The organism is Agrobacterium sp. (assembly GCF_059499945.1).
Window position 1 is genome coordinate 230,687 of record NZ_JCABZP010000020.1, and the last position, 56,930, is coordinate 287,616.

54 protein-coding genes (2 of these 54 running past the window's edge) are annotated in these 56,930 nt (G+C 59.4%); 25 read left to right on the forward strand and 29 right to left on the reverse strand.

Going from position 1 to position 56,930, the window contains the following annotated elements; translation table 11 throughout:
• From AC5I5B_RS24000 to AC5I5B_RS24030, 7 genes are all read right to left on the reverse strand, one after another.
• Positions 1–270 carry the 5' portion of an ABC transporter permease gene (locus AC5I5B_RS24000; RefSeq protein WP_111794594.1) on the reverse strand. 609 nt of this gene lie to the left of the window's left edge, so 270 of the gene's 879 nt are visible here — the first part of the coding sequence; its start codon is at positions 268–270; its stop codon lies off the left edge, out of view.
• A complete protein-coding gene (locus tag AC5I5B_RS24005) occupies positions 267–1,340 on the reverse strand; it encodes an ABC transporter ATP-binding protein (protein ID WP_111820489.1) in 1,074 nt (357 codons plus the stop codon). Before AC5I5B_RS24005 ends, AC5I5B_RS24000 begins: the two co-directional genes overlap by 4 nt.
• A gap of 276 nt (positions 1,341–1,616) precedes the next feature.
• Positions 1,617–2,657 (reverse strand): ABC transporter substrate-binding protein, encoded by a 1,041-nt coding sequence (locus tag AC5I5B_RS24010; RefSeq protein WP_495752870.1) that lies wholly within the window; start codon positions 2,655–2,657, stop codon positions 1,617–1,619.
• Between the two features lie 62 nt (positions 2,658–2,719).
• Positions 2,720–3,385 carry an RraA family protein gene (locus AC5I5B_RS24015; protein WP_003504292.1) on the reverse strand — a complete coding sequence of 222 codons (666 nt, stop codon included), beginning with the start codon at positions 3,383–3,385 and terminating at the stop codon, positions 2,720–2,722.
• Between the two features lie 15 nt (positions 3,386–3,400).
• Complete coding sequence (locus AC5I5B_RS24020) at positions 3,401–4,183, reverse strand: carbon-nitrogen hydrolase family protein (RefSeq protein WP_236775506.1); 783 nt, start codon at positions 4,181–4,183, stop codon at positions 3,401–3,403.
• Between the two features lie 147 nt (positions 4,184–4,330).
• Complete coding sequence (locus tag AC5I5B_RS24025) at positions 4,331–5,239, reverse strand: LysR family transcriptional regulator (RefSeq protein ID WP_020813040.1); 909 nt, start codon at positions 5,237–5,239, stop codon at positions 4,331–4,333.
• Positions 5,240–5,552: 313 nt separating this feature from the next.
• Positions 5,553–6,212, reverse strand: coding sequence for a hydrolase (locus AC5I5B_RS24030; protein ID WP_020813041.1), 660 nt, complete (start codon positions 6,210–6,212; stop codon positions 5,553–5,555).
• Between the two features lie 154 nt (positions 6,213–6,366).
• On the opposite strand from AC5I5B_RS24030, the gene AC5I5B_RS24035 reads away from it, so the two are divergent.
• Positions 6,367–7,287, forward strand: coding sequence for a LysR family transcriptional regulator (locus tag AC5I5B_RS24035; RefSeq protein WP_003504282.1), 921 nt, complete (start codon positions 6,367–6,369; stop codon positions 7,285–7,287).
• Between the two features lie 29 nt (positions 7,288–7,316).
• On the opposite strand, the gene AC5I5B_RS24040 is transcribed toward AC5I5B_RS24035, so the two are convergent.
• Complete coding sequence (locus AC5I5B_RS24040) at positions 7,317–7,670, reverse strand: antibiotic biosynthesis monooxygenase (RefSeq protein ID WP_003504280.1); 354 nt, start codon at positions 7,668–7,670, stop codon at positions 7,317–7,319.
• Positions 7,671–7,797: 127 nt separating this feature from the next.
• Between AC5I5B_RS24040 and AC5I5B_RS24045 the strand changes: the two genes are divergently transcribed.
• The gene (locus AC5I5B_RS24045; RefSeq protein WP_174054724.1) at positions 7,798–8,685 is read left to right on the forward strand and encodes a LysR family transcriptional regulator; all 888 of its coding nucleotides are present in this window, start codon (positions 7,798–7,800) and stop codon (positions 8,683–8,685) included.
• A gap of 40 nt (positions 8,686–8,725) precedes the next feature.
• On the opposite strand, the gene AC5I5B_RS24050 is transcribed toward AC5I5B_RS24045, so the two are convergent.
• From AC5I5B_RS24050 to AC5I5B_RS24070, 5 genes are all read right to left on the reverse strand, one after another.
• Positions 8,726–9,277: a DinB family protein gene (locus AC5I5B_RS24050; protein ID WP_112977553.1), complete on the reverse strand. Its 552-nt coding sequence runs from the start codon at positions 9,275–9,277 to the stop codon at positions 8,726–8,728.
• Positions 9,278–9,422: 145 nt separating this feature from the next.
• On the reverse strand, positions 9,423–10,019 hold the full coding sequence (locus AC5I5B_RS24055) for an NUDIX domain-containing protein (RefSeq protein ID WP_174054725.1): 597 nt from the start codon (positions 10,017–10,019) through the stop codon (positions 9,423–9,425).
• A 27-nt stretch (positions 10,020–10,046) separates the two neighbouring features.
• Positions 10,047–10,892 (reverse strand): PhzF family phenazine biosynthesis protein, encoded by an 846-nt coding sequence (locus tag AC5I5B_RS24060; protein ID WP_174054726.1) that lies wholly within the window; start codon positions 10,890–10,892, stop codon positions 10,047–10,049.
• A gap of 50 nt (positions 10,893–10,942) precedes the next feature.
• The gene (locus tag AC5I5B_RS24065; RefSeq protein WP_003504272.1) at positions 10,943–11,572 is read right to left on the reverse strand and encodes a LysE family translocator; all 630 of its coding nucleotides are present in this window, start codon (positions 11,570–11,572) and stop codon (positions 10,943–10,945) included.
• Between the two features lie 39 nt (positions 11,573–11,611).
• On the reverse strand, positions 11,612–12,016 hold the full coding sequence (locus AC5I5B_RS24070) for a VOC family protein (RefSeq protein ID WP_060724364.1): 405 nt from the start codon (positions 12,014–12,016) through the stop codon (positions 11,612–11,614).
• A gap of 132 nt (positions 12,017–12,148) precedes the next feature.
• On the opposite strand from AC5I5B_RS24070, the gene AC5I5B_RS24075 reads away from it, so the two are divergent.
• Positions 12,149–13,501: an aminotransferase-like domain-containing protein gene (locus AC5I5B_RS24075; RefSeq protein WP_174054727.1), complete on the forward strand. Its 1,353-nt coding sequence runs from the start codon at positions 12,149–12,151 to the stop codon at positions 13,499–13,501.
• Between the two features lie 54 nt (positions 13,502–13,555).
• Entirely contained in the window at positions 13,556–14,155 is a 600-nt protein-coding gene (locus tag AC5I5B_RS24080) for a nucleotidyltransferase domain-containing protein (protein WP_107677065.1), read from the forward strand.
• Between the two features lie 49 nt (positions 14,156–14,204).
• Here AC5I5B_RS24080 and AC5I5B_RS24085 read toward each other — a convergent pair whose 3' ends face one another.
• Positions 14,205–15,062 (reverse strand): LysR family transcriptional regulator, encoded by an 858-nt coding sequence (locus tag AC5I5B_RS24085; protein ID WP_174054728.1) that lies wholly within the window; start codon positions 15,060–15,062, stop codon positions 14,205–14,207.
• A gap of 91 nt (positions 15,063–15,153) precedes the next feature.
• Between AC5I5B_RS24085 and AC5I5B_RS24090 the strand changes: the two genes are divergently transcribed.
• Positions 15,154–16,398 (forward strand): MFS transporter, encoded by a 1,245-nt coding sequence (locus AC5I5B_RS24090; RefSeq protein WP_174054729.1) that lies wholly within the window; start codon positions 15,154–15,156, stop codon positions 16,396–16,398.
• Positions 16,399–16,447: 49 nt separating this feature from the next.
• Here the strand turns inward: AC5I5B_RS24090 and AC5I5B_RS24095 are convergent, their stop codons facing one another.
• Both AC5I5B_RS24095 and AC5I5B_RS24100 read right to left on the reverse strand, forming a co-directional pair.
• A complete protein-coding gene (locus AC5I5B_RS24095; protein WP_174054730.1) occupies positions 16,448–17,539 on the reverse strand; it encodes a rhodanese-like domain-containing protein in 1,092 nt (363 codons plus the stop codon).
• 40 nt (positions 17,540–17,579) lie between these two features.
• On the reverse strand, positions 17,580–19,187 hold the full coding sequence (locus AC5I5B_RS24100; RefSeq protein ID WP_003504259.1) for an ABC transporter substrate-binding protein: 1,608 nt from the start codon (positions 19,185–19,187) through the stop codon (positions 17,580–17,582).
• A gap of 395 nt (positions 19,188–19,582) precedes the next feature.
• On the opposite strand from AC5I5B_RS24100, the gene AC5I5B_RS24105 reads away from it, so the two are divergent.
• From AC5I5B_RS24105 to AC5I5B_RS24175, 15 genes are all read left to right on the forward strand, one after another.
• A complete protein-coding gene (locus tag AC5I5B_RS24105) occupies positions 19,583–20,425 on the forward strand; it encodes an NADPH-dependent oxidoreductase (RefSeq protein ID WP_003504257.1) in 843 nt (280 codons plus the stop codon).
• Between the two features lie 310 nt (positions 20,426–20,735).
• The gene (locus tag AC5I5B_RS24110; protein ID WP_174054731.1) at positions 20,736–21,764 is read left to right on the forward strand and encodes a ketopantoate reductase family protein; all 1,029 of its coding nucleotides are present in this window, start codon (positions 20,736–20,738) and stop codon (positions 21,762–21,764) included.
• Positions 21,765–21,813: 49 nt separating this feature from the next.
• Positions 21,814–22,386, forward strand: a complete 573-nt coding sequence (locus tag AC5I5B_RS24115; protein WP_174054732.1) for a TetR/AcrR family transcriptional regulator — start codon at positions 21,814–21,816, stop codon at positions 22,384–22,386.
• Between the two features lie 12 nt (positions 22,387–22,398).
• Entirely contained in the window at positions 22,399–23,001 is a 603-nt protein-coding gene (locus tag AC5I5B_RS24120; protein WP_087745312.1) for a 2-hydroxychromene-2-carboxylate isomerase, read from the forward strand.
• Between the two features lie 113 nt (positions 23,002–23,114).
• The gene (locus AC5I5B_RS24125) at positions 23,115–24,491 is read left to right on the forward strand and encodes an FAD-binding oxidoreductase (protein ID WP_087745314.1); all 1,377 of its coding nucleotides are present in this window, start codon (positions 23,115–23,117) and stop codon (positions 24,489–24,491) included.
• Positions 24,492–24,529: 38 nt separating this feature from the next.
• The gene (locus AC5I5B_RS24130) at positions 24,530–26,935 is read left to right on the forward strand and encodes a molybdopterin guanine dinucleotide-containing S/N-oxide reductase (protein ID WP_087745316.1); all 2,406 of its coding nucleotides are present in this window, start codon (positions 24,530–24,532) and stop codon (positions 26,933–26,935) included.
• Positions 26,936–27,270: 335 nt separating this feature from the next.
• Entirely contained in the window at positions 27,271–28,926 is a 1,656-nt protein-coding gene (locus AC5I5B_RS24135; protein ID WP_003504244.1) for an ABC transporter substrate-binding protein, read from the forward strand.
• Positions 28,927–28,964: 38 nt separating this feature from the next.
• Complete coding sequence (locus AC5I5B_RS24140; protein WP_087745317.1) at positions 28,965–29,975, forward strand: ABC transporter permease; 1,011 nt, start codon at positions 28,965–28,967, stop codon at positions 29,973–29,975.
• Positions 29,972–30,817, forward strand: a complete 846-nt coding sequence (locus AC5I5B_RS24145) for an ABC transporter permease (protein ID WP_080843169.1) — start codon at positions 29,972–29,974, stop codon at positions 30,815–30,817. The genes AC5I5B_RS24140 and AC5I5B_RS24145 overlap by 4 nt, the downstream gene beginning before the upstream one ends.
• Entirely contained in the window at positions 30,796–32,514 is a 1,719-nt protein-coding gene (locus AC5I5B_RS24150) for a dipeptide ABC transporter ATP-binding protein (protein ID WP_495752871.1), read from the forward strand. Before AC5I5B_RS24145 ends, AC5I5B_RS24150 begins: the two co-directional genes overlap by 22 nt.
• Positions 32,511–33,623, forward strand: a complete 1,113-nt coding sequence (locus tag AC5I5B_RS24155) for an LLM class flavin-dependent oxidoreductase (RefSeq protein WP_111781664.1) — start codon at positions 32,511–32,513, stop codon at positions 33,621–33,623. The genes AC5I5B_RS24150 and AC5I5B_RS24155 overlap by 4 nt, the downstream gene beginning before the upstream one ends.
• Before the next feature lie 129 nt (positions 33,624–33,752).
• Positions 33,753–34,856, forward strand: coding sequence for an LLM class flavin-dependent oxidoreductase (locus AC5I5B_RS24160; RefSeq protein ID WP_003504237.1), 1,104 nt, complete (start codon positions 33,753–33,755; stop codon positions 34,854–34,856).
• A gap of 112 nt (positions 34,857–34,968) precedes the next feature.
• Positions 34,969–36,150, forward strand: a complete 1,182-nt coding sequence (locus tag AC5I5B_RS24165) for an acyl-CoA dehydrogenase family protein (RefSeq protein WP_174054733.1) — start codon at positions 34,969–34,971, stop codon at positions 36,148–36,150.
• Positions 36,151–36,200: 50 nt separating this feature from the next.
• Positions 36,201–36,761, forward strand: a complete 561-nt coding sequence (locus AC5I5B_RS24170) for an NAD(P)H-dependent oxidoreductase (protein ID WP_174054734.1) — start codon at positions 36,201–36,203, stop codon at positions 36,759–36,761.
• A 198-nt stretch (positions 36,762–36,959) separates the two neighbouring features.
• Positions 36,960–37,889 (forward strand): MYG1 family protein, encoded by a 930-nt coding sequence (locus AC5I5B_RS24175; RefSeq protein WP_174054735.1) that lies wholly within the window; start codon positions 36,960–36,962, stop codon positions 37,887–37,889.
• Between the two features lie 64 nt (positions 37,890–37,953).
• On the opposite strand, the gene AC5I5B_RS24180 is transcribed toward AC5I5B_RS24175, so the two are convergent.
• Both AC5I5B_RS24180 and AC5I5B_RS24185 read right to left on the reverse strand, forming a co-directional pair.
• Entirely contained in the window at positions 37,954–38,634 is a 681-nt protein-coding gene (locus AC5I5B_RS24180; RefSeq protein WP_087745328.1) for a DUF2161 domain-containing phosphodiesterase, read from the reverse strand.
• Between the two features lie 110 nt (positions 38,635–38,744).
• Entirely contained in the window at positions 38,745–40,028 is a 1,284-nt protein-coding gene (locus tag AC5I5B_RS24185) for a cystathionine gamma-synthase family protein (protein ID WP_003504226.1), read from the reverse strand.
• Between the two features lie 123 nt (positions 40,029–40,151).
• Here AC5I5B_RS24185 and AC5I5B_RS24190 point away from each other — a divergent pair, with 123 nt between their 5' ends.
• Positions 40,152–40,610 (forward strand): Lrp/AsnC family transcriptional regulator, encoded by a 459-nt coding sequence (locus AC5I5B_RS24190; protein WP_003504223.1) that lies wholly within the window; start codon positions 40,152–40,154, stop codon positions 40,608–40,610.
• 76 nt (positions 40,611–40,686) lie between these two features.
• Here AC5I5B_RS24190 and AC5I5B_RS24195 read toward each other — a convergent pair whose 3' ends face one another.
• On the reverse strand, positions 40,687–42,381 hold the full coding sequence (locus AC5I5B_RS24195) for a dihydroxyacetone kinase family protein (RefSeq protein WP_174054736.1): 1,695 nt from the start codon (positions 42,379–42,381) through the stop codon (positions 40,687–40,689).
• Between the two features lie 203 nt (positions 42,382–42,584).
• On the opposite strand from AC5I5B_RS24195, the gene AC5I5B_RS24200 reads away from it, so the two are divergent.
• The gene (locus tag AC5I5B_RS24200) at positions 42,585–42,947 is read left to right on the forward strand and encodes a hypothetical protein (protein ID WP_060724383.1); all 363 of its coding nucleotides are present in this window, start codon (positions 42,585–42,587) and stop codon (positions 42,945–42,947) included.
• Positions 42,948–43,255: 308 nt separating this feature from the next.
• Here AC5I5B_RS24200 and AC5I5B_RS24205 read toward each other — a convergent pair whose 3' ends face one another.
• Positions 43,256–44,581: a hypothetical protein gene (locus tag AC5I5B_RS24205; RefSeq protein ID WP_174054737.1), complete on the reverse strand. Its 1,326-nt coding sequence runs from the start codon at positions 44,579–44,581 to the stop codon at positions 43,256–43,258.
• A 176-nt stretch (positions 44,582–44,757) separates the two neighbouring features.
• On the opposite strand from AC5I5B_RS24205, the gene AC5I5B_RS24210 reads away from it, so the two are divergent.
• Positions 44,758–45,744, forward strand: a complete 987-nt coding sequence (locus AC5I5B_RS24210) for a VPA1262 family N-terminal domain-containing protein (RefSeq protein WP_272872373.1) — start codon at positions 44,758–44,760, stop codon at positions 45,742–45,744.
• Positions 45,745–46,255: 511 nt separating this feature from the next.
• On the opposite strand, the gene AC5I5B_RS24215 is transcribed toward AC5I5B_RS24210, so the two are convergent.
• The 5 genes from AC5I5B_RS24215 to AC5I5B_RS24235 all read right to left on the reverse strand — a co-directional run bounded on the left by AC5I5B_RS24215 (position 46,256) and on the right by AC5I5B_RS24235 (position 51,079).
• Complete coding sequence (locus AC5I5B_RS24215; protein WP_174054738.1) at positions 46,256–47,260, reverse strand: zinc-binding dehydrogenase; 1,005 nt, start codon at positions 47,258–47,260, stop codon at positions 46,256–46,258.
• A gap of 31 nt (positions 47,261–47,291) precedes the next feature.
• Positions 47,292–48,155, reverse strand: coding sequence for an alpha/beta fold hydrolase (locus AC5I5B_RS24220; protein WP_051671884.1), 864 nt, complete (start codon positions 48,153–48,155; stop codon positions 47,292–47,294).
• Positions 48,156–48,203: 48 nt separating this feature from the next.
• Positions 48,204–49,028 (reverse strand): oxidoreductase, encoded by an 825-nt coding sequence (locus AC5I5B_RS24225; RefSeq protein WP_174055178.1) that lies wholly within the window; start codon positions 49,026–49,028, stop codon positions 48,204–48,206.
• 113 nt (positions 49,029–49,141) lie between these two features.
• Entirely contained in the window at positions 49,142–50,233 is a 1,092-nt protein-coding gene (locus AC5I5B_RS24230) for an alkene reductase (RefSeq protein ID WP_495752872.1), read from the reverse strand.
• A gap of 57 nt (positions 50,234–50,290) precedes the next feature.
• Complete coding sequence (locus AC5I5B_RS24235) at positions 50,291–51,079, reverse strand: SDR family NAD(P)-dependent oxidoreductase (protein ID WP_003504080.1); 789 nt, start codon at positions 51,077–51,079, stop codon at positions 50,291–50,293.
• Positions 51,080–51,188: 109 nt separating this feature from the next.
• On the opposite strand from AC5I5B_RS24235, the gene AC5I5B_RS24240 reads away from it, so the two are divergent.
• Positions 51,189–51,737, forward strand: coding sequence for a TetR/AcrR family transcriptional regulator (locus AC5I5B_RS24240; protein WP_003504079.1), 549 nt, complete (start codon positions 51,189–51,191; stop codon positions 51,735–51,737).
• 329 nt (positions 51,738–52,066) lie between these two features.
• Here the strand turns inward: AC5I5B_RS24240 and AC5I5B_RS24245 are convergent, their stop codons facing one another.
• From AC5I5B_RS24245 to AC5I5B_RS24260, 4 genes are all read right to left on the reverse strand, one after another.
• Positions 52,067–52,873, reverse strand: coding sequence for a GNAT family N-acetyltransferase (locus AC5I5B_RS24245; RefSeq protein WP_336510263.1), 807 nt, complete (start codon positions 52,871–52,873; stop codon positions 52,067–52,069).
• Positions 52,874–52,927: 54 nt separating this feature from the next.
• The gene (locus AC5I5B_RS24250) at positions 52,928–53,401 is read right to left on the reverse strand and encodes a nuclear transport factor 2 family protein (RefSeq protein WP_174055180.1); all 474 of its coding nucleotides are present in this window, start codon (positions 53,399–53,401) and stop codon (positions 52,928–52,930) included.
• Positions 53,398–54,021 carry a pyridoxamine 5'-phosphate oxidase family protein gene (locus tag AC5I5B_RS24255; protein WP_035262613.1) on the reverse strand — a complete coding sequence of 208 codons (624 nt, stop codon included), beginning with the start codon at positions 54,019–54,021 and terminating at the stop codon, positions 53,398–53,400. The genes AC5I5B_RS24250 and AC5I5B_RS24255 overlap by 4 nt, the downstream gene beginning before the upstream one ends.
• Before the next feature lie 123 nt (positions 54,022–54,144).
• Entirely contained in the window at positions 54,145–55,128 is a 984-nt protein-coding gene (locus AC5I5B_RS24260) for an MBL fold metallo-hydrolase (protein WP_035262610.1), read from the reverse strand.
• Between the two features lie 303 nt (positions 55,129–55,431).
• Between AC5I5B_RS24260 and AC5I5B_RS24265 the strand changes: the two genes are divergently transcribed.
• Positions 55,432–56,930: the 5' portion of a PAS domain S-box protein gene (locus AC5I5B_RS24265; RefSeq protein WP_174055182.1), read on the forward strand. 403 nt of this gene lie beyond the right edge of the window; only the first 1,499 of its 1,902 coding nucleotides appear in the window; it begins with the start codon at positions 55,432–55,434; the stop codon falls past the right edge of the window.

Below are 56,930 nucleotides of genomic sequence, written 5' to 3' on the forward strand. Positions count from 1 at the left end.
CGTGATCAGAAGGCTTGTCAGGATGCTCTGGCCGATCAGTTCGATATAAAAACCGTCGGTCAGCGTGGACGACCAGTTGTCGAGCGTGTGGGCTTCCCCGAGACCGCCGCCGCCGAGGCTTTCACGGAAGGAAAGCAAAAGCAGGTTGAAGACGGGCATCACGAAGGCAAGGCCATTGACCGCGATGATCGGCCCGAGAAGAAGCGTTGCGAGAAACACCATGGAGGATGTGCGGCTGCCGGGAGCCGTGATCATGACCGCCGCCGTCATTGGTCTACTCCGAAGACCAGCGTGTCCTCCACGCGCCAGATGAGGCTGACCGCACTGCCGGCCGCAACCGGCGTTTCGCCGCCGGAGGTGGCGCGCTCCACCGACAATGTCTGCCCGCCCGCAGCGATCTCGTAATGAAGGATATCGCCGGCATAATAGACGTCACGAACCTCACCGGTGATGCGGTTGACCGGCGCGCCATCGAAATCTGGCACGGCGTCATCAGCAACCGTCATGGCCATGCGGTGCGGCCGCACCATAAGGTCGATCTTGCCATTGTGCGAACCGGGTGCCCGCAATACCGCATCGCCGACCGTGATGTGATCGCCGACCGCGTTTCCGACCAGCCTGTTGGTGCGGCCGACGAAGGAGGCGACGAAAGCCGTTGCCGGACGCTCGTAAAGATCATGCGGGGTGCCGAGCTGTTCCAGACGCCCGCCATTGAGGACGGCGACCTTGTCGCACATGCTGAGCGCCTCGACCTGATCATGCGTGACGAAGATGGAGGTGATGCCGAGCTGCTTCTGGATGCGGCGGATTTCCGAGCGCATCTCGTCGCGCAGCTTGGCATCGAGATTGGAAAGAGGCTCATCGAACAGAAGGATGGAGGGCTGGATGACAAGCGCACGCGCCAGTGCGACGCGCTGCTGCTGGCCACCGGAAAGCTGGACGGGACGGCGGTCCTCGCGCCCTTCCAGGTGGACCATGGCAATCGCCTCGCGGGCACGCCGTTCCGCTTCGGCAGCCGGCACCTTGCGCATTTCAAGTCCGAACATGACGTTCTTGAGGACCGTCATATGCGGGAAGAGCGCATAGCTCTGGAAAACAAGGCCAATGTCGCGCTTATAGGGTGCAAGCTGCGTCACGTCCTTGCCGTTGATCAGGATTGAACCTGACGTCACGGGGGCAAGGCCCGCAATCATGCGCAGCGACGTCGACTTGCCGCAACCCGACGGACCGAGGAAGGCAACCAGCTCGCCCTTGGGTATCTCGAGGTTGAGATTATCCACGGCGACCATGGTCTCGTAGCGCTTGGTCAGTGAACGAATCGAGAGAAATCCTGGCTGCATGATGTCTGAAGTTCCCATTCCGGCTTTTTGCCTTTCTCCAGAACATGTCCCACCCCGGCGGGGTCTCGGACATGTTCTGTCCCTTGATCTATGCAATCACGGCGGAAATTCACCTGCGCTGTGCGCGGCGCTTTCCCTAACGCAGACCCTCGAGCCACCTCACTCCTCCATCGACCCCGACACCGACGGAGGAAATGAGCCGAGGCCTATACCGTTTCCGCACCAGCCCGGAGGGATGCGGAAGTCTTGCCATTTTTCACGCCGGGCGCGAAAGCCTTAGCGGCTGAGCGGGATTACCTTGCGGCGCCAGTCCTGCGTGATCTGGTCGCGAACCTTCGAGAGGCCGATCCAATCAACCGGGATAACCTTGTCCATCGCCTTGACGACCGTGCGATCACTCACATCGGCAGCGACCGTGGCCTTGGCGTTGGTCGGCGCATAATACATGGCGGCGGTAAAGGCGGCCTGGGCTTCCGGGCTCAGCGCATAGTCAACGAACTTGCGGGCCGCCTCGGACGATGGGCCGCCCTTGACGAGGTTGAGCGTGTTGATCTGCAGGATCGTGCCTTCTTTCGGCAGAACCACCTTCATCTTGCCCTTGGAACCATCGGCATTCACCTGGCTGCGGGCGTTCCAGCCCACGCCCAGCGACACCTGGCCATTGACGACATTCGGATAGACTTCCGGCTTCGGTTCCCAGGTCTGAATGTTCGGCGCCACTTCCGCCATCGCATTGATGCCGGCATCGATGTTCTTGATGAAATCGGTGCCGCCATTCATGTGGTCCATGATGATGGTCGTGCCGATACCGACGATGTCAGGGGCGCTGAGCATGGCGACCTTGCCCTTGAAGGCGCTGTCTTTCAGGGCATTCCAGCTGTCCGGTGCGGTCTTGATCGCATCGGTGTTGTAGATGAGAACGAGGTTGTCGAAGGTCACGCCAACGCCGGCGACGCCCTCGAAGCGGGCGTTCGGATAGAGGTCGGCGACATTCTTCGTAACGCTTTCATCGATCTTGTCGAACAGGCCTTCATCCGTGCCGGTCTTGGCGACAGAAACATCCATCAGCGCAATATCGGCCTGCGGCGCAGCCTCCTGGGCGCGCAGCGAGCCGAGCATGGCGGCAGAACCCTGCTGCGGGAAATAATCGACCTTGATGTCAGGGTTGGCGGCCATGAAAGGCTCGATGACGGCCTTGGTGTAACGCTCCTGGAAAAGGCCGCTATAACCGAGGAACGTTACGGTCTGCTGGGCGTGCGCCGGCAGGGCGGCCGCACCAAGCATGAGAATCCCACTCAGAAGTATCGTTTTCTTCATTGTCCTGTTCTCCTCTATTGTTATTGGGAGTGGCGAACGGATCCGCCACCCGTAAGATTGTGTCAGGCGCTCAGCTTGGCCTGGACGAATTTATTGGCCCCGGAAATATCAGGCAGCTTCTCGCCGTTGCGCAGGCGTTCCAGAAGCACGAGTTCAGCTTCCTGCATGCCGATGGCGCGCTCCGCCATGGCACGCGCCTGGCTCGGATGAAGGGCGACGACGCCGCTTTCATCGCACAGGATCGCATCGCCCGGATTGATCACCTGGCCGCCGACGCTGATCGGAATGTTGATCGCACCTTCCAGACCAAGGATCTTGGTGGTGATCGGCGACGGGCCGCGGCACCACATGGGCATGTCGACCTTGGTGAACTCGGAGAAGTCAGTCGCCGGGCCATCAACGACGCCGGCTTTGACGCCAGCCATCTTCATCGTGTTGGTGATGACACCGCCCCAGCAGGCGTGGCGGGTGTCACCGCAACGGTCGATGAGGACGATATCGCCCGGACGCACGAGTTGCGTCAGGTAGTGGAGCATGGTCGAATCCGCGTTCGGGATACGCAGGGTGACGGCGGTGCCCGCCACGCGCTTGCCCGGAAGAACGGCCCGGATTTCAGGATCGACAAAGCCGGAGTGAAGCACATGACCGATCGTTGCGACTTCGACCTTCTCAAGAAGCTCGATAATGTCGCCGCTGATCTGTTCCGGCATGGGGTTGACGATAAACATCAGGTCTTTCTCCGATCAGAGAACATGGTGGTTTGCCACCGGCACATTGGCGCGCACCTTGGCCGAATAGTCGAAGTCGAGGGCAGCCCCCGCTGTTCCGACAGTGTCAGAGCACTGGGCGACGATGTGGCCCCAGGGATCGATGACCATGGAATGACCCCAGCAGGCCTTCTTGCCACCCGCGTGGGCGCCTATCTGGCCGACAGCGAGGAAATAAGTCTGGGTTTCGACGGCGCGGGCACGAGCCAGCACCTCCCAATGGTCCTTGCCTGTCATCAGCGTGAAAGCGGCTGGCAGAACGATGACATCTGCGCCCTTGTCCCGCAGGGCGCGGAACAATTCTGGGAAGCGGATATCGTAGCAAATGCCGCAACCAACCGTCTTGTCACCGACCTTATAGGTCACGACCTCTTCGCCACGGGCCACGGAATCGGATTCGCGATAGCTGATGCCGTTCGGCGTATCGACGTCGAACAGGTGAATCTTGCGGTACCGGGCAATCTGCTTGCCATCAGGACCGAAAACGAGTGTCGAATTATAGAAGCGGTTGCCTTCCTTCTCCACGATGGAACCGGCGTGCAGCGTGATCGCATGTTTCTTTGCGAGCCCCGAAAGCAGCGTGTAAATCTCGCCACCGGGGAATTCTTCCCCGCTCTCATGCATTTCCTGAGGGTTATCCCCAAGAAAAGCAAAGTATTCTGGAAGAACAACGAGGTCTGGACTATCAGACTTCACTGCCTTCTCAATCAAATCGGCAGCAACCTTAAGATTTTCTGCCTTGTCATTCTGGGTATTCATTTGAACAAGTGAGACTTTCACGTTGCTCTCCTCTCATGTTGCGAGGAGAATTAAGAACGGGAACTGTTTTCCTGACAAACGGAAAAACTCTATCGAAACCCATAAGATAAGCTTATGGATTAATCATTTTGCGCCGCAGCATAAAATTTAAGCCGCAGCGATCATCCATTGCGTGGTGGTTTCACTAACGATTTCCGTCGCCATGTCGGCGATGGCCCGGGCGAGCGCATTGTCGCCGCGCTCCTGGTAAACCGTGTGAAAGGTAAGGGGCGGCACCGGCGGCGTGATGTCGAGAATACGCGCTTCGCCCGATTTGATGATGCCGTCCACCAGCACGCGCGGCAGCGCGCCCACACCAACAGCGGTCGCCACCAGCCGGGTCATGATCGACAGCGAATTGGAATTATAGATGCGGCTGTCGGACAGGCCATGGGAATCGAGAAGCGCGCGCAATGCCTGGTGCGGCTGCGACCCGGTCGAGAAGGTAAGCAGCGGAAAATGCGCGATATCTTCGAGCGTGACACCCGTTTCCGGCAGCGGCAGCTCGACAGCGCCGACCCAGCAGGATTCGAAGGTACAGAGCGGTGAGTTGTAGATATCGGCGGCCATGATCGGCCCCATGATAAAACCGACATCCACCTCGCCGTTCTGGATGCGCTGGGAAAGTTTCAGGCTGGTATCGATGGTCAGATCGAGGCTGACACCGGGATATTGTTCGTTCATGCGGCGGATGAGCAGCGGCAGCCAGGCATAGACGATCGTATCGGCGGCACCGATGCGCACGGTGCCCCTCAACGCTTCCCGGTTACTGACGATCTGCCGGAACTCGCCGGTGAGGTTGACGATCTTTTCGGCATGCTGCAGCGCCAGACGACCGGCGGGCGTCAGGTTGACGCAGCGCACATCGCGCGTGAACAGCACGACACCGAGCTCACGCTCCAGCGCGGCAATCCGGTTGGAGACCGACGCCTGCGTCGTGTGCAAACGTTCCGCAGCCGCCGAAAAGCTGCTCAATCGTGCTGCCCAGAGGAAAGTTTCGAGGAATCGCGTGTTCATGGGGTCCATCTCCTCGCATGGCTCCGCGATCCAGCTCTGCGTCTCTGGCTTCGTCTTGCCCTTGGCCTTTTTGGTTCAGGAGCCAGTATGTCCGATGCGCGCGCCGATAAGCAAGGGATCAACGCCGGCGCCTCCCTTTCTCATTGGGGTCGCGCCGGCGGTGCCATGCAGCTGCGAATGGAGAGCCCCTTCCGCGTCGAGGCAACAGTGGAACCGTCGCGGCCGCACGCCTTGCTCAATTCAGAAGGGGTCAATCCGCATATTCGGAGAGGACGGGATGCGGGCCGACAGACGCCCGCCATCCCTGCCGGTTCTAGTGTCCGCCCTTTGTGGTCGGCGCCGGCGTGTTGAGAAGCTGCTGCTCCCAGAGATAAGCGATGCCGCTGCCGCCGAAGTGCTGAATGAGAATCTCGGTCAGTTCCTCGACATGCTCGGTGCGCGCCCAATCGCGCTGCCATTCGCCAGCAAGCGCCATCACGGTCATCACGTTCGCGCCGGCAGCGATCATTCGCTGGATGGCAACTTCGTGAGACTCCTTCGAAATCCCGCCCGACGCGTCGGTGATCACGGTCACGTCCCAGCCTTCGCCGGCCGCCTGGATGACGGGCATTGCGACGCAGACCTCGGTCCAAAGGCCCGCGATGATCAGTTGCTTGCGGCCGGTCGCCTTGACGACGTTCACCACATTCTCGTCCTGCCAGGTGTTCACCCAGGTGCGGTCGATGACCTCCTGGCCGGGGAACACGTCGGTGATCTGCTTGAAGAGAAGGCCACCGCGCGCCGCGATCACGCTGGTGAGAACGGTCGGAACATTGAAAGCTTTAGCCAGCTTTGCCAGCGCGGTCGTGAGGTTGACCACAGCTTGCGGATCATGGCTGTTCAGGTTTGCTAACTGATAGGGCTGGTGATCGATCAGAACGAGGACCGAGTCTTCGGGACGGAGAAGCGAATCAAGGCCGTTACGAAAGGTCATGGGTTCATCCTATATTGGTGGTTTATTGAAGCGCGCTTGCGCAAAAGGCATGCACCCCCTTGGGCGTTGCCGCGGGACGAAACTTGTCATTCCCGTTTCTGATGCGGTAGTCCTTGTCCGTGCTAAGCTGTGTCGCAGAATGGGGAACGCTTGAATGGATATCGAAGATATCAGGACATTCGTCGAAGTTGCGGATGCGGGAGGCGTCACAGCCGCCGCGCTGCGGCTCGGTATCTCCAAATCGATGGTCAGCCGGCGGCTGGTGCGGCTTGAAGCCGAACTTGGTGTCCAGCTTCTGGCACGATCCACACGCGGTGCTTCCCTGACGGAGGAAGGCGCAACCTTCCGCGACTATGCGGCGAGGATTTCAGCCGAAATCGACGTCGCCAGAGAGACAATCCTTCCGGCTGGTGAGCTCCGTGGCCGCCTGCGAATTGCTGCGCCGCTTTCCTTCGGCCCAACGCATTTCGCGCTGGTGATTGCGCAGATGGCGCGCCGTCATCCTCAACTCCAGATACAGACCTGTTACACCGATCGTTTCGTGGACCTGATTGCAGAAGGATACGATTGTGCGATCCGGGTCGGCACCCTTCCAGACTCCAACCTCGTCGCCAGACGCGTCGGCCCCCTCTACGGCATTTTCGTCGCCAGCCCGGACTATATCGAGGTCCACGGCTCTCCGGAGACACCGGAGGAACTCGTGACCCATCAGGCTCTCATGCAGGGAACGGAAACCTGGCAGGTGATGGATGGCGACAAGGTGATAACTCTTCGCCCGCAGGGACGGTTCAAGGCCGATAACGGGGTCGCTCTTGCCGTCGCCGCAGCAGCCGGATTGGGGGTCGCCGTGCTGCCTTACGATCTCGTCAAAAATTATCTGGCCTCAGGCGAGCTTGTGCAGGTGATGAAACGTCATCCGCCGCCGCCGGCCGGGATATATGTCGTCAGACCGCCGGGGCAACATCCCGTCAGAAAAATCCGGGTTCTCACTGAAATGCTGATCGAATGCTTCGATCACGGCCCGGCGGCGGCGTCCCTCTCCAATGCCGGGGGAAGCCCCCCGGCAGCTGCCTGACCGGCACATTTTTCAGAGCCGTACGTCTGTCACACGGCCACGGGCTTTGGCAGGACCAGATCGCCGACCGTATATGTGTGGAACTCGCTTCTGGAGACGGTGTCCAGTTTCCGGAATTTTTCGACGAATTGCGGATCGGAAAAGAACTCGTCGACATTGCCGGTTCCCTGAATGGCCTCGACATTAACGACCGTCTCTCCGTCGGTGCTTTTCGCAAGGCTGCTCCAGAGGAACCCTTCCTTTCGTTCGGCAACATAGTGAACGACATCCTGAATGATGGCGAAGGCTTCGTCCTGCTTTCCCGGATGCGCATGAATGACGTTGACAACAAAGGTCGTGGGAGCGGGCGAGCCCGCAAAAGCTGCGATAGGTTTCGTTTCCATGAATTATCTCCATTTGAAGCTTCGGGCCATTTCAGCCGCGACGACATCTGGATATCGGAAGGAAAATAGCGGATAAACGAGCTGCTATTCTCGACATACCGGACAAAAATTCCTTAATCACGACATCATGGACAAGCTCGGAACCCTCGGCATATTTATTCAGGTGGCGGAAGCGGGAAGCTTCGTGGCCGCCGGGCATCGTCTCGGCATCTCCGGATCCGCCGTTGGAAAAGCCATTGCACGTCTGGAGGAGGAGCTGGGCGTAAGACTGTTCAATCGCTCGACACGCAGCATGGCACTGACGGAGGACGGGAGTTTCTTCCTCGATACCTGCCGGCGCATCCAGTCGGAATATGAGACCGTGCAGGCGCAATTATCGAGATCGCAGGCCGTTCCGCGCGGGCAACTGCGTGTCAGCCTTCCGCTGGCAGGCATGTTGCTGATGCCGACGATATCCGCCTTCATGGAGGCATATCCCGAAATCAGCCTCGACCTTGATTTTACAGACCGTCTGGTTGACGTCATCGAAGAGGGATTCGACGCCGTCATCCGAACCGGCGAGATCAGGGACACGCGGCTGATGAGCCGCAAGCTCGGCACCTTCAGGCACAGCATCGTGGCGGCACCCGGTTACCTGGAAGCGCATGGCCGTCCAGACATTCCGGAAGATCTTGTCCGGCACCGCTGTCTCCACCATCGCTTCGCCAATTCCGGAAAGCTTGAACCGTGGCCGCTGGTTCGCGAAGGCCGCGAGATCAGGATCGATCTGCCGGTCGCCACCGTTGCGAGCACGCTGGAACCCCTGATCTACCTTGCGGAACGTTCATTCGGCATAACATGCCTGCCGTCATTCGCCGTGACGTCCGAAGTCGCTGACGGGAAACTGGTATCGCTGCTGGACGACTATATGGCCGACACAGGAACCTTCCGCGTCCTCTGGCCGACCAATCGATATCTTTCTCCAAAAGTCAGAGCATTTGTAGACTATATGGCCGCCAATCTTTTCACCCGGTGATAGCACCGACGGCAAAGGGCATAAAACGATGCGCAAGCGCTCAGTAAGCGCCGCGATAGTGATCCCTGATGAAGACGGGAAGATCGTTTGACGGCGGCGTAAAAGGCACCTGATACATCATGTCGCCGACAAAGCCGCGGTGATAGGTGCCATGATTGACGATATGCAGCACGATCTGCTCACGGGTCATGACGCCTTCTCCTCCTCCGACAAATTCGAAATGAACGGCTTTCGCGAGATCCCCGTCTGACCAGGTGTCGACCATATCGACATACCAGCGGTCCATTTCCTGAACGGCTTCCCATAATTCGCCAATTGCGGGCGTATGGTCGGTGTTGCGGGCGGTGTAGCTGTGTTTCTTTCCTTGTAGATGATGCCTGAAAATATCATCCACCACATAAACGTGGTTCAGCGTATGCACCATGTTTCCGAACCGCGTCGGCCTCTGCCGAAGGGCTTCACCTTCCGGCAGGTCCATCACGCTTCTGAAGGACAACCCGTTCGCCCAGGCTTTGTAGCGTACCAGCATTTTCAGGGTGCCTGTTGCCGATGCGGTGGATGCGTGAACGGGGCTGAGCGGCGCAATATCCATGCTGAAACTCCTTCGTATTTTTGAACTTCAAAAACGATGATCGGGTTGATCCGGCGCTGTCGCGCCGGATCGGAAGCATTGTTGCCGGCAAACCATGAGAGGATGATCGGCACCTGTCCCGGATCGATAAATCCGGAGGCGAGGATCAGCGTGCCGTGGCCTTTTCCTGCAAAAGTCGGATAGCGAGATGCTGGAGCAGAATGATCGTCTTGGCATCGCGAATATCGCCGCGGGTGATCATGCGCATAGCCTCGGGCAAGGCGATTTCCAGCACATCGATGTCTTCGCCCTCGTCCGCTGAACCGCCGCCTGCCCCAACCTTATGTTTCTCGGCATATGCGCCATAGAAAAAGGCGAGATATTCCGTGACCGATCCGGGGCTCATATAGATATCGAACAGATGCGTAAGTTCGGAAACCTCATAACCGGTTTCCTCGATCAACTCCGCACGCATTCGCGTCGCCGGGTCTGCGCCTTCCAGCAACCCCGCCGGTGTCTCGATCAGCGATTCCAGGCCGCCATTCAGGAGAACCGGCAACCGGAACTGACGGGTCAGCAGGACATTATCGCTGGCCGGATTGTACAACAGGCATGTCGCCCCGTTGCCGCGGTCATATGCCTCCCGGGTCTGCCGTTGCCAGCTTCCGTCCCTCAGCTGGAGTTCATATTCATACTTCGTCAGCCGCCCCCAATCATCGGCCAATACGCGTTCGGAAATAGGGCGGTAAACACTGCTATTCATCAAAGTCACCTCGTTTTCATCTGTCTTTCAAAGGCCGAGTAAACGGCCTTCGACATGCGTGCGCGTTTCGCCGCCGACCCATATCTGGCCGGCATCATCGCGGGTAAGGTAGATACGGCCATGGCGGCCAAGGCGTGTTCCCTGCGCCGCGACATAGTCTTCGCCAACCACGCCCGTTGCGAACAGCCATTGCGCCAATGAGGCGTTGAGGCTTCCGGTGACGGGGTCTTCAACGATGGCGCCCAGATGATCGCTGAAGAAAGCGCGAACCTCAAAGGCGGTCTCGCCGCCTTTCGCATGAGGGCCAACCACGCCGATATCGATGTGATGGGTCCAGCTGCGGGCCGGGGTGATGCCAAGCACCTTTTCGGCGGACGCCATCCTGATCCCGAGCCAGCCGGGACCATTGTCGATCCATGCCGCATCGATGACGTCGCAAGCCTCGATCCCCAAAAACTGCCGCGCATCCTCCAGCTCGGCGGGCGTCGGCGCGCCGGAACGGATAAGCGGCGGAGCGGCAAAAGAAAGCCGTCCATGCGAGCGCCGGATCGTGACCAGCCCGGCGCCGCATTCCTGAACAATCGCCGTTTCGTTCCCGGGCATGCCATTGGCGGAGAGCCAGGCATGGCAGCTGCCCAGTGTCGGATGCCCGGCAAAGGGCAACTCCCTGTCCAGCGAGAATATCCTGACCCGGTAATCAGCCTGCGGATTGGTGGGCCGCAGCAGGAAGGTGGTTTCGGAAAGGTTGAACCATCGCGTCATCAGCTGCATTTCATCCGTCGATAAGGCATCAGCACCGATGACGACCGCCAGCGGATTGCCGGAAAGCGGCCCGGAGCCGAATACATCGATCATATGGATAGCAAAACTCATGACATGGCTCTTTCAGTTGGGATTAATCGGCAACGCGGATGGTGGGGCTGTCAGTTCTGCCAGAGAAGCAGTTTCAGCCCGGCGGCGGCAAATACCACGGAAAGCACGGATTCGATCCAGCGCCGCAATCTGGTATAGAGCGCAATCATCGAGGCGGTGGAAAAGAGAAGTGCATAGCTGCCGAACACGATAACGCCGAGAATGGCGCAGCCGCCAATGATCGCCGGCAACATGCCCGCAGGCGCGTCCTCGCGAAACCCCAGCGACATGATCGCTATCCAGGCCATGATGGCCTTCGGGTTTCCGATATGCATGAGAAGACCCTGCCGGTAGAGCGCCCGATAGCGCGGCGTCGCGCGCCCGGTATCCACACTCACAAAGTCGGAGACCGGCTTCAGGGCCGACCTGCCCGCTCGAAAAGCCAGATACAGCAGGTAAACGCCGCCGAATATCTTGATGACGAAAAGCGCCTGGGCATAGGCGGCCAGCGCGGCCGACATGCCCGTCGCCGCCAGGATCGCCCAGAACAGCGAGCCGGTGATGACGCCAGCCGTCAAAGCAAGGGCGGGCAGACGGCCGTCACGCATCGCCGTTCCCATGATCGCCATGTTGCTCGGGCCCGGGCTGGCGGTGGCGACGATATAGGTGCCGTAAACGAGGGCGATCTGGCTGGCGATCATTCTGACTTTCTCCGGAAACAGGACAGGTTTCCCCAAGCACTATTGCTGGAGGTCTCCGCGATGCACGATGTGAACCTTGTTGCCGTCAGGATCACGCAGATAGGCGCCGAAATAGCCCTCTCCATAATGCGGACGCGGCCCCGGGCCTCCTTCGTCCGTGCCGCCATGCGCAAGGCCGCTGGCATGGGCCACACCCACCGCCTCTGTCGACGGCGCCAGAAAGGCAACCATGCCGCCATTGCCAACCGTTGCCGGTTCGCCATTGAAGGGCTGATAGACATAAAAACGGGGCAACGGGGATTGCGCCCTCACCCAGCAAAGCGCCGCAGGCCCGCCATCGGGGCTCACGGTTCGCCGCGTCAGACCGAGCGGGGCAAGCACGGCGTCATAAAAGCGTTCCGCCCGCTCAAGATCACGCGTTCCGACGGTTACATGGCTGAACATTTGATCCTCTAAGCGCGCCGGCAGGATGGCAGGCCGGCCGCCGTAAAGTGTGGATATTAATCAGCCTCGTCATAGCCTATGTTACACTTGCTGTTTATTGAAATAGTGTAACGTGACACTTTTATCGAAGGTATGAACGTGCTGCTGCAATCCCCCTGGACTCCCCGTCTTGCAGACATTGAGGCGAATGCCGCAGAACGGCTGGTGCTTGCCCTCGCCGACGACATCATCGAGGGGCGGCTGGCGGGCGGTGACCGCCTGCCAGCCCATCGCGATCTCGCGTGGAAACTGGGAGTGGGCCTTGGCACGGTGACAAAAGCCTATTCCGTTCTGGAACGGCGCGGGCTGACACGCAGCGTCAAGGGCCGGGGAACATTCGTGGCGATCCAGGAGGCGCATAACGACCGGCAGATTGATCTCTCGTCCAACGCACCCCCGGCCACGCTCAACGCCCGCATTCTCGCAAAGACGCTGACGGGGATCGCGCGCAGGATCGATGCGGATCATATCAATCTTTATGCCCCGCCCGCGGGGCATCTGGAACACCGCCGCCTTCTCGCCCGCTGGCTCGAAACGCAGGGTCTCACCATCGATCCGTCCCATCTGGTGCTGACGAGCGGCGCCCGTCAGGCGCTGGCCCTGGCCTTCGATCTCGCCTGCGGCCCCAAGGGCCTGCTCCTGACCGAACGGATCACCTATCCCGGCGCCATCGCGCTGGCCCGGCGGAAAGGTTACCGGATGCAGGGCGTCGAAATCGATGCCGAAGGCATGGTGCCGGAAGCGTTGGCCGCGGCGCTGGATGGCACCCCATCGAGTGACTGCACAGCAATCTATCTGACGCCGACCCTGCATAATCCGACAACCGTTACCATGGGGGCGGCGCGGCGGCAGGTCATTGCGGATATTTGCCGCCGGGCGGGCGTATGGATCATCGAGGACGGTGTTTATGCGGCATCCGCGGAAGCCTTGCCGCCGCTGACGTCATTGGCTCCTGAAATCTCGTTTCATGTGAACGGGCTCTCCAAGTCCCTTGGCCCCGGCTTGCAGATCGGCGTCCTTGCTTTACCAGCCAGTCTGCACGAAACCGCCGAAGACCTTCTGCAGGACATGCCGATGGCCCCATCCGCGCTCTCCTGCGCGGTGGTTGAGGACTGGCTGACCTCCGGCATCATCTCTTCAATCCAGCGGGATTTGCGCCACGAGGCCCAACGGCGCTCCAGCCTGGCCGTTTCCCTGCTCGGCACGAACCAGCTTGGCGCGCATCCCGATGCATACAACGTCTGGCTGCCAATGGAACACGACGCCGCCAATCGCTTCGCATTCGCCGCTGCGGCAATGCGCATCAAGTTGACCCCTCCGGAAGCCATGCTTGTTAATCCCGATGATCAGGCGAGCGGCATTCGCCTTTGCCTCGGCGGCCCGTCCTTCGACGATCTCACGGAAGCGCTGAAGCTTCTGGCCGGACTGCTGAAACGCGGAGCTTGACGCCATCAGGAAAAAAGCAACAGCACGAGAATTGAATGAAAGTGACCGTATATTATGAATGATCACCCGGACGAGGATGCATGGAACGCTTGGAGCCCTGCCGAATTGTCCCGGCGACTGGACGGTGTATCGAAACCATGGTGCGTTGTTGGCGGTTGGGCTCTCGACCTGTGGCTGGGCAGCAAGACACGCGAGCATGATGATCTTGAGTTCACGGTGCTGCGTGAAGATTTGGGCATCTTTCGCCAGCAGCTGGGTTACATGGCGTTCTACACCGTCAACGATGGCGTTATCGAGCCGCTGCCGGCGGATCGGGATCCGGCTCCCGAGATTTTCCAGATCTGGTGCTTCGATCGCGCTGCCGGATGCTGGCGCGCCGATATGATGATCGAGCCGGGAACGAATGACACCTGGGTTTACAAGAGAAATCCGGAAATGACGCGGCCCCGTATCGAAATGGTGTCGCTGAGCGCTGACGGCATTCCTCACCTTAATCCCTCCGCCGTGCTTCTGTTCAAGGCGAAGCACAGACGCACCAAGGACGAGAAGGACTTCGCGAGAGCCCAACCAAGATTACCGCTCTCGGAACGACAATGGCTCAAAGACTGCCTCACCCGCCTCCACCCGGGTCACGATTGGATACAGGCGCTGTGATCTCAGGCCGCCTTACGGTCGCCTCTTCCGAAATTCGACAATGGGAATTTCAGGTTCGAGGCGACTGAAATGCCCGTGTGATCCGTCGCAGCACGGCGTTCGCGTGATCGCCCGTGACCGCGGAAATCATTACCACATCCAGCTTTGAGAGCTGTGGGAGCAGGCCGTCCCTCACCTCCCGCAGACCGGCAGGCGCAACACTTCGCGCCAGCAGTGCGACGCCGATCCCGGCTTCGGCAGCCGCCCCTACCGCTGTTGCCCCAGTTCCAACGAATACCTCCCGCCATGTGATGTCCGCCGCCTCCAGCGCCCGAAGGGCCATGGCCCGCAAATTGCAGGGTTCGGGTTGCAGCACCAGCGGCACCGGTGCGTTCGAAGGCAGATCAAAATCTGCGCTGCAATACCAGCCGAAGCTTTCCTGAAACAGCAGCTCGCCATCCCGGCGGATATCATCATGCCGCAACACGACGATCGCGTCGAGCTCGCCGGCATCGTAGAGTTCAAGCAGGGTCCGGGTGCCGGCCGTGCGCAGATGAAGCGTAACGCTCGTCTCGCGCTCGCTGATCACGCGGAGTATCCGAGGCAGGTCGGCCCCGATCAAATGATGCGTGAAACCGATCGCCAGACGGGTCGGCTCCTGCCCAAACACATCAAGCGCACGGCGGCCGGCCGCGACATAAGCACGCGCGGGCTCCAGAAAGCGTTCGCCGGCGGCCGTCAAACGCACGCGGCGCGGCGTCCGTTCGACGAGGCGATGCCCCAGCATGTCCTCAAGCCGGCGCAGGCGCAGGGATATAGCGGCCTGTGATGTGTTCATCACCCCTGCAACCCGTGTGAACGACTGCAGTTCGGCAACAAGAAGAAAAGCCTCGACGGCCTCGGGATCCAATGAGCGCATGTTTCGCATAACAAGCTGTTATCGCTGAAATGTGCAAGCCCCTAATTCTATCTGATAGTCGCGAGCGCTATTGCACGAAAACCCATGATAGGAGCTTTTCGTGTCGTCACAGATTTCCTCGCCCGCACCCGCCACCGACAGCCGGATCTGGGCAGTCCTTGCCGTGGCAGTCGCGACGCAAACCGCGGGCTCGTTCGTATCGCAGGGAATTTACATTCTCGTGCCCTTCTGGCGGGAAGCATTCGGTATTTCCCTTGCATCCGCATCACTGGCCGTGACCGTCATGAACGGTGTTCAGATCGTGACGATGTTCACGCTCGGCCGCGCCATCGACATTCACGGCGAGCGCCGCATCGTCGGCATTGCCATGCTCGGCATGGCGCTCGCGATGGCTTGCGCGGCGGCATTCGCAAACAGCCTGCCCGCGCTGCTTTTGTGCATCGCATTTCTCGGCGGCACCTATGCTGCGGTCCAACCGGGCGGCACGCGGGCGATCATGCGCTGGTTCCCCCCCGCCAAACGTGGCATAGCGACAGGGTTTCGGCAGGCCGCGGTTCCTTTCGGAACCATGATCGCAGCCGCCCTCCTGCCATTCATGGCGGTCCGTTACGGCTGGCACGCGGCGGCATGGCTCTGCGCCGGTGTTTCCGTCCTGGGCGCCGTACTCTTCTGGGGCCTCTATCGCGAAGGAGGCGATGTCGCCGCTAAAACCGAGCGCCCGCTTTCCCTGGGAAAACTTATCCACGAGGTCGGGCGGAATTCGAGCTTCTGGCCCGTATTGCGGCTTGGTATCGCCATGTCGGCATTTCAATTCACCCTCACCGCACACATCATCGGCTTCATGGCGGATGGGCTGGGGCTTGGCCTCTTTGCCGCATCGTCCATGTTTGCCGCAACACAGCTTGCCGGCATTCCCGGCCGGATTCTGCTGCCATGGCTCAGCGACCGCTTCCGGCCCGGACTGCGCACCCAATCGTTCGGCCTGGTATCCGTCATTGCCGCAGGCGCTGCCGCAATCCTCGCGGCTCTCCCCATCGGCACTGCGCCAACCATTGTCCTCTTCGTGCTCGCCGTGCTCGGAATATTCGGGATCGGGTGGTTTCCGCTTTACCTTCTGCAAATCGCCGAAAGTGCGCCGAAAGGTTCGATAGCATCGACAATTGCCTTCGCTTCCACCATCTGTTTGGGGGTCATGGCAATCGGCCCCTACATATTCGGTCTTCTGGTCGATCATTTCGGCTATGGGGCGGCATGGTCCGCACTGATCATGCCTGTCGTTGTGACAGCGCTGCCCCTGGCAATCTCATCGCCGCGCCTGCCGAAGGCTCAAATCGGCTCCTCATGAAACGGGAGAGGCGCGGCAGCAATCGAGTGACATCTACCGTCTGGGAAACCTATGCGGCTGCCGCCTCGACACCCTGTTCGAAGTCGTGCAGATGAAGGGAGATTTCAAAGCCCCGGCGTTTCAGCCAATGGGCAACAACACGCGCGCGGGCGCCCAGCAGATCATCCACCAGAATGACCCGTGCTCCGCGCACGGCAATGGTGCGATAGGCAACGCCGAGAAGCTGGCCGCCTTCCGAGGAAATCGAACCTTTAAGGTGGGAGGCTGTGAATTCTTCCGGTGTTCTCACATCGAGAAAATAGGTCGTTCGCGCCGTGTCCCGCAGCCATGTCTCGGCCGTGGCTCGATCGATGAACTGCAGGTCGTCTTGCCGGGAGAAGGTCTCCAGACGCGCCTTCGCGATATTTTTCGCATCATCGCTGGCGGGCGGATATGTTTGCGAACGCCCCGTTTCCAGCTCAAACCCGTCATCCGTCCAGCCGCGCGTGCCATCGTGCAAATAGCTGACATCGTTTTCAACACCGGCGTCGATCAATGTCTGCGCCCCGAGGATTGCGCGGGGAAGGCCCGCGCAGGAAACGACAACCCTTGTGTCGGGTGACGGCACGAGGTCGGAAAAACGCAACAGAAGTTCGGCACCGGGTACGCCGATGGCGCCCGGCACATGCGCCTTTTCATATTCCGCTATTGTGCGGGTGTCGATGACGACAACATCCTCGCCGGCTTCCTGCCACGCCTTCAGTTCACGGGCGAAAACCACTGGCGTGTTCTTTTCGCTTCTCACCTTCTGGACGAAAGGAACGCCGGGAATATCGAATGTCGGCAGGGCGTCAAGGCCGCCCTCGATCCATGCCGGAATTCCGCCGCGCAGAAAGTGAATATCGCTCCAGCCCCTGGCGGCAAGCCGTTCCGCCGCCTGCTCTGCGCTTCCCTTGCCATCATCCACCAGAACGGTCCGCACGACAGGGCGCGGAATGAAACGGTCGATTTCCGCATCCAGCCTTTCAGCCGGAAGGTTGGTCGCAAACAATGGGGAAGCATACCCCACCTCTTCTGCGGGGCGAATGTCGAGAACGGCAAGTTCCTTGCCATCTGTCAGCCACTCGATGAGGCGGTCTTTGGTTACAGCATGTACGGACATTGCATATCCTCCTGACAAATTCTGGTTTTCACATCGGGTTTCAAGCGGTCGGATCGAGCCATAGATCGCCGAAACTCCAGTTCAGCCCCTGCGCGCCGGTGACGTAGTTCCTGACCCGCCTGTGCGCCACGATCTGACTTCCCGCCGCCACAAGATCGACAGAGGCGACGTCATCATGAATGAGATGCTGGAACCTGCTCCAGGTCACCCAGCGCTTCTTCGCATCGGGCTCGATGGCCGCCGCCTCCAGAAGCGCATCCGCCTCCGGATTGGCGTAGTTGGCCGCGTTGGAAAAGGGCAGTCCGATCTTGAAATTCTTGCTCCAATAGGCCCGCTGGATGCCGAGCGACGGATCGAACGTGTTGGAAAGGGATTCCACAACCAGATCAAAGGCGCGGTCCGTGTAGACCGTCTTCAGATAGGTCGGCAGGTCGTATTTGCGGATTTCGACGGCAATGCCGATCTTTTCAAGCTGGCTGCGAAGGACGTCGGCAAAGCCGGGCGTCAGATAGGAATTGTAGGTCAACCGCACGGGAAAACGTTTGCCGTCTTCCTTGCGGGGATATCCCGCCGCATCGAGCAATTTTTCCGCTTCCCTGGGATCATAGGCATGAGCCTTGACGGATGCGTCATACCAGTTCGGCAGGGCGGTGCTGACGGGGCTCGGCGATATCTGCGCATAACCGAAGAGCGCCACATTGACGATTTCATCGAGGTTGATCGCCTTCGCAATGGCCAGGCGGACATCTTTCTTGCGGAAGATTTCATTATCGTAGTTGAAGAACAGCTGCTGCTGCGGCCCCGCATAAGCATAGGTGTTCGTGTCCAGGACGAGATCGGGGTTCTGCTTCAATCGCTCAAGGTCTGCGAGCGGCACCGGGTTGTCGCCAATATCGACTTCCCCCGTCTCCAGCGCCACCGCCCGCGCGGCCGGGTCGGTGATGATGCGCAGAATGATGCGATCGAGATAAGGTTTGCCGGCATCCCAATAGTCGGGGTTTCTATCGAAGATCAGATGGCTGCCCGGCGTCCACTCCGTCAGCCTGAAAGGACCGGTGCCAATCGCGGTCTGCAATGTCTGGCCATCGGCCGGTTTCAGCTTTTCGAAAATATGCTTCGGCACGATCGGCGATTCCGAACTCGATTGCGCGGCAATCAGAAACGGCGCCGGTTTGGACAGCACGATAATGGCGGTCAGGGAATCCGGCGTCTCCACCGCCTCGACGTTCTGGTAGGTAATGCGGCCGCGCGGATGGGCTTCCTTCAGACGGAAAATCGAAAAGGCAACGTCTTCCGAGGTGAAATCCTCACCGTCATGCCATTTCACATTCGGCCGGAGTTTGAACGTATAGCGCAGGTGATCATCCGAAACGGACCATTCCGTTGCCAGCAAGGGCCGCGGATTGAGGTCGAAATCGAATGTTAGAAGACCTTCAACGATCTTCGGGCCGATCGCCTGCCCCGTGCCTGACGATGTGTTGATGGCGAAAAGTGCGTTGCCGGGATCGACACGATAGAGCAACTTGAGCGTGCCGCCGGAGATGGGCCGGCTCGCATCGCCACTTGCGGCGAATAGCGAACCCGGCAGGGCCGTTCCTGCCGTTGCCAGAAGAAGCATTTTGTTGAACTGGCGGCGTCCTATTGTCATGAAAATCCCCGTTTGAAAACGTCGTTTCGATAGTGAAAGCATCGGGGCAAAGCGGCGCGTTCTTAAGAAGAAAATTCTTCTCAACCATCAAAGAAAACATTTCTTGCAGAATTTTATTCCAATACGTATGCAGCCAGACACCAAAATTTGTGCTGAATAATTGCGCTGCCTTGGACCGCCGTTGCGTTTCTTCGCAACATGGCGAGATAAAAGGAAATCTCGACAACATGACTCTCGGACGCCTTATGGGAATGTTGTTTCCCTGAAAAATCGCCAATGAGTAAGACATTGCTCGGCACAGGGACCGGCAAAGCATATCAAGTGGAAGGCATTTCAACCTTTCCGACCTTCATCCGGACCTGCCCTCACCTCCCAACATTACGGAGCTACACACGATGACCCTCTCCAGTCCGATCACCAAACTGGAAATCCCACAGCAGCGTGTTGAGGCCCGCTACGGAACGCAGGCCGATTTTTCTCCGCCTTTCTGGAATGACACGATCGACGCCTTGCTGAACCATCGCACCGCCCGCGCCTATCTGCCGAAAGCTCTGCCGGAGGGCAGCCTGGAACTTCTGGTCGCAGCCGCACAATCTGCCCCCACATCCTCCAATCTTCAGGCGTGGAGCGTGGTGGCGGTGCAGGACAAGGAGCGCAAGGCACGTCTGGCGGGCTTCACGGGCGGCAACGCCCATATAAAGGATGCACCTGTTTTCCTCATCTGGCTTATCGACCTGAAGCGGTTGCGAACGGTCGCTTCCAACCACGGCAACAGCGGAGAAGGGCTGGATTATCTGGAAAGCTTCCTGATCGGCGCCATCGATGCGGCGCTGGCCGCGCAGAACGCGGTTGCCGCAATCGATTCACTCGGTCTCGGCTCCTGCTACGTTGGCGGCATTCGCAACAGGCCGGAAGACGTATCCCGCGAACTGAACCTGCCTCCCGAGACGATTGCCGTCTTTGGCCTCACCGTGGGTTATCCAGACCCGGCCGTGAAAACCGACGTCAAACCGCGCCTGCCCCAGTCATCCATCTTGTTTCATGAAACCTATTCGGAGGCCGCACGGGATGATCTTGATTCCTATGACGCGGTCTTGAAGACGTTTCAGGAAAAACAGGGCCTGCCGCAAAACGGCTGGACAGCACCCATTTCCCAGCGTGTCGAGAACGCCGCCGCGCTCAAAGGCCGCGCGGAACTGAGCCAGACATTGCGCCGTCTCGGTTTCGGCATCAAATAAACTGTGTTGCAGCTGCCCGCATCGAACGCAGACGCGCGCCTGACTCGGCGATAACGGACCGCCTGCCAGGGGCAGCGCAATCTCTCCCGAAATCGCCGATTTCGGGAACTGATTTTCTACAAAATTAGTAGATATAGAATGACCGGTCTTCCTTCAAACTGCTCGCAGGCTTTACGATCTGTCCCAGAGTGCTTTTGAACCGTGTGTTACCGCGATCCTCAATTGCTATCCGCACAGAGCGCCGAACCTATCAGCAGCCAAGCTCTCCGGGAAATCCGGAGCGCGAAAAAGACAAGACGAGAAACGACAGATGCCACGTTACGTTATTATCGGCGCCGGTGCGGTGGGCGCGAGCCTTGCAGCGCAGTTCGCACTCTCCGGCATTGACTATGCGCTTTTCGGACGGGGCGCCCAGATCAGCCATATCAGGCAGCATGGCCTCACCTTTCAGCGCCCCTCGGAGACGCGGCAGATCGATTTGAGGGTTTTCGACCTGACAGATATTCCGGAATTGACGCCGGATGATGTCCTCCTGCTCACCGTGAAAGCGCAGGATGCCGTCAGCGCGCTCGCCTTCTGGTCCTGGCAAAGCATCTCGAACACAACGACACCGGCGGCGGCAAATCTTCCGATCGTAACTTTTCAAAATGGACTGGCGACCGAAGCAAATGCCCTGAGAACATTTTCCAGGGTCTATGGCGCAAGCATTCTGACCCCGGCGCGGTTCACCGAAACCGGCAAGGTGGTGGTTGGCGGCGAGCCGCAATTAGGCATCGTGACAGTCGGGCGCTTTCCGCTCGGACAGGATGACGTGACCGCACAGGTCACGGCAGACCTGAACAGGGCGGGATATCTTGCCGAGCCAAGCGACGATATCCGCCGATGGAAAGCAGCAAAGCTCCTTCACAACGTTCGCAATGCTCTGGAACTGTTCGACGGTCCGGCCGATCTGAACGACAGGATCAGCGCGGCTTTGGTGGATGAGGCGCGACATGTGCTGGAAGCGGCAGGCTACACCCTTGCCTCGCCCTCCGAGCGAAGCCTCGACATCTCGAACTGGCGGGTTGCGCCGAACAGCGGGATTCATCCGGGCCAGCAATCGACCTGGCAGAGCTTCAGGCGCGGAGCCTCGAGCGAAGTGGATTTCCTCAATGGCGAAATCGTTCTGCTGGGCCGGATTCACGGCGTTCCGACGCCCTGTAACGAAGCCGTGCAAACGCTTGCCGGAAAGCTGGCACATCAGGGCGGGTTTTCAAAGCCGCTGCCGCTCGATGCGATCACGTCTCTCATCGCCGCCCCGGACCGGGCGGCGCATGCCAGTCCTGCCGTCACTTCATGACCGGCAATCCGTATCAGGGCGACTTTTGAAACGACAGTGTGAAACGATAATGCGAGAAGCCATATCAGACCATATCCTCACCGCCGCTGGCACACTCTTCTATCGCGAGGGCATCCGGGCCGTCGGCATAGATCGTATCATCGAAGAGGCGAATGTTGCGAAGGCGACGCTCTATCGGCATTTCCCGTCGAAGGATCATCTCGTTGCAGCCTATCTTGAGGCGCGTCACGAGCGGGTAATCCATTCGCTCCAGAAAGTGCTGGATGCAGACATGGCTCCGAAAGAGCAGATCCGGTTGATCTTCGAGCAGCTCCACGAAAAGGCCGATAGCCCGGATTTTCGCGGCTGCGCCTTCGCTCTTGCGGTTGCGGAACATGGCGAGTCCGAGCGCGTCGTGGTCGTTGCGCGTGCCCATAAGGCGAAGGTCAGGGACGTGTTTGCCGCTGTCCTGGCAAGAGCCGGCAGCACGGTGGAGATTGCCTCTGCCCATCTGTCGCTTCTCTACGAAGGGGCACTGGCAACCGTCGCCGTCAGACGCGATCCCAAAGCAGTGCTGATTGCGCGAGACTGTGCTCTCTCCGTCTTCGACACGGCCGCCGCCTCCACCAATCAACCCAACTGAAAGCAGCAGACAATGACAAAGACGATCGATTATTTTTTCAGCATCGGCTCCCCCTGGGCCTTCATCGGTCTTGAACCGTTTGCTGTGCTGGCGAAAGAACAGGGTGCCACGATCCGCCCTCATGTCATTCCGCTGATCGAGGAGAACGGCGGCATTTATTCACGAAACCGCCCGGAGGCCAGACGCGCCTACTGGATCAGGGATCTGAAGCGCTGGGCGGCATTGCGCGGAAAAGTGCTCAATTTCGACAATCGCGCCGCTCTCTCGGATCCCGCACCCGCCGGTCTGATGGTCGCGGCGGCGATCGAAACGGGCGATGACTGGCTCAAGCTGGCAGCTGCGCTTCAGGAGGCCTTCTGGGTTCGTGGTGAAGACATCGGCAACGCAGATGTCCGCCGGGCGATTGCGACAGCCGCAGGCTTTGATGCTGCAGCGCTCGACAAACACGGCCAGAGTGATGCGGTTGCAGCATTGCAAAAGGCCAGCTTCGAAGCCGCCAGGGAAGCCGGCGTGTTCGGCGTGCCGACCTATCGCTATCAGGATGAACTCTACTGGGGGCAGGACAGCCTTCCATTCCTCGAGCGTCATCTCAGGGGCGAAAAACTCGCCGCCTGATATCACCGCCAGATGGCGGAGACAGTCTGGCGTTCCGCCGGGCGCGCGCTTCGCCCTCGATGTTTGCAAGTCTGTCGTAGCATTCCGCTGCCAGGCTCCCACGGAATCTTCTTATGCCTGACCTGTCCTCTTCTCTCATCCAATCCCTGGGGGACCTCCTCGGGGAGCGTCTTTCAACGTCTCTGACACTGCGCGAGCAGCATGGGCGCGGCGAAGCGCATCATGCTGCCGTGTTTCCCGACGCGGTCGCTTTCGCTGAAACCACCTCCGAAGTATCCGAGATCGTGCGGCTATGCGCAGCGGAAGGGGTGCCCGTCATCGCATTCGGCGCCGGCACTTCGCTCGAGGGGCATTTGACGGCTGTCAATGGCGGGGTCTCGATCGACCTTTCGCGCATGTCGACGATAACCCGTATCAGCAGTGAGGATCTGGATTGCACGGTTGAGGCCGGCGTCACGCGGGAGCAGTTGAACACATATCTGCGAGACATGGGATTATTCTTTCCCATCGACCCTGGCGCAAACGCCTCGATTGGCGGCATGGCCGCAACCCGCGCTTCGGGCACCAATGCCGTCCGCTACGGAACGATGCGGGAAAACGTGCTCGGGCTGACCGTGGTGCTGCCGACCGGTCAGATCATCAGAACCGGCGGTCGCGCCAGAAAATCTTCCGCCGGATATGATCTGACGCGGTTATTTGTAGGCTCGGAAGGAACGCTGGGGATCATCACCGAAATAACGCTTCGTCTCTACGGAATACCGGAAACCATCTCGGCGGCGCTCTGCTCTTTCGAGAGCGTCGAACAGGCGGTCGCATCAGCCATTCAGGTCGTGCAGCTGGGCATCCCGGTCGCCCGCATGGAGCTTATGGACCGTGGCCTGATCAGGGCCGTCAACGCCTATTCCGGGCTGGACCTGAAGATCGAGGACACGCTGGCTTTCGAGTTTCATGGCTCACCCGCCGGCGTTCAGGAACAGGTCGACATGGTATCCGCCATCGTGGAGGAGCATGGCGGCAAGGATTTCGAGTGGGCCAATGCACCCGAAGAACGCAATCGTCTCTGGAAAGCGAGGCATAATGCGTTTTATGCCGTCGTGTCGCAGAGGCCAAACGCCAAAGGCTGGTCATCGGATGTCTGTGTCCCGGTCTCCCAGCTCAGCAATTGCATATTGAAGACCCGCGAACTTCTGAAGGATTGCAGCGTGCCTGCGGCTATCCTCGGCCATGTCGGCGACGGCAATTATCATGTTGTCTTTGCGGTCGATCCCGACAATGCGGAAGAGCTCGGCGAAGTGGCGGCCATCAACAAGAAGATGGTGCAATATGCCCTCTCCGTCGGCGGCACCTCGACCGGCGAACACGGCGTCGGCACCGGGAAAATCGCTTATCTGCGCGAGGAACATGGCGACGCGGTTGATCTGATGGCGCTCATCAAACATGCGGTCGACCCTGCCGGAATCATGAATCCGGGGAAAATCCTGCCGAAATAGAATTGCCACGTTGCAATCCATGATCGTGAGGCCATGCGATGAATTCCTTCAAGACTCACAGTTCCCACTGGGGTGCATTCTCCGGACGCTTTGCAAATGGGCGACTGGAGATAGAGCCCCACCCCGGTGACCCGCATCCATCACCGCTTCTGGGCAATCTTCCAGCGATTGCCGACAGCCCCGTTCGCATCAAACGGCCTGCCGTCCGGCGGGGCTGGCTTGAACGCGAGACCGGCCACGCGCAGCGACGCGGCGCTGACGATTACGTCGAGGTCAGCTGGGCCGAAGCGACGAAGCTGGTCGCGGATGAGCTGAAAAGGGTCTATGACGGTCATGGCCCGAGCGCGGTGTTCGGCGGCTCCTATGGCTGGTCGAGTGCCGGCCGGTTTCATCACGCACAAAGCCAGATTCACCGCTTTTTGAACGTCCTTGGCGGATATGTCCGGTCCGTCAACACGTATAGTTCCGGCGCTGCCATGGTCATAATCCCCCATGTGCTTGGACCGTATGACAGCTTCGACCGCAAGAGCGTGACCTGGGACGCGATCGAACGCAGCAGCGAGCTGGTGCTCGCCTTCGGTGGAATGGCGATCAAGAACGCCGATGTCCACGGTGGAGGGATCAGCACGCATTCCGTACGGCAGAAACTGGCCGGCGCGAGCGCTCGCGGTGCGCATTTCATATTCATCAGCCCGTTGGCAGACGATTTTCCGGGTGATTTGAATGCCGAGTGGCTTCCCATTATTCCCGGTACGGACGTGGCGATGATGCTCGGGCTTGCTCATGTCCTCGTCACGGAAGGACTGCACGACCGGGCGTTTCTGGAGCGTTATACGGCTGGATATGACCGGTTCGAGAACTATCTTCTTGGCAGGGAGGACGGCCAGCATAAAAGCCCCGAATGGGCGGCCGCGATCTGCAACATTGACCCGGAGACGATCCGCAAGCTGGCGCGGAAGATGGCCGGTTCCAGAACCCTGATCACGGTCAGCCATTCACTGCAACGGGCCGATTATGGCGAACAGCCGGTGTGGATGGGCATTGTCCTTGCCGCCATGCTCGGCCAGATCGGACTGGACGGCGGCGGATTTTCCTATTCCATCGGCGCGTTGGGCAATATCGGCAAGAGCCTGCTCGCCGTTCCCTTGCCAACGCTGCAGCAATTCAAAAATCCCGTGCCGGACTATATTCCCTGTGCGCGCATCGCCGATATGCTGCTCAATCCCGGCACCGAGTTTCATTACAATGGAAACGCACTCCGCTATCCCGATATCCGGCTTGTCTATTGGGCGGGTGGCAATCCATTTCACCATCATCAGGATATCAACCGGTTGCGGGCCGCTTTCCGGCGTCCCGCAACGATCATCGTCCACGAGTCGGCCTGGACCTCGACCGCGCGACATGCCGATATCGTGCTGCCCGCCACGACCACGCTTGAGCGTGACGACATCGGCGCCGCCGATCGCGATCCCCTGATGATCGCCATGAAGCGCCTGATCGCCCCTGTCGGCGAAGCACGCGACGATTATGAGATATTCGCCGGGATTGCGCGGGAACTTGGCAGGTCCGATGCCTTTACCGAAAACCGCAACAGCAGAGAATGGCTCGCCTTCCTGTACGAAACGACCCGTCAGGCGCTTGCGGCGGGCGGCCACGACGCGCCCGATTTTGAAACCTTCTGGGAGCGGGGGGAACTGCTTCTTCCGGTTAAACCCGACGATGGTGGCCCGGCGCGCGCTTTCCTTGAGGGTCCCGGGACGAAGCCGCTGCCGACACCCTCAGGAAAAATCGAGATCTATTCCGAAACGGTCGAGGGTTTCGGTTATGAGGACTGCAAAGGTCATCCGCGCTGGTATCCCCCAAGAATGGAGACGCCCGATGACGCCCGCCTGCATCCCCTGTACCTCGTCTGCAATCAGCCATATCAACGTCTGCACAGCCAGCTGGACTATGGCGATTTCAGCCGTTCGACCAAGATCAGGGATCGGGAGCCTGTCCGCATCCATCCGGCCGATGCCGCGGCCCGCGGAATATCTGACGGCGACGTCGTCAGGCTTTTTAATGCGCGCGGCAGCTGCCTCGCTGGCGCCATCGTCAGTGAGGACGTCATGCCGGGGGTGATGCAGCTTGCCACCGGCGCATGGTTCGAGCCGCAGGATTCCGCTGACGACAATGCCATCTGCATCCATGGCAACCCCAATATCCTGACCCGCGACATCGGCACTTCGAAACTGTCTCAGGGTTCGACCGGCCAGATCGCCAGGGTGGAGATTGAGCTTTTTACCGGTGATTTGCCGCCGGTCAGGATTTTCGAAGCCATGACATTTGCCCTGCGTGACACGGCATCTTCGGCGCCGGGCCATCCTCAATCACCGGCGCGAGACGGCAATTTAAGGGCGTCTGAAACACCAATCCAAACTGTCGGCAAAATGGCGATAAAATAATTCACTAAATCGATAGAAAAAGAACAACCAGTCTTTCTCCCTCACGCCTGACTGCTAGGTTATGGGCAAGATGAACACCGCAACGAGGGACCGCGTCATGACTGGAATATGTAGAAGCGGGCGCGCTCCTCAGCCAAGCAGGCTTCCAGAAGCCGCTCGCTAACCCCGCGACGCCCAACCCGATCATCAATGAACTCCAGCATTCTCCCGCCCGGCTGAAAAGCCGGTGCGGCAACGGTTTGACGTGCGTTGTACCGATGGCAGCAGCAGTAGTCCGTCCGCAGGAGATGCAGAAATTGCAACGAAAAAAACTTTGAATTTATCAGGATCATACCATGACAAAACGTTCTTTCTCATTCTCCCTGTCGCGTCGCCGGCTGCTTTTCACAGCCTCCTTGGCGGCCTCGGCCTCGCTGTTTTTATCGACAGTGGCACCTCTAAGCGCAGTGGCGGCGGATACGCCGCGCGATGGCGGTGACATCACGTTTCTGATCGATTCACTGGGCGACACGTGGATCCCCAACAACAGCGCCATCTCCAGTTTCCAGGGCCACATCTGGGGTCATGTTACGGATAAGCTGCTTTACGTCGATGCCGAAGGCAAGGTCAGCCCCTGGCTTGCCGAACGCTGGGAGCAGAACGACACCGCAACGGAATTCACCCTGCACCTCAAAAGCGGCGTGACTTTCTCCGACGGCGAACCGCTTGATGCGAAGGCCGTCGTCGCCAATCTCGACATCTGGTATGCCGGCCGCAAGAACGAGGGGATCAACCCGATCGGCCTTTTCCCCAAGACCTATGATCGCGCGGAAGCGGTCGATGCCACGACGGTCAAGGTGTTCTTCAAGAAGCCGACGCTCGGTTTCATTCCGACCCTTGGCTATCACGGTTCCATCCTGGTCTCCCCCAAAAGCATCGCCCAGCCTGCCAGCCAGCAGGCAGACCTCAGCAAGACCGCCGGTAGCGGACCTTATGTGGTGGAGTCCTGGAAAGAGGGTGACCATGTCACTCTCGTCAAGCGCAAGGACTATAATTGGGGGCCCGCCGCAGTCGGCCATACCGGACCCGCCTATCTCGATACCATCACCTACAAGCTGGTGTCGGAACCATCCCTTCGCGTCGCTTCGGTTCAGTCCGGTCAGGCGGACGTCGCCTATAACGCCTCGCCCCAGGAGCTGAAATCGCTCAAGGAGGAAGGCTTTACCGTCGCGACGCCGCGTTATCTCGGCTTCGTCAACGGCTGGGCGGTCAACACCAAGCTTCAACCCTATGATGATGCGAAGGTGCGTCAGGCACTCCAGGCAGGCATCAATCGCCAGGAAATCATCGACACCGTCTATACGCAGGACTGGAAGCTTGCGACGTCGTTCATCCAGAGCAACGTCCCCGGCGCGACCGATCATAGCGATCTCCTCGCCTACAATCCGGACAGGGCGGAGAAGCTTCTGGACGAAGCCGGATGGGCCAAGGGCGCGGACGGCGTTCGGGTGAAAGACGGCAAGCCGCTGGAATTGACGATCCATTCCAATCCCTATCTGGCAACTTCGAAATCCGTCGATGAACTGATTGCCCAGCAGCTTGGCAGGCTCGGATGGAAGGTTAACATCAGGGCTTATGATGTCGTGACCTATGGCGAGAAGGTCAAATTCGGCGGCGCCGCAGTTCCCGCATATGAAGTCACGCGCAGCTTCATCGATGCCGGCACGGTCGCCAGCATCCTGACCAACGCCAACAATGGCGAGAACTGGTTTGCGCTGGATGAGCGTGATGCAAAGCTCAACGACCTGCGTGACAAAATCGCCGGCGCGGGTTCGGTCGAGGAACGAAAGCCTCTTCTGGACGGCCTGCAAAAATACGTGCTGGAACAGGGCTATTTCATACCACGCACCCAAATCGTCCAGCGCATTTACGTGCAATCGCCGAAGCTGAAGGGCGAAGTCTATAACGGCGTCGCTTACGCCAGCTACTACACAGCGTTCATTGCCGAATGAGGCCAGCGCCCACCAAGTAACGTCAAGGAGGTGACGGCATGAGCAATGCCTACCTAACCTACGCCGCAAAGCGGCTCGGCCAGGCGATCGTCGTCATCCTTCTGGCCTATGTCTTCACCTTCGTGGTCGTCAGCGTCCTGCCTGGCGACCCGATCACCAGCGTTCTGCGCAACCCGCAGAACGGTTTCACCGAGCAGGAAATCGCCGAAATCATTGCTGCACAGGGGCTGGACAGGCCGATCATCGTGCAGCTCTGGCACTCCCTGTCGGCATTCCTGACGGGCGATCTCGGCATCTCCATGCGCTCCAATCGACCCGTCGCGACCCTGATCGCCGAGGTGCTGCCATCGACGCTGGTTCTGGCCTCCGCCGGGCTCACGGTTGCGTTGATCCTCGCATTCGCCGTTGCCTATGGCACACAGGTCGTGCCGAAACGATATGGGCAGGGGCTGCTGCGGGCATTCCCTTCGCTGTTCCTGTCGACGCCCAATTTCGTCATCGGCCTGTTTCTGATCCACCTTTTCGGGTTTCAGCTCAGGCTGTTCCGGGTCATCGAACCCGACAGCTTCTGGGCGACGCTGTTTGCGGCGATCACCATCGGCATACCGTTTTCCGCGCAGATCGCGGAAGTGCTGATCGCCAATCTCGATCATGAAGCGGAACAGGATTACGCGGCGGTTGCCCGCAGCCGCGGCATCGGGCCGAAACGACTTTTCACTACACATCTGCTCAAGCCCGCTTCGCTACCGGTGGTGACCGTTATCGCCCTTACCGTGGGCGAGCTTCTGGGCAACTCGCTGATCACGGAAACCGTGTTCGGCCGTACCGGTATCGGCAGTCTCGTCCAGCGCTCCGTCAGCACGCAGGACCTGCCCGTCCTGCAGGCCATCGTCTCGCTTGGAGCCGTGGTGTTCGTCGTCGTCAACCTCATCGCCGATCTTCTCTATCCGCTGCTCGATCCACGGGTGAAAATTATCGTTGGCCGAAAACGCCGCCTGGCGACCATCGACGACACGTCACTTGGCCTTGAAACGGGGGCCAAACCATGAGCCTTATCTCCAGCCCGGTTTCCGGCAGCAATCCGTTCGAGAAGCTGAGAGCTCTCAACCTTACTCCAACGGTTGCCCTTTCCCTCCTCGTCATCGCAATCGTCGTCGCCTGGTCGATTGCGCCGCAACTGTTCACCAGCCAGAGCCCGATCAACGGTGTCCCGGCCGACAAGCTTCTTGCGCCCAGTTTTGCGCACTGGTTCGGCACGGATCATCTCGGGCGCGATCTCTATACACGGGTCGTTTATGGCACGGCTTCATCCGTATCGAGCGCTTTGGTCGCTGTCGTCATCGGCGTCTTCATCGGTGGTGTGATCGGTTTGCTCGCCGGATTTTTCGGCGGCTGGGTGGATATCGTCTTTGCGCGTTTTGTCGACGTGCTGCTCTCCATCCCGAAGTTCCTGCTCGCGGTCATCATCGTCACGGCCATCGGCTTCGAAACGATCAATGCGGCGATTGCGACAGGCATATCGGCCATCGCCTTCTTCGCCCGCGTGGCGCGCTCCGAGGTTATCAAGACACGTCAAGCGACCTTCGTGGAGGCATCTTTTCTCTCGGGTGGCTCGCGCGGCTACATCGTTCTCAGACACGTCCTTCCAAACGCATCCCGCTCGATGCTGCCGCTTGCCGTGCTGCAATTCGGCGAGTCCATTCTGGTGATCGCCAGCCTCGCCTTCCTCGGCTACGGCGACCCTCCACCTTCTTCCGACTGGGGCCTGCTGATTTCAATCGGCAAGGACTACCTCAAATGGCCCTGGCTCGTTTATGCGCCCGCGTTCGTTACGATCGTGACCGTCCTCTCTGTCAACAGGATCAGCCGATGGCTTCGCAAATCGCACTGAAAACAGCGCCAATCCTTCCCGAGTTCGTGGCTGCGTCTCCACAACACGCGATACCCCTTCTCAAGGTCGAAAATCTTGCCGTGTCCTACGGACGGCAGGAGGTCGTCCATAATGTCGGCTTCGAAATCGGACGTGGCGAAAGCCTCGCCCTCATCGGAGAATCCGGTTCTGGAAAATCGACCATCGCGAAAGCCGTGCTGAGGCTTCTCCCCACCGGCGCAAACGCCACAGGGCAGGTTATTTTCGACAGGCAGAACATTCTCGCATTACCAGAACGCCGCTTCAGGCCGTTTCGCGGCCGTGAAATCGGCTTCGTGCCGCAGGATCCCGGCAACTCTCTCAATCCTGTGAGAACAATCGGCTCCCAGGCGCTGGAAGCGGCAGCGCTGATGGAAGAGACCAATCCAGCGATCCGCAGGACACTTATTCTCGAAACCTTCGCCAAGGTGGGTCTCGACAATCCGCAACGGGTTTACGATTCCTATCCGCACCAGTTGTCCGGAGGGATGCTGCAGCGCGTGCTGATCGCTCTGGCAATATTGCCGCGCCCTGCACTGCTGGTGGCGGACGAACCGACCTCGGCACTCGACGTAACGATCCAGAAGCGCATCCTCGATCTCCTCTCCCGTCTTCGGGATGAGCTGAACATCAGCCTCCTTCTTATTACCCACGATCTCGCAATAGCGGCCGAAAGGGCGGATAATCTCGTCGTGCTGAAGAACGGCGTCGTGCAGGAGAAAGGCAGGACGTCCGCGGTTTTTTCCTCCCCTTCCTCACCCTATGCCAAAAAACTCCATGGCGACGTCCCCGCGCTCAACCCGGAGCGCTATGCCAAATTCCGCGATCCGGGGTTCAGCCTCCTTGATGGCGACAAATCGCCAAAGATCGCCGTCAGCGGCGTCACCAAACGCTTCACTGTCGATGGCAAAACCCTGACTGCGGTGGACGATATTTCGTTTTCGGTTCCGGCAGGTACGACCCATGCTCTCGTCGGCGAATCCGGTTCCGGCAAGACGACGACGATCCGCCTGCTGCTGGGGCTCGAAGAGCCGGAAAGCGGCACGATTACGGTTGCCGACGAGACCGTCACGAACAAAAACCGCGCTTCGCTGCGGTCCGTATGGCGGCATCTTCAACTGGTTTACCAGAACCCGTTTACGTCCCTCGACCCGACGTGGAAGGTGGGGCAGCTTGTTCGTGAACCACTCGACCGCTTCGAGATCGGGACGCCGACAGAGCGATCCGAACGCGTACAGGAAGCTCTCGCGAATGTCGGCTTGAGCGAGCACCTCCTGGAGCGTAAACCGTCGGCCCTGTCCGGCGGGCAGCGTCAGCGTGTGGCAATCGCCCGTTCGCTGGTCCTCAAACCGGATGTGATCGTGCTGGACGAACCCACATCCGCACTCGATGTCAGCGTTCAGGCGGATATCGTCGAGGTTCTGCTGTCGCTACAGGCGAAGCTCGGCCTGACCTATGTTTTCGTTTCGCACGACCTCGCCCTCGTCCGGCAACTTGCGCACAGCGTTTCGGTTATGCAGCGGGGACGCATTGTCGAACATGGAGCCGTCACCGAGATATTCGCCAATCCGAGACACGAATATACCGCGTCGCTGCTGAACTCCATCCCGTCGGGCATTGCCGGAACGGTTCGCGCTCCCGCTGTCCAGCGCGCTCTGCGGAAGGAGCAACTCGCATGAATATTGCAGCAGCTTCCCGCGACCTTCCCGCGTTGTTTCGGCCGAAACAGCGGCTGGGTTTCAATACGCGCGTGTCGTTCAACGACGATGACGGTCCGGCACAGGGGCTGCGACAGGGCATAGAGCTGTTCAGGCAGGCGGAAAGGCTGGGTTATCAGTCAGGCTGGGCCTATCAGCGTCACTTCGACCACTATCTTTCTTCCCCGTTACCCTTCTTTGCGGCAGTCGGCCAGCATACGCGGCACATCACACTTGGTTCCGCCGTCATCCCGATGCGTTATCAGGACCCCATCCTTCTGGCTGAGGCGGCGGGAACAACCGACCTCTTGATCGACGGTCGGCTTGAACTTGCCATCTCGACCGGGACCAACGGCGCGTTCGATGCCGTTTTCGGAACCGTCGATACCGATGCCCGCACAGAGGCAAAGCGACGCCAGTCGCGTTTCCTCGCCGCCATTGCCGGTGATGTTTTGCACACTGTTACCGAGCGGGACATTGGTGCACCTCCGGGAGCCGAGTTGCGGGTGACCCCTCATAGCCCAACCTTGCGCAGCCGTATCCGACAAGGCTCCGCCAGCCTCGATTCAGCAATACAGGCCGCCGAACTTGGGATTGGCCTGATTTCCGGGACCGTCCTTCACGATCAGGCAGAAGGCGAGACTTTCGGTCAATATCAGGCGCGGATCATTGATGCCTATCGCACCCACTGGCTCCGCATCTGGAAGACGACGCCACCCCCGGTCGCTGTTGCCGCTTCCATTCTCGTTGGCACCACCCCGGAGCTGCGTGAGAAATACGCGGCTTACGACCTTGAGCGTCGCACGGTGGGAATTGCCGCCTCACGCCCGAAGGGTGCGCTGGCCCCTGCCGGCCCGCCTGTTGGCGCGCAGATTTCCCCGGTCTTTCAAGGTACACCGGAAGAAGTCATAGAGGCGGTTTTGAGCGATCCGGGACTGGCGGCCGCAGATGAGCTCGTTCTTTTTTTGCCTCCCGCTTTCGGACTGTCCGAAAACATAAGATTGCTCACCGATCTTGCGACGACAGTTGCTCCATCTCTGGGGTGGAAACCTGCTCCCGATCACGAAGGGACGGAACGGGCGGCAATCTAAGGTTCTAGACCGTCGGGATAGTCAGGCAATATTTTCTACATATTCCATAGAAATAGAAAGACCTGTCTTCCTCATATGCCACGCCGGCTTTAGCTTTTACCCGACACTCAGAAACACCAAGGAGCTCCCATGGCTGCGGAATTCATCAGCGTCAGCTTTCCCAACGAGTCCAATGATCTGAACCCCATCCCTGATGCTCCGGTCGATCCGCTCTTCCTGGAACGTTATGCGCGTGCACTGGACGACTATGGGTTCAACTACACGCTCATTCCCTATTCCTCCTCTTCGTTCGATCCCTTCACGCTGGGCGCCACCGTGCTTGCGCATACGAAGAACATCAAGATCATCGTCGCGCTCCGGCCCAACACCGTTTATCCGACGGTTGCGGCCAAGTCCCTCGCCACGCTCGACCAGTTGAGCGGCGGTCGCGTCGTCGTCCACTTCATCGCAGGCGGAAGCGACGAGGAGCAGGCGCGCGAAGGAGATTTCCTCAACAAGGAAGAGCGTTACGAACGCCAGGAAGAATATATCCGCATTCTCCGCCTTGCCTGGAGTTCGACCGAACCCTTCGATTTCGACGGCAAATATTACCAGTTCAAGCAGTTTCGCAGCGCCGTGCGTCCCACCAACGGTCTTATCCCGATTTCGCTCGGTGGTTCGTCAGATGCCGCCTATCGTATCGGTGGCTCGCTGTGCGACATTTTCGGGCTCTGGGGCGAGCCGCTGGCTGAAACCAAGCAGCAGATTGACCGCATCTATGCCGAAGCCGCAAAAGCAGGCCGAACCGATCGCCCGCGCATCTGGGTTACCTTCCGGCCAATCGTGGCTGAAACAGACGAACTGGCCTGGGATAAGGCGCACAGGGTTCTCGACCGTCTGAACGAGAACCGTCAGAGGGGCCTTTCGCGCGCGCCGGTCAACGCAACACCACCCGCCAATATCGGCTCCCAGCGCCTGCTCGATATCGCCAAACGCGGCGATGTCCATGACCGCGCGCTCTGGTATCCGACCGTCACCGCGACCAATGCAAGCGGCGCAACAACCGCTCTGGTCGGATCGCCGCGCACAATCGCCGACTCCATTCTCGACTATATTGATCTCGGCGCCGATCTGATTTCGATCCGTGGATATGACAATTACAATGATGCCGTCGACTACGGACGATACATCCTGCCTCTCGTCCGCGAGGGCATTCGCGAACGTGAAGAGGCAAAGAAGAAGGCAGCCGCCTGATCACGGCAGTCCGGCCAGGCCGGACCTGTACACCTCTTCCTCCAAGACCGGGATCCATCCATGCCCGCAACGGATGATCCCGCCTCTCGACTTCCAGAAAGCCGTTATCCGCATGTCTTACGATCCCACCGCACTTAAAGCCGCTGTGCGCGCCCTTTCCGAAGCCGCACCGGATGCGGATCAGACCGGTCAGTTTCCCTGGACCGGCATTCGCGCCGTTCATCAGGCCGGACTTCTTGAGAGCACCGTGGCCACGCGTTACGGCGGCCCAGGAGGAACCTTGAGCACCGCGGCCCATATTCTGGCGGCACTTGGGCGCGGCGATCCCTCCGTGGCGCTCATCAGCGCAATGACGATCTTCACCCACCTGGGACAGGCGACGAAGGATCATTGGCCCGACGGTCTTTACAGGGACCTTCTTTCCAGAGCCAAAGATCAGCCACTGCTGCTGAACGCCGCCCGTGTGGAGCCGGAACTGGGCTCGCCGGCGCGCGGCGGATTGCCGGCCACGCGTGCGCGCCGGACGGCAAATGGCTGGTCGATCACGGGCCGCAAGCGCTTCGTGACGGGCGCGCACGGCCTCACCCATTTTCTCGTCTGGGCGCACACCGACGAGGCTCAGGCGCGGGTCGGCACGTTTGTCGTGCCTAACGGCCTGCTCGGCATCAGGATTATCGAGAACTGGAAGAGCCTCGGAATGCGGGCGACCGGTTCGCACGATGTCGAATATACCGAGGTTGAAATCCCGGCAGAAAATGTGCTGGAACTCGTTGATCCCTCCGTTGCCCAGCAGGATAATCGCAGCCATGCGGCAATGACGCTTGCGCTGACCGCAATCTATCTCGGCGCAGCCGAAGCGGCTCAGGAAGCCTTCATCCGCTTCGCGCATGAACGTGTGCCCGCCAATCTGGGCCATCCCATTGCGCGGACAGAACGCTTTGTCACGCTTTCGGGTGAGATCGACCTTCTGGTCTCCGGCGCGCGGCAGATCATCTTCGGCGCACTCACAGGCCATATTGGCGATGCCGAACACCTGATAAGGGCCCGGCTTCTCGCCGGCAGGCAGATCCGCGAAGCTGTGCAACTGGCTGTTCGCGGTATCGGCAATCCCGGCCTCAACGCCGATCTTGGTCTGGAGCGGCATTTCCGCGATATCCAGTCAGTTCTCGTCCATGCACCCCAGGAAGATACGTCCGTCGCCATTCTCGGACGTGCCGCCTTTGAGCGCTGGAAAACAGGCGAGAATGACCGATCGACACATGCAGCCGGCCTTTCAATCCTGAAGACGGCTTAAGACGCGTTGGCGCAAACCGCCCTTCCCCAAGATCACTCGAAAGAACGTCAATGAGCAACAATCTGATCGTCGGTTTCTCCGGCAACACATCGCGCCCATCCAGCACGAAGCGCTTTGTCGAAAACGTCAGCGAAGCGCTGGCCGGGCAACTGGGCCTGCAGCATCAGGTTTTCGACATCGAGGATCTCGGGGCATCATTGAGCTCGGCACGATCCGTGGCGGATCTCGATGGTAACGCGCGGCGGATTGTCCAGACAATCATCGATGCCGAAGCTCTGGTGATCGGCTCACCGACCTACAAGGGCAGCTATACCGGCCTCTTTAAACACGTCATCGATCTTCTCGACCCCGCCGACCTCAGAGGCAAGCCCGTCATCCTGACGGCGACAGGCGGCGGAGACCGGCATTCACTTGTGGTGGAGCATCAGCTCAGACCGCTATTTGCATTTTTCGAAGCCTTCGTGGCACCGACCGCAATCTACACCTCTGGCCGGGACTTCATAGAAGGCGAGCTTTCGCCTGCCATAAACGCGCGGGTAAATCAGGCAATCGCAGAAGCTGCTTTGCTTGTTAAAGCACGGTTTGAAAGAGTAACAATCGCCGCAGAATAATTGGACGATGCGCCCGGGATATACTCACAGAGACTGACAGCGCTGACGACGTCGGCTGGTTCGATCCACCGACGTCGTCCGGCATGGCATTGCTTTTGATCCCTGTGACGAATGGCGGGTTGAGATAGCGTCCGGCAAAGGATATCAGGTGCCTCAATCTCAGGCGGATATTCCGCAAGCAACAAGGCGCATCCTGACATGATCCCGGACTTCCTCGTCACCCATTCCGGTGGCTTCCACGCCGACGAACTCCTATCCAGCGTCGTGCTCACCCGGCTTTTCCCGCAGGCCCGCCTCATCCGCAGCAGGGCGTCCGAATGGATTACGCCCGGCGCGAACCGCATCATCTACGACGTCGGAGGTGCTTATGACCCAACGGCGGGAATATTTGATCACCACCAGCGCGGCGCACCACTACGGGACGACGGTCAACCCTATAGCTCGTTCGGCCTGATCTGGAAGCATTTCGGCCGCGACTATCTTGCCGCCTCCGGCGTTCCTGAAGACCATATCGAAGCCATTCACACCTCTTTCGATACCAGCTTCGTGCTGCCGGTCGATCTGGTCGACAATGGTGCGCTCAGCCCCTCCATCGCCGGGCAGCTCGCTGGGCTGACCCTGCCCGTCCTGCTGGAAACTCTGAAACCTGTTTTCGACGAGACCGATCCCGAAGCGGATAATCGCAGTTTCCACGCGGCGCTGGCCGTTGCCCGCAGCTTCGTGGAGGCAAAGATTGCCAACAGCGCTGCAAAATTGCGGGCCGAAGCGCTTGTGAACCGGGCTATCGTGGATGCCGGTGAGGGACATATTCTGGAACTGCCGGTAGGAATGCCGTTTCGACCCGCCATCATGAAGGCAGGCGCCGACCATCTGCTCTTTGTCGTTCACCCGCGCAACAGCGACTGGTGTCTGACCGGTATCCGCCGCGCGGATGAGGGCTTTGAGCTGCGTGCCGACCTGCCGGCAGCTTGGGCCGGCCTGACGGACAAAGATCTCGAAGCGGTTTGTGGCGTCGAAGGCGCGACCTTCTGCCATAACGGCCGGTTTGTGGCTGCGGCCAAAACCCGCGATGCTGCACTGGCCATGGCGGAGCTGGCGGTAAAGGAAGCAATCGCAGCAAAGCAGTGATGTGGAGCCGGCCGTGTGGCCGGTCGCATCTTGTGGCGGCGCGAGCCTCCATTGCTGAAACAAATCAGCCGGTAACAGTGTCAGTTGCCGGCGTATCCTGCTGCGGCCATCGCTGTAGTGCTTCACGGCCGGCCTGGGTCAAACCATAGACTCCTCGGTCCTGCCGTTCGAACCAGCCGTAAACATTCGAAAGCAGGATCTTTCCGGCATCCGGTACGCTGGATCTGACTTCACGCACCCGCATCGGCCCTGATGCCAGCGCCAGGGCGCAGCCGAGCGCCTGCTGGCGGTACGCGGTCATGATCGGTGCGCGCGTGCTGCCGCCTGCCGTCGGATCGCCGCGTCGCCTCTGGTGTTCGCGCATCAGCCGCGACCGCCGTTTCGGATTGGTTCGCGGCATCGGTGATATGGAACCAACGATCACGCTGACCTCACCGGTATCGGAGATGCCGAGCATGCCGATCCCGAGCCTGCGGCAAAGATCGCGGTAACGTCTGTCGGCCTCGCGGCCTTTGCCCCTGGCTGAAACCCGAGCCGCGATCCAGACCTCGTCCGCAATGGCTGCGCGATCGACAGCCTGCAAGATGAGTTCCAGATTGAAGCTCAGTTTCAGCTCGCAAATCACGACAACAGGCGGATCGTCATCGCTCAGGCCGACGAGGTCGCAACCGCCAACCTCGCCCTTGACGGCGTAGCCCGCCTTTTCGAGAAAGCCCTTGATGGGCAGATAAAGCGACGTTTCCATGTGCCTGCAGGTTCAAGTGAAGTTCCCCCCCCCCAGATACATCGATCCACCTGCACAGGACAACCTTTATAGCCGCTGGCGCTCGGTTACAGATTGTCAGCTACCTGTCGTCAGGCCTGATCCAGGGCGAGGGTCAGGTCTGCGACAAGATCATCGGGATGTTCGATGCCGATTGACAGCCGGATCGTGGAATCCAGCACACCGATGCGCTGGCGGACATCGGCAGGAACTCCCGAATGCGTCATCGTCGCGGGGTGAGAAGCAAGAGACTCCGTACCGCCGAGACTTACCGCGAGTTTGAATATGTTGAGCGCATTCAGGAATTTGAAAGAGGCAGCCTGCCCGCCGACGATGTCGAACGAGAAGGTCGATCCCGCACCGGAGCATTGTGCGGCAAACACCTTGCCAACTGCGGATGCCGGATCGCTGAACGGCAGGTAATGGATTTTTTCGACCTTGGGATGCGCGTTCAGGAATTCCGCCACGACCTTGGCGTTGCTGTTCGCCCGCTCCATCCGGATTTGCAGCGTCTCAAGGGAGCGTCCGAGCATCCAGCATGAATGCGGATCGAGCTGCGTGCCGATTGCCCCACGCAACGCCTTCACCTGCTTCATGACATCCTTCCGGCCGAGCGCCGCCCCGGCTATGAGGTCGGAATGCCCGCCAACGTACTTCGTCAGTGAATAGAGCGAGATATCGGCGCCATGCTCGATGGGTCGCTGGAATACGGGCCCAAGAAGCGTATTGTCGCAGGCGATGATCGGCCTGTGCCCCTGCTTTTCGCCGATAACATCGGCAACCCGGCCTATCATCGCGACGTCGACAATGCTGTTTGTCGGATTGGCCGGGGTCTCGATGAGGATGACAGACACCCTGCCCTTCGCCATCGCCTCCTCTGCAGCTGATATCACCGAGGTCTCGCTGACACCGTCGGCGAAACCCACTGCCGAGACGCCGAAATTATGGAAGGTCTTCGCCAGCAGCGTCTCCGTGCCGCCATACAGGGGCTGGGAGTGGAGCACGGTGTCGCCCGGCCGGACGAAGGCGAAAAGCGTCGTCGAAATGGCGGACATGCCGGAGGAGAAGAGCGCGCAGCTCTCCGTCCGTTCGTAAACGGCAAGACGATCCTCGACAATCTCGCTGTTCGGATGGTTGAAACGCGAATAGACGAGGCCTGCGCCCCTGCCCTCCGGCGGCTCCTTGCGCCCGGAGACGTAGTCGAAGAAGTCGCGCCCGTCTTCTGCCGATTTGAAGACGAAGGTCGATGTCAGGAACACGGGAGGCTTTACGGCGCCCTCCGACAATTCCGGATCATACCCATAATTGAGCATCTGGGTTTCAGGATGGAGAGCGTGGTTGCCGATATGGGTTTTGGATGGATGCGGCGCGGTCATTTCCGATGATCCCTCAGCTGGCGTTGAATTACCTGCAGATTACACGCAGTGAAACCAAAATATCTTGCATTCTGAAGCGTCGGACTATCTCATTAAGCAATATATTGCGGAGAATGGTCATTTATGTCGCAGAAAATTGCAGACCCGATCGACAGCAGGATACTCAAGGAACTGTCTGCCGATGCGCGGATCACGAACAACGAACTTGCCGAGCGGGTCGGACTTTCGGCATCGGCGTGCCTGCGACGGCTTCGACGCCTGGAAGAGATAGGCGCGATCAAAGGATATTCCGCCATCATCGATCCGGCAATCGAGGGGTGGACGATGACTGCCCTTGCCTCCATCCGCCTCAGCCGTCAGCACGATGACGAAATCCGCATGTTCGAGGCGGCCGTTCTTGACTGGGACGAGGTTCTCGAATGTCACCTGGTCACGGGTCCGAGGGATTACATGCTCAAGGTCATGTGCGGTGGGCTGGAGGATTACGAGCGCTTCATCAAGGACAAGATTGCCAAGCTGAAATGCGTCGACACCATCGAGACCAGCTTCGTCATGAACACGATCAAGGCGCGGCGTATCTGAGCTTCAGGCCCGGCAGAGCCGGCGCAATATATTCACGGCATCGGGCGACGCCATGCCTGTGCCGGCCCACGGCCCATCAGCGCTCATCGCTCCCGAGTGCTTCAAGCCAGATACTGACGGCGACCGCTCCTGCATCGAGATGTCCGACAGCCCGCTCGCCAAGATAGCTCGCGCGCCCGAGCCTCGGCTTCATGGAGGCCGTCGCCTCGGCGCCGGCAACGCCTGCCGCCACCGCGGATCGCCAGGCTTCCGCGGCCGAAGCTCCACCTGCGAGTTTATCCCGGAAGGTTTCTGCCGCCGGATGAAGCGCATCTATCATCGTGCGGTCCCCCGGCCTCGCACCACCGAGTTCAGACACCGCGGCAACGGCGGCAACGAATGCTTCCGCCATCTGCTGGGCCGTCGGCTTTTCGATGCCGGCAAGATGGCGCGAGGCGCGCATCAGGCCCGTGGCGTAAAAGGGGCCAGAGCTTCCGCCGATTGCCTTGCGCATCGCGTTTGCCATCGCCATCAATCCTCCGGAGACATCTGCGAAGCTCTCCATGGGCAGCGCCAGGATCGCTTCAGCGCCCCGCACCATGCTTGTTCCGAGGTCACCGTCGCCCGTAACACTGTCCAGCTGCGTCAATTTGGGCTCCGCGGCGATCAAGGCTCCGGCAACCAGCTCTGCGGCGGCACGCAATCGCTCACCGGCTGCCGTTATCGTGTTTTCCGCAGTCACACTCTTCTCGACGCCTGCCGAAGGCAGGACCCGCTCACGGTTCACCGCACCGCCGCGCGGCCATGCACCGGCATCGGTTGGCGCATCCATGAGGCTCAGCCTTGCATCGTCCACATGCATGACCGACAGTGAAAAGCCCGGCATGTCGAGAGCGGAGAGGAAAGTGCCGGCCCAGGCCCGCTCGACCGCGACGCCCTTCGCTTCCAGGCGTGCGACCGCTGATCGCGCCACGACCGCAAGTTCCATTGGCGGCGTTGATCCCAGCCCGTTGACCAGGAGCGCCACCCGGTCTCCGCTCTTCAGCCTGCCATCGGCTTCGATCGTTTCAAGCACCAGCTTCACAAGCTCGTCCGCCGATGCGACAGGCATCCGTCTTACACCCTGCTCGCCATGGATTCCAAGCCCGACCTCGATTTCAGCGTCGCCAAGGACGAAGCCCGGCCTGCCGACAGCAGGGAGCGTGCAGGACCCCAGCGATACTCCCATGGAGGACAGTTTTTCGGCGGCTTCCCGGGCGATCCGGGCCACCTCCTGAAGGGGAAGTCCCTGCTCCGCGGCCGCGCCCGCGACTTTGTGAACAAGCACCGTACCCGCAATACCTCGGCGGCGATCGGCGGGAACCGTGTCCTTCAGCGCGACATCATCGGCAACGACCACGATCTCGACCGGAATTCCTTCAGCCCTTGCCAGCTCGGCCGCCAATCCGAAATTCAGCCGGTCGCCCGTATAATTCTTGACGATAACCAGAGCGCCGGCGGGGCCGGCTGCAGCCTTGATACCGGCAAGAACCGCATCGGTGCTGGGCGAAGTGAAGACATCGCCTGCCACCGCCACGGTCAGCATGCCCGCACCGACATAGCCGGCATGGGCTGGCTCGTGTCCACTGCCTCCACCCGACAGGACCGCCACCTTCCGCTTTTCCGTTTCCGGAAGACCAGACCGGATCACAACATTCTCATCTGCTAGCAGGACCGTCGCAGGGCTAAGCGCCACCACCCCTTCAAGCATGTCCCGCACAACGGTGGCTGGATCGTTGATGAGCTTCTTCATGCCTTACTCCTCGATGCAGTTCTCAACTGACGGTGGACGCAAACGCGCCCTGCTGATCGTGAACAAGCACGATCTCCCGGCCAATTTCAAGTTCCGGGCATTCGAAACGCAGGTACATTTCCGCCATTGCCTCTCGCGGCGGACGCGCTATCATGATTGTGCTGTGGGGCGGTAAGCTTTGGGAGGAGCGATACGTGAGACGGATGTGGCCAGACGAATTTGCCTTTCTGCTTGATGGTGCGGAAGAGGTTGACCTGCATGTTCCACCGGCGGCAAGCGACGATGGCTCGCCTGGAAAAGCCACCTCCAGAAAAGCCTTGAAAGTCCGGATCAGCCAGGAGGATTTTGAGAAGATCTGGAGCCTGGCAGAGGCTCGCTATCGGCTGAATGGCAGCTTCTCGGGCAAGGCGATCACGCTGATTACCAACAACCCCCACTATCAGAAATGGCATCCCTCCGACGGCGGCAGCGTCGAGAGCGTCTCCGATAGCGGTCAGAAATACACGACGCGCTATGTGATCGTGCACTTTCTCCTGGATGATGTCAGCGAACCTGTCGAAGCCTGAAGTCCTCCGAGTCGGAGGAGCCACCGCCAATGTGTTATTGCGGCGCGCCGGATGATAGTCCTCGGCTATTGTTGGATAGCGTGGCGTAAATCTTCCGTTGACAACAAAAGAGCCCGCATGAAGCGGGCTAATTTGGTTGCGGGGGCCTGATTCTATGGAGACTTGCAAATTCAGCTAGTTAATAAGCGCATCTGCGGAAATCATTTCCACTTGGTCCATTGTGCCCCAACTCGGACATCCACCTCAAGTGACGAACTGACCGATTTGGTGCCAGTTTACCCGCGCACGAGATTTCCCCTTTGCTAAGTCTATCCTTTCACTGTTAACGGGCGAGCAACTGGATCATCACTGAAATGAAGGATTATGTGATCGTTTTCCTCGTCCAGATTCCTTGGCGCCAATTCCGCACCTGAGATTGTCAGGCCCTTGTCGAGCCAATTGGCGAGGAAATTTTTTTCACCATTTCTTTCACCGAGGAAGTACCGAAACTGTGCCTCGGTGATGCGTCCCGCCATAAGATCCAAGAACATCCGTGCAGGAATTCTCACGCTTTCCTGTCGCCCGCTATTCGGATCATTCCTATCTCGAAGTTTACTCTCCATGCTTAGCCCCAGATACCATCCCATTGCCTTCGGTGAAAAACAGCCCTGACGGAATAACGACCTAGCCTGATATCCAGCGAAACGTGGAAGTGGCAAGGCCTCAAGGATTTTCACAAGCGCCACACACGCATTTTCGCCGGCCTCGGTATAGAAGCCCCGAGCTACCCATTTTCGTTCGCTACTCCCCATTCGCAGCTCCTTTCTCGGACTCAATGCCACGACGCCGTCAATCTTCCGGCTGTGTAATTGGACAAAGCGGTGAATGATCTGCCGCGCGGAAAAATTTCGTCCCCCCGGATCATTTTCCCCGATCTTACCCATGCGGTTCAAAAGGGTCGATCCAACATCAGCGACGACGATGATGCGGACTGTTCCTGTTGTCGCCGCGCGGAGTTGATCTGCCTTTCGGCGAAGAAGCGCGAAAAGCGGGTTCTCTTCGAGCGAATAAGCCTGGGGCGGCAAGGATGTCCAGATGTTATGGTATCGGATCTGGCGATAGCTTTTCCATTCCACCTCCACCAAAAGCCCTGGCTCACTTAGAGTGATTTTCTCTGACTTAAATCGATCTTCGCGTACCCATTCCCTCAACCTCTTCCCCAGCTCTTCACTCAACTGAAAATCAGAAGGAGCCAGAACTTGTCGAAAGCTTCGTCCCTCGAGGCGTTTTGTGGTCTCGCCGAAACGAAAATAGAAGTGATCACCTGCTCCCTTCGACAGCCGGTTGCAGAACTCAGTAATGGAAAGAGCAACGCGATCCATCGCCTCTTCTGGCGAAATCGAATTATCCGTGGCCGCCGCGATTTCAACAGCAACCTGCGTGCCCAACACAATGGTCTCGGAGACAGCATCCGGCCGCCGGTTGTCACCCCACCACTCCGGCTCGATGACGATGTCGCCGGTGTTCGAAATCGCCCACAATATCGCCAATTCCATTTCGCCTGGCAGCGCCTGATCGACTTTCTTCGATTCGAGCCTCTGAACGAGATCGCGGGCTTTTTCTTGATCGAGATAAGCCGAAAGATCATCAAGCATCTGCTGGAGACGCCGCCGAGAGAATACAGGCATCAAGAGAACCCTTGAAATAAGTAACGCTTGTGGCCATGCAACTCCGCCTATTAGGCATCGACGACCTTTTTATTCGTAAATGATTGGAAAAAGCTTGCCCCTTGCGACTTACAACCTGACACGTGCATCTGCCAGTATCAATGATGGCAGGGAGGCCTTCAACCGAATGTGCCAGAGCAGCAGATCGTGAGGGCTGCTCGGTCCATGTCGAACTGGAACTCGGAGCGGAGCTGGTTTTCTCCAAGTTGACTGCCTTACGGCCTGCGGTGTCGGAGACAGTGACAGCGGTCCCGTTCGATCATTACAAGATATCTGTCTTTGATCCGTCAGGCATGCTGATCCAGTTCGAGGAGCATTCGCTTCTTCTCCGTATCGGTCTCAACATGTCTGCGATGGGACCAACGCTCGCTATCAACGACCCGTTGACTCGCTCGGCGCAGGGACTCGGATCGGAATTGCAAGACCGCGCATCTAAAGTTCGGACGCGATCCACGAACCGATCGATGATCGGCGCGGAAAACGATACGGCCTTCGAGATCCACCGAACCACCATGCGGGCGCTTACGCATAGGCTAGTGCCCCCATCAGGCAGCGACCGCTGGTTTCAACGAGGCATTTCAGAGGAAGTCGGCGTCATCGCTCACTTCAATAGTTTGCTGGATGGCGCGCGCGTTAGCGCCGGCACGATCGTCGATCCTTACTTCGGGATCGATACGCTGAAGCGGGTCATTTTACGGCTCGAGAGTCTGGACATCGATCTGACCGTCGTCACAAGTCTGCTCACATCCGACCCGGAAACAAACGAACCAAATCCAGACCTGCTCAATGAACTGCAAACGGTGCTGCGAGACCTTCGAAGCGACGGCATTCCCAATGCCGCCCGTCGCCTAACGGTCCTCAACCTGGTCGATGGACCGCGACAGGCATTCCATGACCGTTATCTTCTGCTTACGCCTCACGAGGGCGAACGTGAGGTCTATCTACTTTCCAACAGCCTGAACCGTATGGCAGGCAAATGGCCGTTCTGCATATCGAGGCTGGAGGGGGCTGCGGCGCGTGACGCAGCGCTCTACATCGATGGGCTTACCAAAGGGCGGGACATTTCCGGGTCAACCCATGACGGACGATAGAGCCGATCCAAAGCTCGCGCCCGGTGTCCTCAGAGCCGTCGCTTGGCTGATGGGACCGCGAAGGCACGGGAGACGCCAACCATCTACAGCGAGCTTATGTTACAGGACTGCTGCGAAAAGGCGGAGCCGGAGGGCTCTGGAAGAGCGATGGCTCGGTTCTGACGCGCCTTGTCAGGTATCGTGTGCGTTCGGGCAAATTGCCAGAGCATGGCGCTGTTCTGATCGGTATCGGCGAGATGATTGCGTGCAGCCATTCGAATGAGGATGAGATCGAGAGCATCTTGGGTCGGTTGTTTCGGCGCGCTTATCCGGAAACGACCCGACTGCGCTTCCTTCGGCAAGCGCTCGATGCCGTCAGTCCGAAGAAAACTGTACCGCAATCATCGTCGTCAACTGTCTACGAGAAGGATGGCCGGTATGGGGCCGTGAGGAGAATGTCCACTCCTGTCCCATGAGCCATCGAAGCGGACATCATCCTTCGAAAAGAACGACCTGCCTGCTTGCGAGACGGTCATTGTGCAACGGCAACAACAACCTTCCCCTTGGCACGCCCGGTTTCGACATAAGCCAAGGCGTCAGCCGTCTGCGCAAAAGGGAACACCTTGTCGACGACCGGACGGATGGCGCCGGCGTCGATCAGCTTGGCGATCTCGCTCAATTGCTGCCCTTGCGCGCGCATGAACAGGAAGGAGTAGTCGACGCTGCGGCTCTTTGCCTTTTTCAGAATGCCCCGGCTCAGCATCCGCATAACGAACCGCAAGAACAGGTTCAGTTTCAGGGATTTGGCGAAGGGAACGTCCGGGGGTCCAGAGATCGAAATCAGCTTCCCGCCGGGCTTCAGCACATTCACCGACTTTTCCAGCGTCTTGGCATCCTGGCTGTTCAGCACCAGATCGTAACCGGACAGCAACTGCTCGAAATCCTGCGTCTTGTAGTCGATGACCACATCCGCACCGAGGCTTTTGACAAGCTCGGCATTGGCGGCACTGGTGGTGGTTGCCACGGTGGCGCCAAGATATTTTGCAAGCTGGATGGCAAACGTGCCGACACCGCCGGAACCGGCCTGAATGAAGACCTTCTGGCCTGGCTTGACCTTGCCCACTTCGACCAGCGCCTGCCAGGCGGTCAGTCCGACCAGCGGGATCGAGGCGGCCTCCTCCATGGAGAGGCTTGTCGGTTTCAGCGCGAGGTCTGCGGCATCGACCGCAATCAACTCTGCAAAGGTGCCTGCCCTGAGATCGCGCGGACGGGCGGAGACCTCGTCGCCCGCCTTGAACTGCCGCACATTGGCGCCGACGTGCAAGACCGTTCCGGCCAGATCGTGACCGAGAATGAAGGGTGGACGATAGGGCAGGAACAGCTTGAACTCGCCATCGCGCACCTTGGAATCCAGAAGGTTGATCGCTGTGGCCTCAATGCGAACCAGCACATCATTGGCACCGATCTGAGGTTCGGGCATGTCGGCCAGACGAAGCGCGCCCTTCTTCTTGTATTTGTCGACGACGAAGGCTTTCACGGGTTTTCTCCAGTGTGAAACGAGTGTCAGGTCAGGCAGCCAGGAAAGCCAGGGCTTTCGGTACGAACTGGGCATGGTATTGGAATATCCCGCCATGGCTGGCATCCTCGTAGATCACGAGTTCGGCGTTGGGGATGCGCCGCGCCATATCGCGGCTGTTGGATGTTGGCACCATGATGTCATTGTCCCCGTTGGCCACGAGAACGGGAATGTGGATGCGTCCCAGATCCTGCGGTGTCTGACGGCCCCAGGTCTTGATGGCGCTAAGCTGGCGCAGGAATGCGCGTGGTGTCGGCTCCTCGTCGCAATCGATCTGGCGCTCTTTGAGGCGTGCCAGAAAGTCCTTCGCTGCCCGGCGGCCATTGGTTGACGACGTGAAGAACAGGTAGGTCTTGGGGTCCTGCAAGGTCAGCATGCCCTTGATGATCAAAGGCCAGGAGACGGCTCCGACCCTTGCAATACCCGTTCCGCCGGCAGGTCCCGTGCCGGTGAGGATCAGCTTGCGCACCAGATCGGGCGCTTTCAGCACAATATCCTGGGCGACGAAGCCGCCAAGTGAGAAGCCCATGAGGTCAACCGTGGTGAAGCCCAGCTCACTGATGACGGCGATGACATCGCGGGCCATTTCATCGATCGTGACTGGCGCCGTTCCGCTGGAAAGGCCGATCCCCTGATAGTCCAGCGCAATGATATGGTGAGAGACAGCAAGCCCATCGACAATGCGCGGGTCGAAATTATCCAGCACGGCGCCCCAGTGATTGAGAAGAACCAGCGGAACGCCGCCGCGCGGGCCAAGCTCGCGATAGGCAAAGCGGATGTTGCCTGCCATGATGAAGCGGTTGGGAGCATCGCGGTAGCGATATGTCGATGCAGTCTTGATCGATGCGTAGGTCATGATGGCTCTGCCTTGCCCGCACGCGGGCCGGTACGTGAATGGATAATCTCAGGCGATGTTGAACTGCTTGCGCAGGATGCGATCGAACAGCGCACGCGGCAGGAAACGCCGGGCAAACGAGGTCTGTCGGGCAGCCTTGCCAGAGGGGTAGCGCAGCCGCGGCTTCCGGGCCTGCGCTGCCGCAAGGATGGTCGCTGCGACATCCTCCGCCGTGTCGCCAGCCGCCATCGCTGCATTGAACGCGGCCTGGTAGCGGGCGAATACCTCGCGATAGGCGGCAACCGGGCGGTCGCCCTGCGGTGAGTTGGCTTCGATGGAGGTCTTCGTCGCCCATGGCTCGATGACGGCGACCCGGATACCGAACGGTCGCGCCTCATGGTCCAGGGATTCGGAATAGCCCTCGATTGCGTGTTTGCTTGCCGTGTAATACGCGCCGAAGGGACCAGGAATAAGCCCAACGACCGAACCGATGTTCAGAATCCGTCCAGCACCCTGCTGACGCATGATCGGAAGGACTGCGTTCGTCACCCGCACGACGCCCAGAAAGTTGGTGTCGAACAGCGCGCGAACCTGCTCGATCGAACTTTCCTCCGCGGCCCCGGATACGGCGTAGCCGGCATTGTTGACGAGTAGGTCGATGCGGCCGAGTTCCACATGTGCCAGAGCCACGGCGGCGGCAACGGAAGCGTCCGAGGTCACGTCGCAAGCGATCATTCTGATGCCATCGCGGATCTCGCCGGGTGCCGCCTTGCGGCTTGTGCCGATCACCCGGTAGCCCGCGCTGCTAAGCGCCAATGCCGCCGCCTTGCCGATACCGCTGGAGGCGCCGGTCACGAATGCAGTCTTCTGTTCTTTTGATGCAACGGTCGCCATAGCGTTCTTCTCGATCTGGCGCGCGACATCCGGCCGCGCTGCTTTTGATTGTCAGGGATTGGTGATGATGATCGGCATCACAGGGGCCGCACCGAAATGAGGCCCCTGATCGCTCAAATGCCCGAAGTGTCGGTAAAGCGCGGATAGTCGGTATAACCCGCACCACCTCCGCCGTAGATCGTCGTCGGATTGATCTCAGCCAGCGGCGCGCCGCTTTGCAGTCGCTCCACGAGATCCGGATTGGCAATGAAGGGACGACCGAAGGCGATGAGATCCGCCTTGTCATCGGCCAGATGCGAAGTCGCAAGGTCGAGATCATAGCCATTGTTGGCGATATACGTCTTGCTGAAGCGGCCGCGCAGCGATCCGTAATCGAAGGGTGCGACGTCGCGCGGCCCACCGGTGGCACCTTCAACGACATGAATGTAGGCGATGCCGAGCGCATCGAGCTGATCGACGATATAGTTGTATTGCGTCTGGGGATCGCTGGAGGAGATACCGTTGGCGGGTGAGACTGGCGAAATCCGGATGCCGGTGCGCTCAGCGCCGATTTCCTGCGCCACCGCAGCGGTGACTTCGAGCATCAGGCGCGCGCGGTTTTCGACGGAACCGCCATAGGCATCGGTGCGGACATTGGCGCCGTCCTTTGCGAACTGCTCCAGCAGATAGCCATTGGCCCCGTGAACCTCGACGCCATCGAAGCCCGCCTTGATGGCATTGGCTGCGGACTTGCGGAAATCGCTAACGATGCCGGGAAGCTCATCAAGCTCAAGGGCACGCGGCTCCGATACGTCGGCGAAACCGTTGTTCACGAACGTTTTGGTCCCGGCACGGATCGCCGAGGGTGCGGCCGGTGCGTCACCGCCAAGAAGATCAACATGGCTGACGCGACCGACATGCCAGAGCTGAACGAAGATCCGTCCGCCCTTGGCATGAACCGCGTCGGTAACCTTGCGCCAGCCCTCAATCTGCTCAGGCGTGTAGAGGCCGGGCGTATCCTGGTAGCCTTGGGCCTGCCTGGAAACCTGCGTCGCTTCGGTGATAATCAGTCCGGCGCTTGCGCGCTGGGCATAATATTCCGTGGCGAGATCGCTCGGCACGAGGCCCGCTGCGGCGCGATTGCGCGTGAGGGGCGCCATAACGACGCGGTTTGCAAGGGTGATGCCGCCGAGAGCGTAGGGTTCGAAAAGTGTCTTGTCGATCATGATTTACCTATATTGTTGCCGCAGAAACGGCCATCTATCGGGATGGGCGCACGCGCTTTAGGCAGGGTTACGGTAACGTTCGCCAGGCAGTGCATTACCGAAGTTGGCCATCATGGTCTTGCGGGCGAGGTCGAATGCGTCCCACTGGCCGGCGTCGGGAAGCGGCGGGATAGTAACCGGCTCACGGCGGTCGAACCCGACCAAGGCCGCATCGACCAGATCGCCCACTTCCATCACGTTGTTCATTTTGCTGACGTCAGCGCCGACATGGTCCCATATTTCGGTCCGGGTCGTGGCAGGAAGAACGGCCTGGATGTAGACACCCTTCGGCCCAAGTTCTTGCGCAAGTCCCTGTGACAGGAAAAGAACGAAAGCCTTGGTCGCGCCGTAGACCGTCATGCCGAATTCCGGGGCAAGGCCAACGACCGAACCGATATTGACGATCGCACCCTCACCGGCCTCGGCAAGACGCGGAGCGATGGCCCTGGCAAGCCGGACAAGTGCGGTCGCGTTGAGCGCAACGAGCTTGGTCATGTCATCGATGCTCTGATCGATGAAGGTCCCGCCGATCGCCGTTCCGGCATTGTTGACGAGAATGCCGATGCGCGCATCGTCACGCAGCCTGGTCTCGACCTTGGCGAGATCCGTCGCCTGGGTGAGATCCGCCTGGAGGGTAACGACCGTCACACCGGTTTCCTGGCGCAGACGGCTCGCAAGCGTCTCCATACGCACCACGTCTCGGGCGACCAGCACCAGATCGTGTCCGCGGCGTGCAAAGCGTTCGGCATAGGTTGCGCCAATGCCCGTGGAGGCGCCGGTGATCAGGACTGTAGGAATTTGGCTCATTGGATTGCTCTTTTCTCTAACTGACCTTATATTCATGACGATCATCATGATTGAGTTAAATATGATGACCATCATGTAAATGTCAACAGCCGTCGTGGAGAATTTTGAAATGAAGGTCAGCCGAGAACAGATGGCGGAAAACCGACGCCGAATTCTGGATGTCGCCAGCCGGTTGTTTAAGGACAAGGGGTTCGAGGCTGTAAGCGTCGCGGAGGTCATGAAAGCAGCCGGCATGACCCATGGCGGCTTTTACGGCCACTTCACCTCAAAAGACGATCTGGTGGCGCAGACCCTTGCGCACGCCCTCGGCGCAGACAGTTTTGAAGGTGGCGGGTTCAGCGATTTCGTCCGCTCCTATCTGGCGCCGCGTCACCGGGATAATCCCGGTAATGGATGCCCGACGGCAGGCCTGGCGGCTGCCATTCGTCACCAGACGCCCGCGGCGAAAGCCGTCATGGCCGAGGGACTGCGCTCCCAAGTCGCACGTATTGAGCAGGCGCTTCCGGACGGGGGTTCGGCCGGTGCCCGCCGCGCGGCGATCGGGAGCTGGGCGGCCATGATCGGAGCCGTCATCCTCGCTAGGGCAGTTGACGATCCTGACTTGTCTGACGAGGTTCTTGAGCAGACGCGCGCTTGGATCGACGCAAATGTCGGCTAGGAGCATCAGAGAGTGCGCATTTCAAGTGCCTGATCTACGTCTGCTTCGAGGAAACGATCGAATTTGACGTGACGACCGACATGGGGGCGCGAAGCGGTAACTATTCCGCTCTTACGCCCTAAGCGGGAGGCCAGCGGAGTGCTGCATAGAGGCTTGAGGCGCAACATAAGAGAGATGGCGGTTCACTATGTCGTCGGGGAAGACCTCCAGGCATCATCACCTGCGATGATCAGGACGCGGTGTAGTTGCCCTCAAACCGTTGAGGAACAGGCTTTTGTGTGACGATCCAGAAAATCACCCGCTGGCCTGAAAGAAGATCGCCAGATGTGCTAAAGCTTGAAGTTCTTCCGGTTGTACGCGTGCTGGAAGCCCATTTTTCTGAGGTTGTCATAGGAGATATTGAGCTTGCCAGCCGAGGGTACTTCTGTTTCGACGACGAACGTCAAAACGCCCTGTGCGATACCGTAGTCGGTGCGAGCCTGGATGAGCGCCTTTTGAACGCCCCGGTTCCGAAACTCGGGGACTGTGGTACCGCCACCGAGCCACGCATATGAACCCGAGACGTACATGGCGCCGGTGCCGATAGGCGTTTCATCATCAAGAGCGAAAAAACACGACCAGCCCTCTTTACCCACAATGGCGGACCAGAGGGCGGTCAAGCTTGGCGGGAAGTTGAAACCCTTGCACATCATCGATCCGAAGAGCAGGGCTTCGTCGCCTTGAACTTTTCGGGTGCGCTCACTGACCGGCGCATCGAGGTTGCTAAAAGGCGCGCTGCGGGTAAGCTTTGCCCATCCGGGACTGTGCTCGGGCAGCCCCTTGGTCTGGATCCAGTTTCTCACCTCGTCCGAGACAGCGTCCACATTCAATTGCAGGAAGCGGTTCCCCGCCTTTGCTCGCATCCAATGATATGCTTTGTCCAGATCTTCGACAGAGCCCAGCCCCAGAACACGATTTAGGCCGATCGCCAGTGCGCTTGGCAACGAGATCGTGCATCCGCCGTTGATGACAAGGCATCCGAAATCCTCCTCAGCCCGGAGATGTTCGGGTGAAAGCCTGTGCAGGCTGACGAAGGCATCGGCCTCAATGGCGTCTTCGTGCATTGGGAAAATGCGTTCTGAAAACCGAGGATCCAAGACAGGCTCCTGAGCCGCTGCCGTTGAGGGCAAAGAGAGACTGGCTGTGCTCGACTAAAAACCGAGGTCGCTGAGACCGGGGTAATCATCTGGCCTGCGGCCAAGCGGCCAGCGGAAGCTGCGGTCGGCGGCCGGAATAGGCCGGTCGTTAATGCTGGCATAGCGCCTTTGCATCAGGCCACGATCGTCGAACTCCCAGTTCTCGTTCCCGAACGATCGGAACCAGTTGCCACTGTCGTCATGCCACTCGTAGGCAAATCTGACGGCGATCCGATTGCCGCCGAACGCCCAGAGTTCCTTGATCAATCGGTAATCCAGCTCTCGCCGCCATTTTGCCGAAAGAAACGCAAGGATTGCTTCCCGTCCGGTCACAAATTCAGCGCGGTTTCGCCATTGGCTGTCTACGCTGTAAGCCAAAGCGACCCTGGCAGGGTCGCGGCTGTTCCAGCCGTCCTCGGCAAGCCTGACTTTCTCGGTTGCGCTCTCGAATGTAAAACGGGGAAGAGGTGATCGTTCAGCTTCGATCATGGTTCGGGGCTCTCCAGACGCGCGCGCAAGGTGGCGTTCTCGGTTTCCAGTCGCTGCAGCCGCTCACGAAGAGGAGCGACCGCCTGTTCAATCTGTTGCTCGGTGTAGCGTGGAGTGATGTGCTGCGGGCAGTTCCAATCGAACGCCTCGAGCCGGAGCTTGAAAATCCGCTCAGCCCTTCCTTTGTACGTCGGGTCGGACACCAGTTCCGTGAGTTCCTGGTCAGCGTCAAGCGCAAGTCGCTCCACATAGGCATAGATTTTGAGCCGAGCCCGCCGCACATAATCCATCAGGAACAGACAGGCCCGATCGTTGGCCGCAAAATTGCCGGCGCTGATGTACTGACGGTTGCCCCGGTAGTCGGCGAAGGCCATTGTTCGCTGATCTATGACCTTGAGGAAGCCGACATTCCCTCCACGATGCTGAACGTATGGCCAACCCGTTTCGGAGACCGATGCCATGTAGAAGCTGTCACATGAGGCAATGAAGGCGATCTCGTCTTCGGTGAAGGTGTCTGAAGGGCGGCTGTCACTGCCCAGCCAAATCTGCTCTACGCCCATCTCAGCCTGGGCGGCCCTGACGCTAGGCGTCACAGCGACCTCAAGGAAATGATATGGCATGCCTAATCTCCTTGCTCAGCCAGGCTTTCATGGGCATCCCCCGTGCGAGCCTGGATCTACCCATTTGGCCAGCCGAATTCTGGGCTTGGCAATCTCTGCCTTCAAGGTCGCCAAGTGCGGAAGTCAGTCCTGCAAGGCCCAGTCTGCGACTTCCCAACGCATCTGCCCGCGATCGGAGACGACACGGCCGAGCCCAGGGAACGGCATGTGCGTGGCGGCGATGAGCGCTCCCTCCGATGCGGCACGCGGAAGGAAGCGATCGCGCATGGCCTTCGCAGCGGCACGGTCCTGCTCGAACAGGAAGAACACATCTGTCGCGGCCGGGTGCACGACCGGAAAAATCATGTCCGAAACCATGATCAGGCTCTTGCCGCCATCTTCGATCCGCACGCCGATATGGCCGGGCGTATGGCCGGTCAGATCGACGATCGAAACGCCCGGCGCGATTTCCCGCTCTCCGTCGATCGCCTGGAGCCTGGGATATAGCCGCACGACCTCCTCTGCCATTCTGAAGCTGGTCTGTAGAAAGTCAGGCGCTCCGTTGCGTTTGGCCGGATCGGTCCAATGGGTGACATCGCGACGATCGATGTAAAGCTCGGCTTCCGGGTATTGGTTCTTGCCTCCCAGGACCAGCCCGCCCATGTGGTCCTGGTGCATATGCGTCACGATGACAGCGTCGATCTGGCTGGGCTTCAGACCGAGCGCAGCGAGTGCCTGAGGTAATTGTCCGGTCTGTCCGATCGAGCCTGCCGCACCAGCATCGATCAGGATGCGGCGCTCCCCATCCTCGACGAGATACTGATTGAAGAGGAACCGAACTCCACTCGGCCGGGCGGTAAACTGTGCGCTTGCCGCCTTTTCGACCTCGGGCGCCGAGCGTCCCGGAAAGTAGTCATAGGGCATGTCTGCATACCCGTCCGTCAGCGCCGTCACGGTGAACCGTCCGATGCGGATCTGTGCGAGCGGGGTCACCGTAGCAGGTGCGCTTGCCGCCTCCCGCGTCGCCGCATGGACAGAGGAGGAACTTATCAGGCTGCCGCCGAAAAGGCTCCCCGCGATGAGGCCGATCGGCAGGGTGCCGAAGGCGCGACGTGAAAGTTGAGGCATGGGAGTTCCTCCGGATCGATCGACGATGTTGGTAGTGTTGGCAAATGCGTAGGTATGGCTGCTGCGGTCGGAACAGGCGCTTCAACCTGGGCCGGGATGGGCGGCCACTTGGGCTAACCCACTCGGTTTTATTGTGAATAGACCGGTTCAAGCCTGCTCTCAATTGCGATCTAGGTCACATAGAACTAGACCAAGGCAGTGCGAAAATAGACCTTCGTCTATCAATCTCGCCTAACGCGGCGTCGCGAAACCGCGTAACCTGAAGCAGGGCGGTTGCGCCGCGCATACCGGTGAGGGACAAAGTTGGACAAGCACAAGGAAGCCGATGCGATCATCGATTTGATCCCAGCAATGGCATGGTCGGCTACGTCCGACGGCATGCTCGACTTCGCCAGTCAGCACTTTCTCGAATATGTCGGCTTGCCACTCGCAGAGATAGCCGGGGAGAATTTCTATCGGCTGTTCCACCCGGCCGACACCACCCGCCTGGCCTTCGAGTGGCGGAGCATCATGGCTGCCAAGACGGGAAGGGAAGTCGAGGGTCGGCTCAGGCGCGCGGACGGCGAATACCGCTGGTGCTCCCTCCGGCAAAAACCTCGGCTGGATTCTGAGGGAAACGTTGCCAAATGGTACGGGGTCGTTCTCGATATAGAAGATCGCAAACGAGCTGAAGATGCGCTCAGGGAGACGAAGTCTGCGCTTGCGGCAAGCGAAGAGAACCTCAGGCTCATCATCAATTCGCTTCCGGTGCTCGTGTGGTCAGCGCGCCCGGACGGGAGCGCCGATTTCGTCAACCAGAGTTGGTTGGACTATGCCGGGCGGCCTGCCGACCAGATCCTCGAATGGGGTTTTCTGGATCTCTATCATCCCGACGATATTCCCGAGATGGTGGAAATCTGGAAGCGCGACCTCGAATGTTCAGATCATACCCGGTTGAAAGGACGCATTCGGGGTGCTGATGGGCAGTACCGCTGGTTCTATTTCTCAGGCCGAAAGCTGACGGATGCGAATGGCGTCGTGCGCTGGTTCGGTGTCAATATCGACATCGAGAATCTGCAGCGGGCCGAGATCGCTCTAAAAGAGAGTGAGGCGGCGCTAAGGAAGAGCGAACAAAAACTCAAGCTCATCATCAACACGATCCCTGCCATGGCCTGGTCATGTACGCCCGACGGGCAGCTCGAATACTGGAACCAGCATCTCACCAACTTCGTCGGACTGCCTTTCGAGGAGATTGTCGGCTTCGGCTTCTATCGCATGTTTCATCCCGATGACGTCGAACGGATGCGTGAGAGTTGGGAAGAGGTTGTCGCGACGAAACAACCTAAGCCAGTAGACGCCCGTATCAGACGGTTCGACGGCCAATACAGGTGGTTCAACCTGCAGCAAAGCCCCCTGCTCGATCCGGAAGGAAATGTGGTCCGATGGTACGGCGTCGTTGTCGACATCGAGGATCGCAAACAGGCGGAAGAGTCTCTTCGCCAGAGCCAGAGCCACCTTGCGCACGTTACACGGTTGACGACCATCGGCGAGCTGGCGGTTTCCATTGCGCACGAGATCAATCAGCCGCTCATGGCGATCGTGACGAATGCCGGAACCTGCCTCCGCTGGCTTAAGGACGGACATACAGATCTGGAACAGGCTCGTCTGGCCGCGGAACGCATCGTGCATGATGGCCACCGCGCCGGCGAGATCGTCGCCAGCATACGCGGGATGGCCCGGAGATCGCCGGTGCGGATGGAAAGGATCGACTTCAAGCGGGCGCTACGTGATGTGCTTTTTCTTCTTCGGGAAGAGTTGCAATC

Bases quoted from the DNA above. Each gene is read 5' to 3' on its own strand.
- AC5I5B_RS24005 (WP_111820489.1), bottom strand. From the start codon at position 1,340: ATGCAGCCAGGATTTCTCTCGATTCGTTCACTGACCAAGCGCTACGAG.
- AC5I5B_RS24010 (WP_495752870.1), bottom strand. From the start codon at position 2,657: ATGAAGAAAACGATACTTCTGAGTGGGATTCTCATGCTTGGTGCGGCC.
- AC5I5B_RS24015 (WP_003504292.1), bottom strand. From the start codon at position 3,385: ATGTTTATCGTCAACCCCATGCCGGAACAGATCAGCGGCGACATTATC.
- AC5I5B_RS24020 (WP_236775506.1), bottom strand. From the start codon at position 4,183: ATGAATACCCAGAATGACAAGGCAGAAAATCTTAAGGTTGCTGCCGAT.
- AC5I5B_RS24025 (WP_020813040.1), bottom strand. From the start codon at position 5,239: ATGAACACGCGATTCCTCGAAACTTTCCTCTGGGCAGCACGATTGAGC.
- AC5I5B_RS24030 (WP_020813041.1), bottom strand. From the start codon at position 6,212: ATGACCTTTCGTAACGGCCTTGATTCGCTTCTCCGTCCCGAAGACTCG.
- AC5I5B_RS24035 (WP_003504282.1), top strand. From the start codon at position 6,367: ATGGATATCGAAGATATCAGGACATTCGTCGAAGTTGCGGATGCGGGA.
- AC5I5B_RS24040 (WP_003504280.1), bottom strand. From the start codon at position 7,670: ATGGAAACGAAACCTATCGCAGCTTTTGCGGGCTCGCCCGCTCCCACG.
- AC5I5B_RS24045 (WP_174054724.1), top strand. From the start codon at position 7,798: ATGGACAAGCTCGGAACCCTCGGCATATTTATTCAGGTGGCGGAAGCG.
- AC5I5B_RS24050 (WP_112977553.1), bottom strand. From the start codon at position 9,277: ATGGATATTGCGCCGCTCAGCCCCGTTCACGCATCCACCGCATCGGCA.
- AC5I5B_RS24055 (WP_174054725.1), bottom strand. From the start codon at position 10,019: ATGAATAGCAGTGTTTACCGCCCTATTTCCGAACGCGTATTGGCCGAT.
- AC5I5B_RS24060 (WP_174054726.1), bottom strand. From the start codon at position 10,892: ATGAGTTTTGCTATCCATATGATCGATGTATTCGGCTCCGGGCCGCTT.
- AC5I5B_RS24065 (WP_003504272.1), bottom strand. From the start codon at position 11,572: ATGATCGCCAGCCAGATCGCCCTCGTTTACGGCACCTATATCGTCGCC.
- AC5I5B_RS24070 (WP_060724364.1), bottom strand. From the start codon at position 12,016: ATGTTCAGCCATGTAACCGTCGGAACGCGTGATCTTGAGCGGGCGGAA.
- AC5I5B_RS24075 (WP_174054727.1), top strand. From the start codon at position 12,149: ATGAACGTGCTGCTGCAATCCCCCTGGACTCCCCGTCTTGCAGACATT.
- AC5I5B_RS24080 (WP_107677065.1), top strand. From the start codon at position 13,556: ATGAATGATCACCCGGACGAGGATGCATGGAACGCTTGGAGCCCTGCC.
- AC5I5B_RS24085 (WP_174054728.1), bottom strand. From the start codon at position 15,062: ATGCGAAACATGCGCTCATTGGATCCCGAGGCCGTCGAGGCTTTTCTT.
- AC5I5B_RS24095 (WP_174054730.1), bottom strand. From the start codon at position 17,539: ATGTCCGTACATGCTGTAACCAAAGACCGCCTCATCGAGTGGCTGACA.
- AC5I5B_RS24100 (WP_003504259.1), bottom strand. From the start codon at position 19,187: ATGACAATAGGACGCCGCCAGTTCAACAAAATGCTTCTTCTGGCAACG.
- AC5I5B_RS24105 (WP_003504257.1), top strand. From the start codon at position 19,583: ATGACCCTCTCCAGTCCGATCACCAAACTGGAAATCCCACAGCAGCGT.
- AC5I5B_RS24110 (WP_174054731.1), top strand. From the start codon at position 20,736: ATGCCACGTTACGTTATTATCGGCGCCGGTGCGGTGGGCGCGAGCCTT.
- AC5I5B_RS24115 (WP_174054732.1), top strand. From the start codon at position 21,814: ATGCGAGAAGCCATATCAGACCATATCCTCACCGCCGCTGGCACACTC.
- AC5I5B_RS24120 (WP_087745312.1), top strand. From the start codon at position 22,399: ATGACAAAGACGATCGATTATTTTTTCAGCATCGGCTCCCCCTGGGCC.
- AC5I5B_RS24125 (WP_087745314.1), top strand. From the start codon at position 23,115: ATGCCTGACCTGTCCTCTTCTCTCATCCAATCCCTGGGGGACCTCCTC.
- AC5I5B_RS24130 (WP_087745316.1), top strand. From the start codon at position 24,530: ATGAATTCCTTCAAGACTCACAGTTCCCACTGGGGTGCATTCTCCGGA.
- AC5I5B_RS24135 (WP_003504244.1), top strand. From the start codon at position 27,271: ATGACAAAACGTTCTTTCTCATTCTCCCTGTCGCGTCGCCGGCTGCTT.
- AC5I5B_RS24140 (WP_087745317.1), top strand. From the start codon at position 28,965: ATGAGCAATGCCTACCTAACCTACGCCGCAAAGCGGCTCGGCCAGGCG.
- AC5I5B_RS24145 (WP_080843169.1), top strand. From the start codon at position 29,972: ATGAGCCTTATCTCCAGCCCGGTTTCCGGCAGCAATCCGTTCGAGAAG.
- AC5I5B_RS24150 (WP_495752871.1), top strand. From the start codon at position 30,796: ATGGCTTCGCAAATCGCACTGAAAACAGCGCCAATCCTTCCCGAGTTC.
- AC5I5B_RS24155 (WP_111781664.1), top strand. From the start codon at position 32,511: ATGAATATTGCAGCAGCTTCCCGCGACCTTCCCGCGTTGTTTCGGCCG.
- AC5I5B_RS24160 (WP_003504237.1), top strand. From the start codon at position 33,753: ATGGCTGCGGAATTCATCAGCGTCAGCTTTCCCAACGAGTCCAATGAT.
- AC5I5B_RS24165 (WP_174054733.1), top strand. From the start codon at position 34,969: ATGTCTTACGATCCCACCGCACTTAAAGCCGCTGTGCGCGCCCTTTCC.
- AC5I5B_RS24170 (WP_174054734.1), top strand. From the start codon at position 36,201: ATGAGCAACAATCTGATCGTCGGTTTCTCCGGCAACACATCGCGCCCA.
- AC5I5B_RS24175 (WP_174054735.1), top strand. From the start codon at position 36,960: ATGATCCCGGACTTCCTCGTCACCCATTCCGGTGGCTTCCACGCCGAC.
- AC5I5B_RS24180 (WP_087745328.1), bottom strand. From the start codon at position 38,634: ATGGAAACGTCGCTTTATCTGCCCATCAAGGGCTTTCTCGAAAAGGCG.
- AC5I5B_RS24185 (WP_003504226.1), bottom strand. From the start codon at position 40,028: ATGACCGCGCCGCATCCATCCAAAACCCATATCGGCAACCACGCTCTC.
- AC5I5B_RS24190 (WP_003504223.1), top strand. From the start codon at position 40,152: ATGTCGCAGAAAATTGCAGACCCGATCGACAGCAGGATACTCAAGGAA.
- AC5I5B_RS24195 (WP_174054736.1), bottom strand. From the start codon at position 42,381: ATGAAGAAGCTCATCAACGATCCAGCCACCGTTGTGCGGGACATGCTT.
- AC5I5B_RS24200 (WP_060724383.1), top strand. From the start codon at position 42,585: ATGTGGCCAGACGAATTTGCCTTTCTGCTTGATGGTGCGGAAGAGGTT.
- AC5I5B_RS24205 (WP_174054737.1), bottom strand. From the start codon at position 44,581: ATGCTTGATGATCTTTCGGCTTATCTCGATCAAGAAAAAGCCCGCGAT.
- AC5I5B_RS24210 (WP_272872373.1), top strand. From the start codon at position 44,758: ATGGCAGGGAGGCCTTCAACCGAATGTGCCAGAGCAGCAGATCGTGAG.
- AC5I5B_RS24220 (WP_051671884.1), bottom strand. From the start codon at position 48,155: ATGACCTACGCATCGATCAAGACTGCATCGACATATCGCTACCGCGAT.
- AC5I5B_RS24225 (WP_174055178.1), bottom strand. From the start codon at position 49,028: ATGGCGACCGTTGCATCAAAAGAACAGAAGACTGCATTCGTGACCGGC.
- AC5I5B_RS24230 (WP_495752872.1), bottom strand. From the start codon at position 50,233: ATGATCGACAAGACACTTTTCGAACCCTACGCTCTCGGCGGCATCACC.
- AC5I5B_RS24235 (WP_003504080.1), bottom strand. From the start codon at position 51,079: ATGAGCCAAATTCCTACAGTCCTGATCACCGGCGCCTCCACGGGCATT.
- AC5I5B_RS24240 (WP_003504079.1), top strand. From the start codon at position 51,189: ATGAAGGTCAGCCGAGAACAGATGGCGGAAAACCGACGCCGAATTCTG.
- AC5I5B_RS24250 (WP_174055180.1), bottom strand. From the start codon at position 53,401: ATGATCGAAGCTGAACGATCACCTCTTCCCCGTTTTACATTCGAGAGC.
- AC5I5B_RS24255 (WP_035262613.1), bottom strand. From the start codon at position 54,021: ATGCCATATCATTTCCTTGAGGTCGCTGTGACGCCTAGCGTCAGGGCC.
- AC5I5B_RS24260 (WP_035262610.1), bottom strand. From the start codon at position 55,128: ATGCCTCAACTTTCACGTCGCGCCTTCGGCACCCTGCCGATCGGCCTC.